Annotated in this window: 57 protein-coding genes (2 of these 57 running past the window's edge); 30 read left to right on the top strand and 27 right to left on the bottom strand. The window is 67.7% G+C overall.

Annotation, left to right across the window (positions count from 1 at the left end):
• Window positions 1-296, bottom strand: partial view of a ParA family protein gene (locus ACWF4Z_RS24810; RefSeq protein WP_452245522.1) — the 5' end (the start) only. The gene continues 454 nt to the left of window position 1, outside the view; only the first 296 of its 750 coding nucleotides appear in the window; its start codon is at window positions 294-296; its stop codon lies off the left edge, out of view.
• A gap of 43 nt (window positions 297-339) precedes the next feature.
• Between ACWF4Z_RS24810 and ACWF4Z_RS24805 the strand changes: the two genes are divergently transcribed.
• Entirely contained in the window at window positions 340-1218 is an 879-nt protein-coding gene (locus ACWF4Z_RS24805) for an alpha/beta fold hydrolase (protein WP_452245521.1), read from the top strand.
• 24 nt (window positions 1219-1242) lie between these two features.
• On the opposite strand, the gene ACWF4Z_RS24800 is transcribed toward ACWF4Z_RS24805, so the two are convergent.
• Window positions 1243-2178 (bottom strand): hypothetical protein, encoded by a 936-nt coding sequence (locus tag ACWF4Z_RS24800; protein WP_452245520.1) that lies wholly within the window; start codon window positions 2176-2178, stop codon window positions 1243-1245.
• A gap of 167 nt (window positions 2179-2345) precedes the next feature.
• Between ACWF4Z_RS24800 and ACWF4Z_RS24795 the strand changes: the two genes are divergently transcribed.
• The 3 genes from ACWF4Z_RS24795 to ACWF4Z_RS24785 all read left to right on the top strand — a co-directional run bounded on the left by ACWF4Z_RS24795 (window position 2346) and on the right by ACWF4Z_RS24785 (window position 4438).
• A complete protein-coding gene (locus ACWF4Z_RS24795) occupies window positions 2346-3158 on the top strand; it encodes a hypothetical protein (RefSeq protein ID WP_452245519.1) in 813 nt (270 codons plus the stop codon).
• Window positions 3155-3466, top strand: coding sequence for a hypothetical protein (locus tag ACWF4Z_RS24790; RefSeq protein ID WP_452245518.1), 312 nt, complete (start codon window positions 3155-3157; stop codon window positions 3464-3466). The genes ACWF4Z_RS24795 and ACWF4Z_RS24790 overlap by 4 nt, the downstream gene beginning before the upstream one ends.
• A 105-nt stretch (window positions 3467-3571) precedes the next feature.
• On the top strand, window positions 3572-4438 hold the full coding sequence (locus ACWF4Z_RS24785; protein WP_452245517.1) for a hypothetical protein: 867 nt from the start codon (window positions 3572-3574) through the stop codon (window positions 4436-4438).
• On the opposite strand, the gene ACWF4Z_RS24780 is transcribed toward ACWF4Z_RS24785, so the two are convergent.
• The 7 genes from ACWF4Z_RS24780 to ACWF4Z_RS24750 all read right to left on the bottom strand — a co-directional run bounded on the left by ACWF4Z_RS24780 (window position 4428) and on the right by ACWF4Z_RS24750 (window position 10545).
• A complete protein-coding gene (locus ACWF4Z_RS24780) occupies window positions 4428-5384 on the bottom strand; it encodes an ABC transporter ATP-binding protein (protein WP_452245516.1) in 957 nt (318 codons plus the stop codon). The two genes, ACWF4Z_RS24785 and ACWF4Z_RS24780, sit on opposite strands and share 11 nt — an antisense overlap.
• 7 nt (window positions 5385-5391) lie before the next feature.
• Complete coding sequence (locus ACWF4Z_RS24775) at window positions 5392-6216, bottom strand: ABC transporter permease (protein WP_452245515.1); 825 nt, start codon at window positions 6214-6216, stop codon at window positions 5392-5394.
• Entirely contained in the window at window positions 6209-7006 is a 798-nt protein-coding gene (locus ACWF4Z_RS24770; protein ID WP_452245514.1) for an ABC transporter permease, read from the bottom strand. Before ACWF4Z_RS24770 ends, ACWF4Z_RS24775 begins: the two co-directional genes overlap by 8 nt.
• A 242-nt stretch (window positions 7007-7248) precedes the next feature.
• Complete coding sequence (locus ACWF4Z_RS24765; RefSeq protein WP_452245513.1) at window positions 7249-8088, bottom strand: alpha/beta fold hydrolase; 840 nt, start codon at window positions 8086-8088, stop codon at window positions 7249-7251.
• Between the two features lie 75 nt (window positions 8089-8163).
• Window positions 8164-9033, bottom strand: coding sequence for a RecB family exonuclease (locus ACWF4Z_RS24760; RefSeq protein WP_452245512.1), 870 nt, complete (start codon window positions 9031-9033; stop codon window positions 8164-8166).
• A 13-nt stretch (window positions 9034-9046) separates the two neighbouring features.
• Window positions 9047-9664 carry a MarC family protein gene (locus ACWF4Z_RS24755; RefSeq protein ID WP_452245511.1) on the bottom strand — a complete coding sequence of 206 codons (618 nt, stop codon included), beginning with the start codon at window positions 9662-9664 and terminating at the stop codon, window positions 9047-9049.
• Window positions 9661-10545, bottom strand: a complete 885-nt coding sequence (locus ACWF4Z_RS24750) for a PHP domain-containing protein (RefSeq protein ID WP_452245510.1) — start codon at window positions 10543-10545, stop codon at window positions 9661-9663. The genes ACWF4Z_RS24755 and ACWF4Z_RS24750 overlap by 4 nt, the downstream gene beginning before the upstream one ends.
• Before the next feature lie 104 nt (window positions 10546-10649).
• On the opposite strand from ACWF4Z_RS24750, the gene ACWF4Z_RS24745 reads away from it, so the two are divergent.
• Window positions 10650-11054 (top strand): NUDIX domain-containing protein, encoded by a 405-nt coding sequence (locus ACWF4Z_RS24745; RefSeq protein ID WP_452245509.1) that lies wholly within the window; start codon window positions 10650-10652, stop codon window positions 11052-11054.
• Here ACWF4Z_RS24745 and ACWF4Z_RS24740 read toward each other — a convergent pair.
• Window positions 11051-11581, bottom strand: coding sequence for a helix-turn-helix domain-containing protein (locus ACWF4Z_RS24740; protein WP_452245508.1), 531 nt, complete (start codon window positions 11579-11581; stop codon window positions 11051-11053). The two genes, ACWF4Z_RS24745 and ACWF4Z_RS24740, sit on opposite strands and share 4 nt — an antisense overlap.
• A 370-nt stretch (window positions 11582-11951) precedes the next feature.
• Between ACWF4Z_RS24740 and ACWF4Z_RS24735 the strand changes: the two genes are divergently transcribed.
• Window positions 11952-12785 (top strand): SDR family oxidoreductase, encoded by an 834-nt coding sequence (locus tag ACWF4Z_RS24735; RefSeq protein WP_452245507.1) that lies wholly within the window; start codon window positions 11952-11954, stop codon window positions 12783-12785.
• Here the strand turns inward: ACWF4Z_RS24735 and ACWF4Z_RS24730 are convergent.
• The gene (locus tag ACWF4Z_RS24730; RefSeq protein ID WP_452245506.1) at window positions 12743-13540 is read right to left on the bottom strand and encodes a hypothetical protein; all 798 of its coding nucleotides are present in this window, start codon (window positions 13538-13540) and stop codon (window positions 12743-12745) included. The two genes, ACWF4Z_RS24735 and ACWF4Z_RS24730, sit on opposite strands and share 43 nt — an antisense overlap.
• A 9-nt stretch (window positions 13541-13549) precedes the next feature.
• Complete coding sequence (locus tag ACWF4Z_RS24725) at window positions 13550-13969, bottom strand: DUF4267 domain-containing protein (RefSeq protein ID WP_452245505.1); 420 nt, start codon at window positions 13967-13969, stop codon at window positions 13550-13552.
• A 95-nt stretch (window positions 13970-14064) separates the two neighbouring features.
• On the opposite strand from ACWF4Z_RS24725, the gene ACWF4Z_RS24720 reads away from it, so the two are divergent.
• On the top strand, window positions 14065-14619 hold the full coding sequence (locus tag ACWF4Z_RS24720; protein WP_452245504.1) for a TetR/AcrR family transcriptional regulator: 555 nt from the start codon (window positions 14065-14067) through the stop codon (window positions 14617-14619).
• A gap of 107 nt (window positions 14620-14726) precedes the next feature.
• A complete protein-coding gene (locus tag ACWF4Z_RS24715) occupies window positions 14727-15683 on the top strand; it encodes a hypothetical protein (protein WP_452245503.1) in 957 nt (318 codons plus the stop codon).
• Between the two features lie 49 nt (window positions 15684-15732).
• On the opposite strand, the gene ACWF4Z_RS24710 is transcribed toward ACWF4Z_RS24715, so the two are convergent.
• Complete coding sequence (locus tag ACWF4Z_RS24710) at window positions 15733-16308, bottom strand: histidine phosphatase family protein (protein ID WP_452245502.1); 576 nt, start codon at window positions 16306-16308, stop codon at window positions 15733-15735.
• A 139-nt stretch (window positions 16309-16447) separates the two neighbouring features.
• On the opposite strand from ACWF4Z_RS24710, the gene ACWF4Z_RS24705 reads away from it, so the two are divergent.
• From ACWF4Z_RS24705 to ACWF4Z_RS24680, 6 genes are all read left to right on the top strand, one after another.
• Window positions 16448-17560 (top strand): LacI family DNA-binding transcriptional regulator, encoded by a 1113-nt coding sequence (locus ACWF4Z_RS24705; protein ID WP_452245501.1) that lies wholly within the window; start codon window positions 16448-16450, stop codon window positions 17558-17560.
• A 49-nt stretch (window positions 17561-17609) separates the two neighbouring features.
• Window positions 17610-18905 carry a sugar ABC transporter substrate-binding protein gene (locus ACWF4Z_RS24700; RefSeq protein ID WP_452245500.1) on the top strand — a complete coding sequence of 432 codons (1296 nt, stop codon included), beginning with the start codon at window positions 17610-17612 and terminating at the stop codon, window positions 18903-18905.
• Window positions 18906-19141: 236 nt separating this feature from the next.
• A complete protein-coding gene (locus ACWF4Z_RS24695; protein WP_452245499.1) occupies window positions 19142-19915 on the top strand; it encodes a carbohydrate ABC transporter permease in 774 nt (257 codons plus the stop codon).
• Window positions 19915-20727, top strand: a complete 813-nt coding sequence (locus ACWF4Z_RS24690) for a carbohydrate ABC transporter permease (protein WP_452245498.1) — start codon at window positions 19915-19917, stop codon at window positions 20725-20727. Before ACWF4Z_RS24695 ends, ACWF4Z_RS24690 begins: the two co-directional genes overlap by 1 nt.
• Before the next feature lie 19 nt (window positions 20728-20746).
• A complete protein-coding gene (locus ACWF4Z_RS24685; protein ID WP_452245497.1) occupies window positions 20747-22405 on the top strand; it encodes a glucoamylase family protein in 1659 nt (552 codons plus the stop codon).
• Window positions 22406-22420: 15 nt separating this feature from the next.
• On the top strand, window positions 22421-24232 hold the full coding sequence (locus ACWF4Z_RS24680) for a GH39 family glycosyl hydrolase (RefSeq protein ID WP_452245496.1): 1812 nt from the start codon (window positions 22421-22423) through the stop codon (window positions 24230-24232).
• On the opposite strand, the gene ACWF4Z_RS24675 is transcribed toward ACWF4Z_RS24680, so the two are convergent.
• Window positions 24138-24899, bottom strand: coding sequence for a FadR/GntR family transcriptional regulator (locus tag ACWF4Z_RS24675; RefSeq protein ID WP_452245495.1), 762 nt, complete (start codon window positions 24897-24899; stop codon window positions 24138-24140). The two genes, ACWF4Z_RS24680 and ACWF4Z_RS24675, sit on opposite strands and share 95 nt — an antisense overlap.
• Window positions 24900-25094: 195 nt before the next feature.
• On the opposite strand from ACWF4Z_RS24675, the gene ACWF4Z_RS24670 reads away from it, so the two are divergent.
• The 4 genes from ACWF4Z_RS24670 to ACWF4Z_RS24655 are packed head-to-tail and all read left to right on the top strand — an operon-like array spanning window position 25095 to window position 29460.
• Entirely contained in the window at window positions 25095-26363 is a 1269-nt protein-coding gene (locus tag ACWF4Z_RS24670) for an ABC transporter substrate-binding protein (RefSeq protein ID WP_452245494.1), read from the top strand.
• On the top strand, window positions 26363-27304 hold the full coding sequence (locus ACWF4Z_RS24665) for a carbohydrate ABC transporter permease (RefSeq protein WP_452245493.1): 942 nt from the start codon (window positions 26363-26365) through the stop codon (window positions 27302-27304). The genes ACWF4Z_RS24670 and ACWF4Z_RS24665 overlap by 1 nt, the downstream gene beginning before the upstream one ends.
• The gene (locus ACWF4Z_RS24660; RefSeq protein ID WP_452245492.1) at window positions 27294-28142 is read left to right on the top strand and encodes a carbohydrate ABC transporter permease; all 849 of its coding nucleotides are present in this window, start codon (window positions 27294-27296) and stop codon (window positions 28140-28142) included. Before ACWF4Z_RS24665 ends, ACWF4Z_RS24660 begins: the two co-directional genes overlap by 11 nt.
• Window positions 28143-28158: 16 nt before the next feature.
• Entirely contained in the window at window positions 28159-29460 is a 1302-nt protein-coding gene (locus ACWF4Z_RS24655) for an alpha-L-fucosidase (RefSeq protein WP_452245491.1), read from the top strand.
• A gap of 95 nt (window positions 29461-29555) precedes the next feature.
• Here ACWF4Z_RS24655 and ACWF4Z_RS24650 read toward each other — a convergent pair whose 3' ends face one another.
• The gene (locus ACWF4Z_RS24650) at window positions 29556-30065 is read right to left on the bottom strand and encodes a MaoC family dehydratase (RefSeq protein WP_452245490.1); all 510 of its coding nucleotides are present in this window, start codon (window positions 30063-30065) and stop codon (window positions 29556-29558) included.
• Between the two features lie 11 nt (window positions 30066-30076).
• Window positions 30077-30622, bottom strand: coding sequence for a general stress protein (locus ACWF4Z_RS24645; RefSeq protein WP_452245489.1), 546 nt, complete (start codon window positions 30620-30622; stop codon window positions 30077-30079).
• Window positions 30623-30696: 74 nt separating this feature from the next.
• Between ACWF4Z_RS24645 and ACWF4Z_RS24640 the strand changes: the two genes are divergently transcribed.
• Together ACWF4Z_RS24640 and ACWF4Z_RS24635 are read left to right on the top strand one after the other, a co-directional pair.
• Entirely contained in the window at window positions 30697-31806 is a 1110-nt protein-coding gene (locus ACWF4Z_RS24640; RefSeq protein WP_452245488.1) for a magnesium and cobalt transport protein CorA, read from the top strand.
• 260 nt (window positions 31807-32066) lie between these two features.
• Window positions 32067-33095, top strand: a complete 1029-nt coding sequence (locus tag ACWF4Z_RS24635) for an ArsR/SmtB family transcription factor (protein ID WP_452245487.1) — start codon at window positions 32067-32069, stop codon at window positions 33093-33095.
• Between the two features lie 26 nt (window positions 33096-33121).
• Here ACWF4Z_RS24635 and ACWF4Z_RS24630 read toward each other — a convergent pair whose 3' ends face one another.
• Window positions 33122-35905 carry a BTAD domain-containing putative transcriptional regulator gene (locus ACWF4Z_RS24630; RefSeq protein WP_452245486.1) on the bottom strand — a complete coding sequence of 928 codons (2784 nt, stop codon included), beginning with the start codon at window positions 35903-35905 and terminating at the stop codon, window positions 33122-33124.
• A gap of 121 nt (window positions 35906-36026) precedes the next feature.
• On the opposite strand from ACWF4Z_RS24630, the gene ACWF4Z_RS24625 reads away from it, so the two are divergent.
• Window positions 36027-37025, top strand: a complete 999-nt coding sequence (locus ACWF4Z_RS24625; protein ID WP_452245485.1) for an ArsR/SmtB family transcription factor — start codon at window positions 36027-36029, stop codon at window positions 37023-37025.
• 19 nt (window positions 37026-37044) lie between these two features.
• Here the strand turns inward: ACWF4Z_RS24625 and ACWF4Z_RS24620 are convergent, their stop codons facing one another.
• Both ACWF4Z_RS24620 and ACWF4Z_RS24615 read right to left on the bottom strand, forming a co-directional pair.
• Entirely contained in the window at window positions 37045-38235 is a 1191-nt protein-coding gene (locus ACWF4Z_RS24620; protein ID WP_452245484.1) for an acyl-CoA dehydrogenase family protein, read from the bottom strand.
• Window positions 38236-38282: 47 nt separating this feature from the next.
• The gene (locus ACWF4Z_RS24615) at window positions 38283-39881 is read right to left on the bottom strand and encodes a serine/threonine-protein kinase (RefSeq protein WP_452245483.1); all 1599 of its coding nucleotides are present in this window, start codon (window positions 39879-39881) and stop codon (window positions 38283-38285) included.
• Window positions 39882-40000: 119 nt separating this feature from the next.
• Between ACWF4Z_RS24615 and ACWF4Z_RS24610 the strand changes: the two genes are divergently transcribed.
• The gene (locus ACWF4Z_RS24610) at window positions 40001-40651 is read left to right on the top strand and encodes a peptidylprolyl isomerase (RefSeq protein WP_452245482.1); all 651 of its coding nucleotides are present in this window, start codon (window positions 40001-40003) and stop codon (window positions 40649-40651) included.
• Here ACWF4Z_RS24610 and ACWF4Z_RS24605 read toward each other — a convergent pair.
• Entirely contained in the window at window positions 40648-41610 is a 963-nt protein-coding gene (locus tag ACWF4Z_RS24605) for an HpcH/HpaI aldolase/citrate lyase family protein (RefSeq protein WP_452245481.1), read from the bottom strand. The two genes, ACWF4Z_RS24610 and ACWF4Z_RS24605, sit on opposite strands and share 4 nt — an antisense overlap.
• Window positions 41611-41717: 107 nt before the next feature.
• On the opposite strand from ACWF4Z_RS24605, the gene ACWF4Z_RS24600 reads away from it, so the two are divergent.
• From ACWF4Z_RS24600 to ACWF4Z_RS24570, 7 genes are all read left to right on the top strand, one after another.
• Window positions 41718-42245 (top strand): hypothetical protein, encoded by a 528-nt coding sequence (locus ACWF4Z_RS24600; RefSeq protein ID WP_452245480.1) that lies wholly within the window; start codon window positions 41718-41720, stop codon window positions 42243-42245.
• Between the two features lie 30 nt (window positions 42246-42275).
• The gene (locus tag ACWF4Z_RS24595) at window positions 42276-43565 is read left to right on the top strand and encodes a magnesium transporter MgtE N-terminal domain-containing protein (protein ID WP_452245479.1); all 1290 of its coding nucleotides are present in this window, start codon (window positions 42276-42278) and stop codon (window positions 43563-43565) included.
• Window positions 43555-44118: a DUF1003 domain-containing protein gene (locus ACWF4Z_RS24590; RefSeq protein ID WP_452245478.1), complete on the top strand. Its 564-nt coding sequence runs from the start codon at window positions 43555-43557 to the stop codon at window positions 44116-44118. The genes ACWF4Z_RS24595 and ACWF4Z_RS24590 overlap by 11 nt, the downstream gene beginning before the upstream one ends.
• Before the next feature lie 74 nt (window positions 44119-44192).
• Window positions 44193-45095, top strand: a complete 903-nt coding sequence (gene htpX / locus ACWF4Z_RS24585; protein ID WP_452245477.1) for a zinc metalloprotease HtpX — start codon at window positions 44193-44195, stop codon at window positions 45093-45095.
• 4 nt (window positions 45096-45099) lie between these two features.
• Window positions 45100-45663 (top strand): PspA-associated protein PspAB, encoded by a 564-nt coding sequence (pspAB, locus tag ACWF4Z_RS24580; RefSeq protein ID WP_452245476.1) that lies wholly within the window; start codon window positions 45100-45102, stop codon window positions 45661-45663.
• A gap of 145 nt (window positions 45664-45808) precedes the next feature.
• A complete protein-coding gene (locus ACWF4Z_RS24575; RefSeq protein ID WP_452245475.1) occupies window positions 45809-46954 on the top strand; it encodes an Mrp/NBP35 family ATP-binding protein in 1146 nt (381 codons plus the stop codon).
• A gap of 18 nt (window positions 46955-46972) precedes the next feature.
• Window positions 46973-48061: a GNAT family N-acetyltransferase gene (locus tag ACWF4Z_RS24570; RefSeq protein WP_452245474.1), complete on the top strand. Its 1089-nt coding sequence runs from the start codon at window positions 46973-46975 to the stop codon at window positions 48059-48061.
• On the opposite strand, the gene ACWF4Z_RS24565 is transcribed toward ACWF4Z_RS24570, so the two are convergent.
• The 7 genes from ACWF4Z_RS24565 to ACWF4Z_RS24535 all read right to left on the bottom strand — a co-directional run bounded on the left by ACWF4Z_RS24565 (window position 48058) and on the right by ACWF4Z_RS24535 (window position 55957).
• A complete protein-coding gene (locus ACWF4Z_RS24565; RefSeq protein WP_452245473.1) occupies window positions 48058-48396 on the bottom strand; it encodes a sec-independent translocase in 339 nt (112 codons plus the stop codon). The genes ACWF4Z_RS24570 and ACWF4Z_RS24565 overlap by 4 nt on opposite strands.
• 87 nt (window positions 48397-48483) lie before the next feature.
• Window positions 48484-49842, bottom strand: a complete 1359-nt coding sequence (locus ACWF4Z_RS24560; RefSeq protein ID WP_452245472.1) for a S1C family serine protease — start codon at window positions 49840-49842, stop codon at window positions 48484-48486.
• Window positions 49843-50051: 209 nt separating this feature from the next.
• Window positions 50052-51113 carry a sigma-E factor regulatory protein RseB domain-containing protein gene (locus ACWF4Z_RS24555; RefSeq protein WP_452245471.1) on the bottom strand — a complete coding sequence of 354 codons (1062 nt, stop codon included), beginning with the start codon at window positions 51111-51113 and terminating at the stop codon, window positions 50052-50054.
• Window positions 51114-51116: 3 nt separating this feature from the next.
• Window positions 51117-51743, bottom strand: a complete 627-nt coding sequence (locus ACWF4Z_RS24550; RefSeq protein ID WP_452245470.1) for an anti-sigma factor family protein — start codon at window positions 51741-51743, stop codon at window positions 51117-51119.
• Window positions 51740-52408 (bottom strand): RNA polymerase sigma factor SigE, encoded by a 669-nt coding sequence (gene sigE, locus ACWF4Z_RS24545; RefSeq protein WP_452245469.1) that lies wholly within the window; start codon window positions 52406-52408, stop codon window positions 51740-51742. The genes ACWF4Z_RS24550 and sigE overlap by 4 nt, the downstream gene beginning before the upstream one ends.
• A gap of 148 nt (window positions 52409-52556) precedes the next feature.
• A complete protein-coding gene (locus ACWF4Z_RS24540; protein ID WP_452245468.1) occupies window positions 52557-52778 on the bottom strand; it encodes a biotin/lipoyl-binding carrier protein in 222 nt (73 codons plus the stop codon).
• Between the two features lie 62 nt (window positions 52779-52840).
• Window positions 52841-55957 carry a sugar-binding protein gene (locus tag ACWF4Z_RS24535; RefSeq protein ID WP_452245467.1) on the bottom strand — a complete coding sequence of 1039 codons (3117 nt, stop codon included), beginning with the start codon at window positions 55955-55957 and terminating at the stop codon, window positions 52841-52843.
• A 225-nt stretch (window positions 55958-56182) separates the two neighbouring features.
• On the opposite strand from ACWF4Z_RS24535, the gene ACWF4Z_RS24530 reads away from it, so the two are divergent.
• Window positions 56183-56409: the 5' end (the start) of a LacI family DNA-binding transcriptional regulator gene (locus tag ACWF4Z_RS24530; protein ID WP_452245466.1), read on the top strand. The gene runs 769 nt beyond the window's last position; only the first 227 of its 996 coding nucleotides appear in the window; its start codon is at window positions 56183-56185; the stop codon falls past the right edge of the window.

Here is a 56409-nt window from a genome sequence, read left to right as displayed (position 1 = left end):
TGCGCAAGCCGCACCTCCGCTGTAGCCAGCTCGATCGTGGCCGGCAGCAGATCCGGCGCATCGTCGAACTCGACCAGCACGTCCGGCGCGGACACCTTCCCGAGCAGCACGTGGTGGAGCGACTTGTCGAGGTCCTCGGGATCGATGCCGAGCGAGAACGTCAGGCAGGCCTGCGGATCGAGATCGACCACGAGCACGCGTTGACCGAGCTCGCTCAGGGCAGCGCCGAGCGTCGCGACGGTGGTCGTCTTGGCCACGCCGCCTTTCTGGTTCGCGACCGCGAGTGTGCGAGGCACGCCGCCATTGTGCCGCACCGCCGAGCGGTTACCCTCAATACTTGTGAGTACGCCGCGCACGATGACGCTGCCCGACGGGGTGCACCCCGCGACACTCGAGACCGACCGTGGCTCGTTCGCCACGCTGATGGCCGTGCCGCAGATCGGTACGCCGCTCGGCACCGTGTTGCTCGTGCCCGGGTGGACCGGCAGCAAAGAGGACTTCACTCCGCTGGTGGACCACCTCTGCCGGTACGGATGGCGGACCGTGGCTGTCGACCAGCGTGGTCAGTACGAAACTCCGGGGTCGACCGAGCGTTCGGCGTACACGCTGGAAGAGTTCGGCGCCGACGTCGTGGCGATGAGCAAGGCGCTCGGCGGGTACAGCCAGCTGGTCGGGCACTCGTTCGGCGGCCTGGTCGCTCGCGAGGCCGTGCTGACCGACCCGTCGGTGTTCTCGACGATCACGCTGCTGTGCTCGGGTCCGGCCGCGTTCACGGACGAGGTGACGCTGCAGGGCCTGCAGATGCTCGCGTTCGGGTTGGACAACCTGCCGATCGAGCAGGTGTACGACCTGAAGCTCGAGCACGACGTGAAGAATCCTGGGTACGTGCCGCCGCCGGAGGAGATCGGGGCGTTCCTGCGGAAGCGCTTCACGACCAACAACCCCGTCAGCCTCGCCGAGATCACCCGGCGGTTGATGGATTCCGAGGACAAGACCGATCGGCTGGCGAAGTCCGGCGTCCGCGCTCAGGTCGTGTACGGCGCCACCGACGACGGCTGGCCAATCACGGTGCAGCGCGCGATGGCGGAGACGCTGGGCGTCGAGGCGCAGGTCGTGCCCGATGCCGGTCACTCACCAGCGATCGAGCGGCCGGCCGCGACCGCCCGGCTGCTGGTCGACTTCTTCCACGACCGGTCGCAGTTCGACAACCTGGTCTAGCTCCGATGACTCGGTCTGGCTCGTTCAGCGGGTGGGCTTGACTGAGACGGTGAGCTGGAGGTTGTCCAGGCCGGCTGGGGTGAGCGCGGTTTTCAGGGCCTCGTCATACACGAGGGCGCCGATGGTCACCTTGTCGATGTCGGCCTCGCTCGCGGCGTAGACACCGAGGTTCTTCGGCATCAGGGCGCCGGCCGCGGTGATGATGCGGCTGAGGTCGGTCTGGCTCAGTTTGACCTGGTGGATGCAGAGGTTGCCGTCGTACACCTGCTGGAACGCTCTGCGGAAGGTCGCGAGGCTGCCGTGCGCGACGCCGACCGTGTACACCTCAGGCTCGCCGGGGAGGTGGCCGCTCGGGTAGAGCAGCCGAGGCTCGGAGGCCTGGTCCTTGTGGGCGTCGATGAACCTCGCGACCGCGACCTTGTCGATATTGTTCGGCGCGGTCTTCCACCCGCTGGCGGGTGTGGGGCACGGCACCTGGTCCGGCGACGGATGCCCTTCGAGCGAGGTCGACTCGGCTTGCGGCACGGTCTGGTCCGTGACCTCGATCGTCCGGTGCGTCCAGGTCCCGGTCAGAGTGGTGTAGCCGACGCGAACACCTTGGATCGTCTCGGCCACTCCGAGCCTGCCGGGGTCGAATCCCTTCAACGTCACGGCATACTGCGCCGGGCACGTCGGTGCCGCCTCCGGCCCGACCTGCGCGATCACCGGCTGCGGCACCGGCGCGCAGAGGATCGGCTCCCGACCGGGCGCGATGATCACCTGCCCGGCCGCCTGGACCCGATCGCCGTCGCGGACCAGCAGTTCGTCGTTCGGCATCTGGTTGCCTGAGGCAAACGCCTGCTCGGCGGCGCCGCTGGATCCGTCCGGAAGAACGACCACCGCGGCAGAACCCACCAACGCAACACCCGCAGCAACCAACGCCGGCACCCACCGCCGCGGCCCGCCACCCGTCGAATCCATTGCGCTCCCCTGCACCCGTCGCGTCCTTACCAGCATTTCAACGACCCCACCACCCCCAAGTCACACCCACCACCATTCCGCAACCAACCCGAGTTATCCACAGATCCCAAACCCACCCCACAACCCCACTCCAACTCCCTACCGTCAAAGAAGACGAAGGGAGCCCCATGCCACCCGCCCCAGACCCCACCACCCTCCACCAAGCCTTCACCACCACCCACCCCCTCGACTGGGGCCCCAACGCCCTCAGCGCCGCCGACATCGCGAATCTGCACGGAACAAAAGCGACCAGGAAGAGCCTCCAGTTACTCGAGCGCGCGGCCGCGATCGAGCCGCAGATAACATCCCAGTTCCTCGCCGCTGTCCCGCCCACGGCCTCGCCGTACCACCTGGACCGAAGAGTCAAGTCCCCTGAGTCCTTGGCCCGTAAGCTCCGGAACGAGCAAGGGACGGACGTTCGAGGGTCAGTCGACGATCTGCTCCGGTTCACGGTGCTGACGGCAACTCCGGACGAGCTCGTCACAGCAGCGCTGCAGACCGTGGACAAGCTGACCGGCAGCGGGTGGCGGGTCACCTTCGCGGTGCACTCCTACTCGGACGGCTCGCGGTACAAAGGTATTCACGCGTACCTGAAGACACCGGACAGCCCGCGGATCGAGGTTCAGGTGCACTCGGTCGCGTCTATCCAGGTCAAGGAGCTGACGACTCCGTGGTACGAGGTGGAGCGCAGCAGACATGCCACCGACGACGAGCGCGGAGAAGCCCGCCGGAAGTGCGTCGAGGCGTCCGCGCAACTGGAGCCACCGCCAGGAATCGACCACCTGGCGTCGCTTGGCGGGCGGCCAGTCGCGGTCCACAACTACAGTGATTCCCGACAGAAGGCGTCAGCGCTGGGGAACGACAGCCCTAGAGACAACCTGACGGCGCAAGGTGTCAAGCCGAAGTCAGGCCTCAACAAGAACGATGGGATAGCGCGATGAATCTCTTTCTGGTGACACAGGACGAGCGGCTTGTCTGGGTTGCCGCGTTGGCGAACGAGCACATGTATTCGTACGTCGCCAACACCGGCAAGTTCCACGACAACAATGCCCTGCGCAACGACTACTACATCGACCAACGTCTCAGTTACGAGGAGATCGGCAGCGCCGAGGCACGGCGGTTGATCGACCAAGGCGTCGGCACCCTCAACGAAGAAGACCACCCCGACGCCCTCGAAGAATGGCGCGCCGACCCCAAGCCGCTCGACCCTGCGGACGTTCTGTCCATCGCTGCCGGATATCACCGCTGAGTGGTTGGGGTGGAGCGGATTCGGGTGGGGTGTTTTCCGGTGCCGGGGTTGTTGATGGTTTCTGGGAATCCTGGGGCTTGGGATCAGTTGCGGGGGTTCGCTCGGTTGCAGGTGGTGGAGGCCGAGGCGGCGTTGGGGGTGCTCGACGAGCGGTTGGCGGGTGCGTCGTCGCGGGGCGAGCGGGTGGCGGCGTTCGAGGCGGCGTACCGCCATGTTGCCGAGTGGCGGTATGAGGTGGCGGCGGAGGGGAAGTGGACCCGGCCGGGAGCGCGTGCGGAGGATGTGAGGACGCCGCTCGGGCTCGGGATGGGGTACAGGGTGACGCCGGACAACTGGCTTCCCGACCGGGATTCACCGGCGTTCAAGGTGCTGAAGAGGCTGGAGAAGGTCGCTCTGGAACGCCTCGACGGGAGCCGCGGGTTGCAGAACCGGGTCACGCTGCGGACCGGGCGCCGCATCAACGGGAACACGATTCAGTACATCCCACACCGGTCGGAAGACAGCAGCGCACCGCGAGGCGAGGATGATAGCGCAGCGCGAGGCGAGGTGAGGACGATCACCGCCGAGCCCGATGACCGCGACATGCTGCGGCGGGCGTCGTTCGAGGCGTTGGCCGAGCTCGAGGAGGCACGGGCCGGCGACGGGACCGACCCGACGGATCCCGAGCAGCGCCAGGCGTTCGTGGATGCGGCGTACTTCATGATCCAGGGGCCGGAGTTCAAACGGGGCAGCGACGCGATCATGCGGACGTTCATCGTCGCCGCGCACACCCGCGTGTTCGGTGTCGCGCCGGTGTTGCCGCAGGCAATCGACCTGGACGGAATGGTCCGCGGGCAGGAAGGTTTCAGCCGGGTCATGCACGACCAGCTGCGGCTGCTCCCGACGGCGGAGGAACCAAACCGCGCCGCCACCGGATCCAGCCGGGCGCCGCGGGCGACCGCCGTACGCAAGACCGGTGAGATCACGCGCTAGGGCTCGGGGTGTAGAGCTGGGTGATGACGGATTCGATGGTGGGTTCGGCTACTGAGAGGTCGACCAAGGGGTAGTTGGCGGCTATCTGGGACAACAGCGGCGCCGCGCTGGTGGTGGGTGGGAAGGTCAGGTGCTGGCGGGGGCCGTCGACCTTGATGACGGTGGCGCCGTCGACGGTGATGGGTGGGAGGGACGTCGCCAGGTCGACGACCAGGGTGCGAGGTGCGGATTGGCTCGCGCGCAGGCCGTCCAGGGTGCCGTCGAAGATCTGGTGGCCGTGGTCGATCACCATCACGCGGGTGCAGAGGGCCTCGATGTCGTCGAGGTCGTGGGTGGTGAGGATGACCGTCGTCCGGCGGTCCGCGTTGACCTGCCCCAGGAACTCGCGAAGCCGCGCCTTGCTGATCACGTCGAGCCCGATCGTCGGCTCGTCGAGATAGACGATCTCGGGATCGTGCAGCAGCGCCGCGGCGATATCGCCCCGCATCCGTTGCCCCAAGGAGAGTTGACGGACCGGGACATCCAGCAGATCACCCAGGTCCAACAGTTCCACGAAGGTCGCGAGATTCTCCCGGTGCCGTGCGAGGGGAACGTCGTACATCTTCTGCAGTACGGCGAACGAGTCCTTCAACGGTAGGTCCCACCACAGCGTGGTGCGCTGCCCGAAGACCACCCCGATCCGCTTGGCCAGCTTCAACCGGTGCCGCAACGGATCCACCCCGGCGACCCGGATCGAACCACTGGACGGGACCAGGATGCCCGTCAGCATCTTGATCGTGGTCGACTTCCCGGCGCCGTTCGGGCCGATGTAGCCCATCACCTCCCCCGGCTCGACGCTGAACGACAACCCGTCCACCGCACGCACCTCTCGACGCGTACGGCGGAATCCGTTCCGCGACGTCACCGTGAAAGCACGCGAAACGTCCGACAACTCGATGACTGGCACGAGAAACTCAGCTCCCTGTACTGCGATAGCGACGAAGACCGCCTCGCCACGCCAGCGACGCCAGCGCGACCATCACGACGGCGACCACCGGGGACAACAGGCCGATCCAGGACGGCAGGCCCAACGGGGCCGGCTTACCCAGCAGATACAGCACCGGGTAATAGTTGACGAAGGCAATCGGTACGACGAACGTGACCGCGCGAACGATCTCCTTGCCGAAGACCGACAACGGGTACTGGGTCAGCGTCTGACCGCCGTACGTGAACGAGTTGGCCAGCTCGGCCGAGTCCACCGAGACGAACTGGAACGCGGCACCCAGCACGAAGATCGCGCCGAAGATGACCGACCCGGCGACCATCGACACCACCAACATGATGCCCCGGGCAACGGTCCAGTCGATGTCGAGATGCGCGAACGCGAACGCCAGCACGACTCCGGCCTGGAACGGCCGCCCGAGCCGGCGCAGCGCGAACCCGTCCGCGGCCGTCTGCAGGAACGCCGGCACCGGCCGGATCATGTAGACGTCGAGCGTCCCGGTCCGGATCCGTTCACCGACGCGCTCGATCGATCCGGTGAACAGGTCGGCGAGCCCCAACGTCATCGAGGCCGTTGCGTAGAGCAACGCCATCTCCCCGAGCGTGAACCCACCGAACGACGTGATGTGGCTGAACATCAGGACGACGGCAACGAAGTCGGTCACGGTGATCAGCATCGAGCTGACCAGCATCAGCACGAACGACAACGGGTACGCCAGCGACGACCGGATCCACATCACGATCAACATCCAGTACTGCGCGGGCGCCCGCCTGACGCGCTCGACGATCTCAGCCACCCTGGATCACCACCTTCCGGGTCGCCAGCGCGGTCAGGAGCTGACCGCCGAGCAGGAGCACCACGATCCAGCCCAGCTGGAACGCCAACGCCGCGCCGACACCACCCGGATTGCGGCCCAGCCAGATGTCGATCGGCACCTGCAGCGTCGCCGCCCACGGCGTCGCCCGCGCGAACTCACCGATCCAGCCCGGGAACACCACCAGCGGCAGGATCGTCCCGGAGAAGAACAGCGACAGCACCAACACCATCTGCTCCATCCCGCGCGAGTCGGTGATCCAGAACCCGGACAACGCGACCAGGTACCGGATGCCGAAGCTGACCAGGATCCCGAGGACCAGCCCGATCGCGACCGCGAGCCACGTGAGCACACCGGAAGGGAACTTGAGGTCGAACGCCAGCGCGCCGACCAGCAGCGGCGCCCCACCACGGACCAGCAACTGGAACATCGCGCGGCCGAGATCGACCGACAACCACCACAGCATCAGCCGCGTCGGCCGGTACAGATCCACCGCGATCTCACCGCTGCGGACCCGCTCCCCCAGCTCGATCGTGGTGGTCGCGCCGAAGATCCCGATCGGCATCAGCAACCCCTGCTGCAACCACACGAACGTGAGCGCGTCGGAGACGTCGTACCCGCCGAGACCGGGTCGCTCGTGCCACAGGGTCAGATAGACACCGCACAGGATGAACCCGAACACGGTATTGGTGAACGCACCGGACGCAGTGGCGATCCGGTACGTCGAGAACCGGCGGAACGACCGTACGGCGATCGCCCAATAGACGCCCACGGCAACCTCCTCTCTTCTTCGAGGTGGTGTCCGAGGCCCCAGCGGCACGCAGAACTGCCCCGAATCCTGAGGACCCGGGGGGTTCGGACACCACTGTTGGCAGGCATGGGGAACCCCACACCGTTGTCAAGGAAGAGATGGGACGCTACAGCGGCAATCGACAGCCCGTCAACCGGATTAACCGGCCCGGGCGCGGGACCCCTCAGACCCGCGCCCGGGCCGGTGCATCGGTACCCCCTGAATCAGAACGCGTCGGCCGTCAGCAGCGCGGCCAGGTGGGTGGCGAACGGCACCGGATGGCTCGCGTACCCGCCGTGCCCGCCCGGGAACATCACCACCGGCCAGCCGAGCTGTTCGGCGATCACCTCGATCGGTCCGCCGGCCAGCTGGTCGCCCGAGAGCAGCCCGGCGGCGGGGATGATCCGATCGGCGACGGCCTTCAGCGCATCCAGATCCGGCTGGTACCGGGTGAACGCCAACAGCTTGTGCGCGTAGAAGGTGCCGGCATTGGCCTGCATCCGCTCGGCCGGCTCGCGGTACTCCGGCAGCAGATCCTCGATCGGCGGCATCGCGTCGTCGCTGAGACCGGCGCCGTTCATGAACAGGATGTCGGCGGCGGCGACCCCATCCGTGACGTAGGTGTCGTACACGTCCTGGAAGAACGCCCTCAGCTCCGACGGATCCGGGTACACCTCGACGCACGGCGGCTCGTGGGCGATCAGGGTCCGGACCCGGTCCGGGTGGCGGGTGATCAGCTCGAGCCCGGTGATCGCGCCCGAACTGGTGCCGAAGACGTACGCCGGTTCGTCACCGGCGACCTCGTTGATCAGCGCGAGCGCATCCTCGGCGGCCTGCTCGACCCGCTCGTCGGCGGGTGCACCGTCGTACCGGCTCCTGGAGTTCCCGCGCGGGTCGTAGGCCACCACCGTGTACGACGCCCCGAGCTGGCCGACGATCCCGTCGAAGATCCCCGCGTCCGTCCCACCGCCCGCGATCAGCAACAGCACCGGCCCCGACCCGGTCACCTCGAAGTGCAGGGTCGCCCCCGGCACCGCCAGCTTGTTCACAGTCTTCGCACCCATCAGGCAGCCCCTTTCGTTGCCCTCACTCTCCAATCCGCCGCTGGCATCCCGCGCACATCCCGCTGGCACCAGAGGTCAGCTGGCGTCTTCCATCGGGATCGGGGCCGAGTCGTCGAGGCCGGCCCAGGGGTCGCGGGGTGGGGATTCGCGGCGGCCCTGGGGGCAGATGCGGGCGAAGTCGCACCAGCCGCAGAGGGCTGAGGGCTCCGGCGGGAAGGCTTCGTCGGCTTCGGCGGGGGTGAGGCCCTCGCGCCAGCGGGCCTCGGCGGCGGCCGCGTCATCGGCCATCGACTCGGCTCGGCGTTGGTGCCTGGCCAGCGACTCGTCGTCGTGGTCGGCTGCGGCGACTGTGTTGGTCGGCAGGTGGTGCAGCTCGACCCGCGTGCACGGCTTGTGCAGGACGCGACGGGCGCCGAGCACGTACAGCGCCATCGCCAGCGATGCCCGGGCGTCGGTCGAGGTCAGTGGCCGACGGCCGGTCTTGTAGTCGACGATCGCCAGCTCGGTCCCACCGCTCCCGTCGCGGGTCGGGCGTTCGTCGATCCGGTCGACCCGGCCACGCAGCGACGCCCGCTCGGTGGTGAAGGCGACCGTACGCTCGACGCCGCGTGGTTCGTAGTACGGATCGCTGTCGCGCAGGTAGCCCAGCACCATCTCGGTCGACCGTTCCCGCCAGTCGAGCGACTGCTGCTCGTCCCGGAATCCCTCGCTGCGCCAGCTCGACCGCATCTTGGCGACGACTTCGTCCGGCGTACGGCGGGCTGCCGGCCAGCGACCGAAGAAGTCGGCGAGCACCTCGTGGACGATCGCACCGACCGTGTTGTGCGCCCAGGGCGGACCCTTCGGCGGCCGCGGCGTCTCGAGGTAGGTGTAGCGGTACTTGCGCTTGCAGTCCGCGAAGTTGAGCAGCTTGGTCGGCGTCGCCACGAACAACCGCGTCGGCATCCCGGGAAGCACGTCAGCCCGCCTTGATGAAGTCCGTGACCGCATCCGCGACCAGCTGAACCGCGATCGCGCTCAGCAGCAGACCGGCGATCCGCGTGACGAGCAGTACGCCGTTCTCGCCCAGAATCCGCATGATCACGCCGGAGAACCGCAGCGTCAGCCACATCACCAGGTGGATGGCGATGATGCCGACCGAGATCGCGACCACATCCGGCAGCGACCCGTTGGCCCGCTGCACGAACACCATCGTGGCGACGATCGCGCCCGGCCCGGCGAGCAACGGCGTACCGAGGGGGACGAAGGCGATGTTCACGTTCTTGGTCTGGACCGGGTCCTCGGCGGTGTCGGTCAGCAACTGCAGCGCGATCAGGAGGAGCAGCAGACCGCCCGCACACTGCAGCGCCGGCAGCGTGATGCCGAGGTGGTGCAGGATCTGCTGCCCGAACGCCGCGAACACGACGATCACCCCGAACGCCACCAGCACGGCCTGCCACGCGGCCTTCTTCCGGACCGCGCGGGACTGCCCGGCGGTCAGCGAGATGAAGACCGGCACGGTGCCCGGAGGGTCCATGATCACGAACAGCGTGACGATGACCTCCGTGAACAGCCCGAGGTTGATGACATGGTTCACGGCAGGTAGGCCTCGGGCACCTGAGCGTCGGGGGCGGCGGACGCGTTCTTCTTCGCGACCTCGAGGAGCCGCTCGAACTGCTCCGGCTCGGTGGTGTTCACCCCGAGGTCGTGGTCGATCTTGCCGACACCGTGGTGGTCGCTCGAGCCGGTGTAGATGATGCCGAGATCCTGCGCGATCGCACGCAACGCCGTCCGCGACTGCGGCGAATGGTCCTGGTGGTCGACCTCGATACCGCCCAGCCCGTGGTCCTCGACCAGGCGGCCGATGGTCTCCTCGGTCATCACCTTGTAGCTCGACCGGCCCCACGGGTGCGCGATCACGGGTACGCCGCCGGCCGCGCGGACCAGGTCGATCGCGTGGCCGGGGTCGAGCGCGTAATGCGGAACATGACCGGCCCTGCCGTCGGCGAGGAACCGGTCGAAGGCTTCGGTCCGGTTCGCCACGGTGCCGTTGGCGACCAGCGCGTCGGCCACGTGGGGGCGACCCACAGACGGCGTACCGGTCGCTTGGGCGAGCACCTCGTCGACGGTCAGCGGTACGCCGATGCTGTTGAGGCGGGCCACGATCGTCGGGATGCGGTCGGTGCGGCCGTCGCGGACCACCTTGAGGTCGTCGGCGAGCGGCGGGTACGACGGATCCGGCAGGTACGCGAGCAGGTGGACGCTGATCCCGCTCAGCTTGCACGAGATCTCGATACCGGGGACGAACCCGACCCCGAGGTCCTCCGCCGCGCGCCGGCCCTCCGCCCAGCCGTCGGCCGTGTCGTGGTCGGTGAGCGCGATCACATCGAGACCCGCCTGCGCCGCGTGCGCGATCAGGACGTCCACCGGGTCGGTGCCGTCCGAGCGGTTCGAGTGGGTGTGCAGATCGATACGCACGAGCGGTCCGGATCCCTTCGAAAGGCCTGCTGTCACCGCTGATGCTATCCGCGTTCACGCTTCGGACCTGGCACTTATCCCCAGAACGCCTATCCTCGGCTGGCATGGAGGCGCGGCGGGTCGATTGTGTGGGTGCTCTGGTGTACGACGAGGAGCACCGGTTGCTCGTGGTCCGGAGGGGTAACGAACCCGGGCGTGGGCTGTGGGCCATCCCGGGTGGACGGGTCGAGCCGGGTGAGGACGATCCGGCGGCGGTTGCGCGGGAGGTCGCGGAGGAGACCGGCCTGACCGTGGCGGTCGGCTCGTTGGTCGGCGAGGTTGAACGGTCGGGGCCGGCTGGGCAGCTCTATGTGATTCGCGACTACGAGGCCACGGCTGTGGGTGGCACGCTCACTCCTGGTGACGATGCGACCGACGCCAAGTTCGTCACCCGGTCCGAGTTCCTGACGCTCCCCACGACGACGCTGCTGGTGTCGACGCTGGAGCAGTGGAACGCGCTGCCGGGTTAGCAGGTGCTCAGGGGGACCCGGCCGGTGGCGAAGGCTGTTGGGGTGACGTGCATGAGCGCACGGAAGTCCGCGATCAGGTGCGATTGGTCGGTGTAGCCGGCGCCCGCGGCTGTGTCGGACCACGAGTCCGGTGCCTGGCTGATCACGCCTCGGACCCTTGTGATCCTGGCGAAGTGCTTGGGTGAGACGCCGACGGCCTGACGGAAGATCCGCCGCAGATACCGATCGCTCACCCCGAGTCGCGTAGCCGCCGTCCGCACGCTTCCGGTCGCCAACTCCTTGGCGGCCGCACCCACCAGGTCGAACCGCTCCGGCACCCGCCGCGGCAACCGCGCCACCAGGTAGTCGCCCAACACCTCGACCCCCACCTCCGGCCGGTCGGCGTACCGCATCAACCGCTCCCCCAACTCCACCGCCGACGGCCCACACAGCTCACTCAACGGCACCACCCGATCAACCAGCTCATCCGCCCCAACCCCCAGCAACGGCATCGCCCACCCAGCCCGAACCCGCAACCGAACACACACCGGCAGCTCCTTACTCAAGTGATAAGCCGCCGTAGTCCGAGCCCCCGCAACCAACACATCACTAACCCCTCTCCCCGTAACCCGCCAAACCACCGAAGTAGCCCCATCAGGCACCAACACCGTCACCCCGCGACGCTCCACCACACCAACCTCGCCGGGAGCCGAGGCCCCAACGCCCCTCGCATCACCTGCGCCGCCCTCGCTCCCCGGCCTCCCCGCGCCCGCGCCGCGGGCGCGGGTTGTTTGGAGGGTGATGTCTTCGATCCACGGGTCGAGGGTGTGCACGCTTCGAGAGTAGCCAGCGCGATCGGGCAGCCGTAGTTCCGAAAGTTCCTATTCGTGCGCGGGGGCCGGCGCTCAGGGTGGGGGCATGATTCTGGTGACGGGTGCTTCGGGCACCATCGGACGTGAGGTTGTTCGTCAGCTCGTCGAGCGTGGCAGCCCGGTCCGCGGGATGACGCGAGATCCGGCCCGCCTGCCGGGAATCCCCGCGGTGCAAGGCGATTTCGAGGATCAGGAGTCCTTGCACCGGGCAACCGATGGTGCGACCGCCGTCTTTCTGCTCAGCGCGCCCGGACCGCGCGTCCCGGATCACGATCGCGCCATGATCCGAGCCGCGGTGGACAACGGCGTACGGAAGATCGTGAAATTGTCGGCCGTCGGCAGCACCGACGAGGGGATGCCTGGGAACTGGCACGCCGCCGGTGAGCGGGCGCTGCGGGAGAGCGGTCTGGCCTGGACGATCCTGCGGCCGACGGGGTTCGCCTCGAACACATTCCACTGGTTGCAGGCAATCAAGGCGGGTGACCCGATCCCCAACCGGACCGGATCAGGCGTACACGCCTTCGTCGACCCGCGTGACGTGGCCGCCGTCGCGGTCGAGGCGTTGTTGTCGGCAGACCATGACGGCCAGCTCTACACGCTGACCGGACCCGAGCTGTTGAGCGTGCCGGACCAGGTGGCGCAGCTCTCCGACGTACTCGGACGTCCGTTGACGGTGACCGACGTACCTCCCGAAGTTGCCGCTGGGCAGCTGCGTGCCGCCGGGTACGACGAGGCGGTGATCGCGGTCGCGCTCCGGGGCGCCGAGCTGATCCGCAGCGGCGGCGCGAAGGTCATCACCACCGATGTCGAACGCGTACTCGGCCGCCCCTCCGGCACCTACCGCGCCTGGCTGAAAACCCATCGCGCCGCCTTCGACTGATCCGCGAGACTGGCGGGATGGAGGACCCCGAGCTGATCCGCGCGATCGAGGACAACGCGGCCGAGTTGCTGATGGCGATGGGCGGTGCCGGCGGCGGACAGCAGCGGGAGACACCGGAGGTCCGATGGACGATCGGCGGATCCCCGCTCGACTACCACAACGCAGTGGTCGAGGCCGACCTCCACGACCCCGACGCGGTGATCGCTGAATCCCTTACCGAGTTGAGGAATCGGGGACTCCCCGGCTGCTGGCATGTCGGCCCTTCGATGCGTCCGGCCGACCTCGGCAAGCGGCTGACCGCGGCCGGCTTCACGTACGGCGGCAGCGAACCAGGGATGGCCGTCCGGATCCCGGAGCTGATCCCGCCGACCGTCGTACCCGGTCTCGAGATCACCCGCGTCATCGACGACGAGACCCTGGCGGTCTGGGAGAAGACGCTCGGCCGCGGTTTCGGTGAGGGCGAGAAGGAAGCGCGCTGGGTCGCGTCCGTCTACCGCAAGCTCGGGTACGGCGATCCGTGGCGCCACTACCTCGGTTGGATCGACGGTGCTGCGGTTGCGACCACAACAGTCTTCCTCGGCGCGGGCGTTGCCGGCGTGTACTTCGTGATGACGGTCCCGGCGGCGCGGGATCGGCGCCGCCATCACGTACGCCGCCCTCCGCGATGCCGAGGCGGTCGCGGAGTACGGCGTACTGGGGTCGTCGTCGGCCGGGCGACCGGTGTACGCGCGGCTCGGGTTCCGCGAGTACTGCACGATCGAGCTTTACGAGTGGGCTCCGACGGGCTGAGCCACGCCGGACGTGACCGCGGTGCGCTCGCGCAGGAGCAGGAACGCGTCGAAGAGCATGATCACGGCAGTCAGCCCGTGCACACCGAGCGCGGTGGCCGCGGGACCACTGTGGGAGAACACGGTGATCATGTCGGTGATCGGGATGACCGCCGAGATCGCCATCAGGACGCCGGTCGCACGCCGCTGGCGGAGCGCGAACAGCGCCAGCAGGTTGAGCCCGAGGACGATGTCCCGGATCCCCTTCACCGCGAAGTACCCGGCCGCGATGCCGGTCGGATAGGGGTCGATCCCGAATCCGGCGGCGGCGATGTGCCCGGCGAACAGGAACTCGGTGCCGAACGTGAGCGGGAAGATGCCGAGCAGGACGGTCAGGACGGTGGTGAAGCGGCGCATCGCGATCTCCAAAGGTAGTGTCTAGCATCGCTAACTTTCCTAGCGACGCTAACACTGCCATCGCTAGATTGTCTAGCGGTGCTAACCTCTGGTCTATGCCGACCCAGTCACGCCGGGAGCGGGCTCGCGAGGAGCGCCGCGACCTGATCGTCCGTACCGCCCGGGAGCTCGCCGAGGCCGACGGCTGGGACGCCGTCACCACCCGCCGCCTGGCCGAAGCGGTCGACTACAGCCAGCCCGTCCTCTACGGCCACTTCGCCAACATGGACGCCATCGCCGGCGCGGTCGCCCTCGACGGCATCATCGAGCTGACCGCAGTCCTGCGAAAAGCCCGCAGGAAAGACGGTCTGCCCGGCCTGGCCACGGCGTACCTGACCTACGCCGCCGACCACCCAGCCGTCTACGAAGCCATGTTCGTCCGCCACACCGACCTGGTCTTCGGCCAGGCCGACTCCCCCGAACCCCTCAAGGCAGCCTTCGCCGAAATCGCCGCCGCCGTCGAGCCCTTCACCCACGCGGACCCGGAAACCGCCACCGAAGTCTTCTGGAGCGCCCTCCACGGCCAAGCAACCCTCACCACCAACCACCGCCTCCGCCCCACCCACACAGAAGCCCGAGCCGCCCTCCTGGTAGCCCTCTTCGCCCACTAAGCGCCTTTCCGGAAACAATCGCGTGAATATCGACCAGAATGTTCCGGAAAGCGAGTTATCCACAGGGGCGGACGCGGCGCGAGCGGAAATCCGCGAGGCTGGTGGGGGTGGAATGGTGGTGGCGGGAGCGGCTCGCAGCTGAGGGGATCGAGGCGCTGATCCAGGTCCAGAACCGGATCGTGAGCCGCGTCCAGTTGCTCGCCGGAGGGTGGTCCGAGGCCCGGGTCGGCGGACGGCTACGGACGAGACGCTGGCAGGCGATTCATCCCGGCGTGTATGCCACGCACACAGGTCCCATCGGGTACGACGAACGCCTGCTGGCCGCACTGCTCTACGCGGGACCGGAAGCGGCCTGGAGTCATCACACCGCTGCAGAGCAACTCGGCCTGATCAAGTCAGACCCGAAGCGCCCGGTGCATGTGGTCATCCCGGAATCCCGAAGGGTCAAGGCACAACGTGACCTCGTGATCCACCGGGACGAGCACTGGGCTGATCGGCTGGCTGTGGTTGTCCCGCCACGCCGGACGGCGGCGCACGCGGTGCTGGACATCGTGGGCAGCTCATCATCCCCGGAGCACGCGGCCGCGGTGATCGCGGAGGCCTGTCAAAGCGGCCGAGTTGGTCCGGCGGAGCTCGAGGAGGCGCTGGTGGACCGACCGCGGCTGCGGCACCGGCGCGTCCTGCGGCCGATCATCGCGGATGTCGCCGCGGGTTCGCATTCGCTCCTCGAGCTCCAGTACCTGCGCGATGTCGAGCGTCGGCACGGAATTCCGCCCGGTCTGCGGCAGCGGGCGGTGGACCGGGAATTCACCGACGTCTTCTACCCGGGATTCGGTCTCGTCGTCGAGCTCGACGGACGATTGCACCTCGCACCCCGGCAGCGCTGGCGCGACCTCGATCGCGACAACCGGGCGACGCTGAGGGCGGAGTCGACGTTGCGCTACGGGTGGGTCGACATCACGTCCCGTCCCTGTGCGGCCGCCGTACAGGTCGTCGACGTCCTCCGCCGCACCACCCCCACCCTGACTGCCCACCCCTGCGCCCCCGGCTGCCCAGTCCAGTGAGCTTTCCGGAAGCTTTTGCGCGAATATCGCGGTTTTTGTTCCGGAAAGGTTAGTTGTTCCAGTGGTGGATGGCGGGGGAGCCTCGCTCCCAGCCCAGGACTGAGATGGTGGCGGTGTTGAGGACGAAGTGGCGGCCTTCGGTGACGTCGAGTTCCAGCCAGCGGGCCGTCAGGGCCCGGAGGGCGTGGGAGTGGCCGAAGACGAGGACGTCGCCGGGTACGGCGGCGATCTTGGCGTTCACGCGGTCGAGGCGGGCCGCGACCTGGGCGGGGGTTTCGCCGTTGGGTACAGGGTCGGCCCAGACCGTCCAGCCAGGCACGGTCTTGCGGATCTCCGCGGTGGTGATGCCCTCGTAGTCCCCGTAGTCCCACTCGACCAGGTCGTCGTCGACCTCGGCGTCCGGGAAGCCCGCGAGCTCCGCCGTACGACGGGCTCGTTGGCGCGGCGAGGTCAGGACCAGGTCGAACTTCTCCGCTGCCAGCCGCTGCTTCAGACCCGTGGCGACGCGTTCGCCGTCGGGCGTCAGCGGCAGGTCGGTGACGGACGTATGCCGGCCCGACTTGCTCCACTCTGTCTCGCCGTGCCGGACGAGGAAGAGCTTGTCTTCGCGTTCGTGTGTGGTCACACCTCCATCTTCGCAAATCGACCGGCACAGCTTTCGGCGCATCGTCGCGGATCGGGGCCGAGGTCTTGACCGATGCACCCGGAACAGGGCAGGGTCGAAAACTGTAAGCGCTTCCACTTCGACCTCCAGGAGCGAGCACGTGGCATCCGGAAGCACCGGCCGGCCGGCGACGATCTACGACGTCGCGGCCCTGGCGAAGCTGTCCATCGCGACGGTTTCGCGTGTCCTGCAAGGGACTGGACCGGTTTCGGCGAAGGCGCGAGCGCGGGTCGACCAGGCGGCGCAGGAGCTCAACTACGTACCGCTGCGCGCCGCCCGCAGCCTGGCGGTGCAACGACATGAGGCGCACGGGCTCGTGCTGCCCGACCTGGCCGGCCCGTTCTACGGCGACCTGCTGATGGGGTACGAGCGCTGGGCCGGCGAACACGGGCAGAGCGTCGTCATCACCGTCACCCACGGGAACGCCGATCCCCGTCGCAGTGTCCGCGACCTGGCCGGGCGGGTCGACGGGATCGTTGTCCACGGCAACGCTCTGGATCTGCCGACGATCCAGGGTTTGCGCAAGGCTGGGGTGCCGTTGGTGCTGATCGCACATCCGCCGGTCACCGGGTGTGATTCGGTCCGGAGCGAGAGCGCGGCGAGTGCCGAGCAGCTCACCACCCGCCTGCTCGACCACGGCCGCACCAGCTTGCTCTTCGTCGGTGATCCAGCCAGCTCGTACGACGTCTCCGAGCGGTACGCCGGATTCGCCAAAGCCCACGAGAAGCGGGGTCTGCCGGTCCCGAAGCCGGAGCGGGTCCCCCTCACCGAAGAAGCCGGCGCGGCCGTCGCCGAGATGGTGCTGCAGGCAACAAATCCCCGATCGGCCCACGCTACGCGCGAACCGATCGGGAAAAAGACAACGGCAGAACACCCCAGGGGTGCCGGACGGGCAGCTGAGGTGGGGCTGGGAGCCGACGGGTGGGCCGATGGGTTGGTTTGTGCTAACGACGAGTTGGCGCTGGCGGTGATTCAGGGGTTGCTGGCTGCGGGTGTCGACGTACCTGGGGACGTTGTGGTGACGGGGTGGGACGACGTGATGGCGGCTCGGTATGTGTCGCCGGGGTTGACGACCGTGCGGCAGCCGATGGCCGAGTTGGGGCGGACCGCGGCGCAACGGCTGCACGAGCGGGTGACCGGGGAACGGTCGCGAGCGCGGAACGACGTACTGGCGACAGAGCTTGTGCTGCGGGACAGCTGCGGCACCAGGTAAATCACAACCGGGGGATGCATGCAGTAACCAAGTGAGGAGACAACACACAATGTTCACCCACAGCATCCGTCGCCGGCTTCTGATCGGCAGCGCTGCGCTCACAGCCACAGCTCTGGCACTCGCCGGGTGCGGCCGCTCGAGCAACTCCCCCGATGCGGGTTCACAAGCGACGACGACGGTCAGCAACGGACCCGCGACCGGGAACCTCACGGTCTGGGCGATGGGCGCCGAAGGCGAGAACCTGCCCAAACTGCTCGACCAGTTCCAGCAGGAGAACCCGGGCGTGAAGGTGACCGTCACGCCGATCCCGTGGGACGCCGCGCACAACAAGTTCACCACCGCGATCACGGCGCAGACGGTGCCCGACGCGGCCATGGTCGGGACGACCTGGATGGGTGAGTTCGCCGACCTCGGCGCGCTCGACCCGACGCCGCAGGGCTTCGACAACTCCGGGTTCTATCCCGGAGCGCTGGACACGACGAAGGTCGCCGGGACGCAGTACGGCGTTCCGTGGTACGTCGAGACGCGGTTGGTCTTCTATCGCAAGGACCTGGCCGCGAAGGCCGGATTCAGTACGCCGCCGACCGACTGGGACGGGTTGAAGGCGATGGCGAAGGCGATGAAGGAGAAGGCCGGCGCCAAGTACGGGATCAACCTCCAGCCGGGCGGGACCGGATCGTGGCAGACCGTGATGCCGTTCGCGTGGTCCGCCGGCGCGAACATCACCGGGGCCGACGACAAGTCGTTCACGTTCGATACGCCGGAGATGCAGGAGGGGTTGAAGTACTACCAGAGCTTCTTCACCGACAAGCTCGCCGGGACCGACCTGCCGCCCAATCAGACCGAGGCGCAGTTCGTCAGCGGGCAGGTGCCGATGTTCATCTCCGGGCCGTGGATGGCCGGATCGGTGGCGAAGGCCGGTGGGGATGCGATCAAGCCGAACATCGGGGTGTTCCAGCTACCGAAGAACAAGACGTCGACGTCGTTCGTCGGTGGGTCGGACTTCGTGGTGTTCAAGTCATCGAAGAACAAGGACAGTGCTTGGAAGCTGGTCAAGTTCTTGTCCGACGCGAAGACGCAGGCTTCGTGGTTCAAGCTGTCGTCGGATCTGCCGGCGGTGAAGAGCGCTTGGCAGGACCAGAGCATCGCGTCGGATCCGATCCTGCCGGTGTTCGGCAAGCAGCTCGAGGACGCGAAGGCGCCGCCCGCGATCGTGAACTGGGAACAGGTCGCCGCCGCCTTCGACACCGAGGTCGAGAAGATGGCGAAAGCCGGCCAGTCCCCCGCGGACACCGCCAAAGCCATCCAAACCAAAGCAACGGCGATAGGCGCCGGCGGTAGCTGATCATGAGTGAAAAAGCAGCTCCCGACGAAGCGCTGCGCGCTTCGTCGGGAGGAAAGAAAGAAGGAGGGCGATCGGCGAGCGCCGGGGTGGTTGTGGTGGTCGGCCGTCCTGGCGGGCGTCGGTCGCGGCGGGGTGGGCGGTTGGACCGGCAGACTGCGGCGGCTTGGGTTTTGGTTTTGCCGTTTGTGGTTTTGTTTTTGGGGTTTACGGCTGGGCCGGTGTTGGGGTCGTTGGGGATGAGTTTTACCGACATGCGGCAGCGGGATCTGCGGACGCCGTTCGCGGTGGACGGGGTCGGGTTCGGGAACTATCTGAAGGCGTTGCAGGACGAGACGTTTCAGAAGGCTTCCTTCAACACCGCTTATTTTGTGGTGATCGGGGTGCCGTTGACGTTGCTGGTCGCGTTGGCGGCGGCGGTGTTGCTGGATCGTGGCGTGAAGCGGTTCCAAGCGCTGTTCAAGGTCGGGTACTACCTGCCGGTGGTGACGTCGATCGTCGCGATCGCGGTGATCTGGCGGTTCGTGCTGTCGCCTGACGCGGGCCTGCTGAACACCGTGCTCGGCTGGTTCGGGATCGATGGCCCGAACTGGCTGGCGTCCAAGACCTGGGCGATGCCGTCGCTGATCGTGATGGCGGTCTGGCGGAACTTCGGTTCCGCGATGATCATCTTCCTGGCCGGGCTGCAGGGCATCCCGCAGTCGGTGGAGGAAGCCGGCCAGATCGACGGTGCGGGCCCTTGGCAACGGTTTCGGTTCCTGATCATGCCGTTGCTGCGGCCAACGATCCTGTTCACCAGCGTGACCACCGGCATCGGCTACCTGCAGTTCTTCGAGGAGCCGTTCGTGATGACGCAGGGTGGTCCGCTGAACAGCACGATCTCGGTCTCGATGTACACCTACCAGCAGTTCGGCTTCGGCAACTACGGCCTGGCGACGTCGATGGCGTACATCCTGTTCGTCGTGATCGCCGTCGTCACGTTCATCCAGTTCCGGCTGCTGAGGGAGAAGTGATGCGCCGCTCCTGGTGGATCTACCTGATCGGCGTCCTCGGCCTGATCGCCGTGGCCGCGCCGTTCCTGTGGATGTTGCTCGGCAGTTTCAAGACGCAGGGCGAACTGCTCCGCGTCCCGCCGACCTGGTGGCCGGAGAACGCCACCACCGAGAACTACGACGCCCTGTTCAGCAAGGCGAACTTCCCGCGCTACTTCCTCAACTCGACGCTCGTCGCGCTGATCGTGACAGCGGGGAACCTGACGTTCTGCTCGATGATCGGGTACGCGCTGGCCAAACTGCGGTTCAAGGGGCGCAACGCGCTCTTCCTGCTGGTGCTGGCCACGTTGATGATCCCGGGGATGGTCACGTTCGTCCCGTTGTTCGTGCTCGTCACGAATGCGGGGCTGGCCAACAGCTATCCGGGGCTGATCCTGCCGTTCCTGGTCTCGCCGTTCGGCGTGTTCCTGATGCGGCAGTTCTTCCTCGGGCTGCCGGACGACCTGATGGACGCCGGCCGCGTCGACGGGAGTGGTGAGCTGGGCATCTTCGCCCGGATCATGCTGCCGCTCACCCGGCCCGCGCTCGCAACCCTCGGCATCCTGACCTTCCTCGGCTCCTGGAACAACTTCCTCTGGCCGCTGGTGATCGCCCAGACCGAGGACAAGTACACCCTTCCCGTCGCCCTGGCGCTGTACTCGACCGGCCAGAACGCCCAGAACTTCGGCCTACTGATGGCCGGCGCGGTCGTCGTCGTCGTACCGGTGCTCGTCATGTTCCTGGCCTTCCAAAAGCACGTCACCAAGGGCATTGCAGTTACCGGACTCAAGTGATTTCAGTGAGGAGCTTCTGATGTCTTCCACCATCAACCGTCGCACGTTGCTGGCCGCCGCCGGATCCGCAGGATTGCTGGGGGTAGGCGCGAGAGCCGACGCCTACGGCGGAATCGCCCGCGCCGGCGGCGCGGGCGCAGCGGCCGGTGCCGGCGGCGCCGGGGCGGCCGGCGGCGCGGGAGCGGGTGGCGCGGGTTCTCCGGGGGAGGTTTTGTGGGGCGGGTGGAGGCCTGGCCGCGCGGACAAGGCGGTGGTGGGCCGGTGGGCTCGGGATACTTGGCGGAGTCTGGTTGCGATGACCGATGAACGCACCGGGCTGCCTGCGGACAACATCGGCGAGTCCGTCAGCAGCCCGGTTCGTAGTCGGTACACGTCGCCTACGAATATCGGTGGGTATTTGTGGAGCACGGTGGTTGCCAAGCAGTTGGGGATCATCTCGCCGCAGGAGTCGTTGCGGCGGATTACGCAGACGTTGACGACGATGAAGAACGCCGTACATCACCAGCCCAGTGGGATGTTCTTCAACTGGTACGACGAAGCCACCGGCGAGGTCCGGTACGTCGATCCCGACGGCACCAAGCCGATCACGCCGTTCGTCTCGAGCGTCGACAACGGCTGGTTCGCGTGCGCACTCATGGTGGTGCGCAACGCCGAACCGCGTGCCCGCGCCCTCGCGGATTCCCTGCTGAACAAGATGAATTTCGCCTACTACTACAACCCCGCAGCCCGCCCCGGCGGCCTCATGCGCGGCGGCTTCTTCGAAACCCCGCCGCCGGACGAGGAGACCGACAAGGGCAACCACGCCGGCACCGGGCCGGACGTGTATTACCGCAAGTTCCATTACGACACCTGCAACACCGAGGCCCGCATCGCCGGCTACATCGGCTTCGCGCTCGGACAGGTCCCGCACACCCAGTACTTCGCCACGTACCGCACGTTCCCGGACACCTGCGACTGGTCATGGGTCGAGCAGAAGCCCAAGGGCGTGCACCGCACCTACATCGGCCTCGACGTGTTCGAAGGCACCTACTCCTACCGCGGGATGCGCCTCGTGCCGTCCTGGGGCGGTGACATGTTCGAGTCGCTGATGCCCGATCTCTTCATCCCCGAAGCGACCTGGGCACCACGCAGCTGGGGCATCAACCACCCACTCACGGTCCGCGCGCAGATCGAGCACGGCCTCGACGACGCGAAGTACGGCTACTGGGGCTTCTCCCCCGCCTCGAACCCCAAGGGCGGCTACTCCGTCTACGGCGTCGAGCCGATCGGGATGGACCCCGGCGGCTACCCCTCCGACCTGGAGGCGACGAACTACGACGCGGGTTTCGACGGCTGCCGCGAGGGCACCAACCCGAACCCGACGTACGGCGACGGCGTCGTCACCCCGCACGCCGCGTTCCTGGCGATGGCCTACGCACCCCGACAGGCGATCGAGAACCTCAGCCGGATCGAGAAGAACCTGCACGCGTACGGCGCCGGCGGCTTCTACGACGCGGTCGCGGTCAGGTCCGGCCTGATCGCGAAGCGGTACCTCGCCCTCGACCAGGCCATGGTGATGGGTGCCATCGGCAACGTCTTCGCCAACGACCTGGTCCGGCGCAGCTTCGGCAGCCGGCAGGTCGAGCAGCGGATCCGGCCGCTGATCGCCATGGAGCAGTTCGAGTCCGGCCTCGAATAACGGGAGACCAGCCAGATGCAGAACGACGCCCAACAACGTGCACAGGCCGACTGGGACGAGCGGATCGCCGTTCGCAGTGACGAGGAGCGCGCCTTCGCCTTCCCCGACCTCGAGCCGCCGAAGGAGGTCACCGCGGTCGGCGGGATCGGCCAGGTCACGATCGACTGGTCGCCCGTCGACGGCGCGGTCGGCTACCTGATCCTGCGCGGAACCGGGGAACGCGGCCCGCTCGGACCGGTCGACCACCACAGCGGTGACGTCCTGTCCGTGCCGGCGCCGCCGTACGTCGACACCACGGTGACGCCGGGAACGCCGTACCGCTATGCCGTCGCGAGCGTGCCCGAGGTGACGGTGAGCGGCCGCCCGAGTCCCGCCGTCGGCGCCGTCCCGTTGGTTGCCGACGGCGCCGTTCCGCTAGTGGTCGCGACGGTCGATACGGTTGCCGAGGGCACCGAACTGCAGCGACCGTGGGTCCCGATGGTCGGCAGCGAGCGGCTCAGTCAACTACTGTGCACCGACCGCACCGGCGGTCACGAAATCGGCACCGAGCTCGCAGAAGCGCTCCGCCGGATGCACGACGACCTCGGCGTCCGAACGGTCCGGGCGCACGCGATCTTCCACGACGACACCCACGTGATCGGTGCCTCCGGCTACGACTTCTCCGTCGTCGACGCGATCTACGACAAGCTGCTCGCCATCGGCCTGCGACCGGTGGTCGAGCTCGGCTTCATGCCCCGCGAGCTGGCCAGTGATCCGTCGAAGACAGTCTTCGCGTACGGCGCGATCATCTCGCCACCATCGTCGTACGACGCGTGGCACGACCTGGTCCATGCACTCGTCCAGCACCTCGTCGAACGCTACGGCCTGGACGAAGTCCTGACCTGGGACTTCGAGGTCTGGAACGAGGCGAACCTCGAGGTCTTCTGGTCCGGCACGAAGGCCGAGTGGCTGCACCTGTACGACGTGACCGCGGCGGCCGTGAAGTCCGTGGACCAGCGCCTCGCGGTCGGCGGTCCGTCGTCGGCCGCGGCCGGGTGGGTCGACGATCTGCTCGCCCACGCCGCGGCGCACGGTACGCCGGTCGACTTCGTCTCGACCCACACCTACGGCTCGCCGCCGCTCGACGTTCGGGCCTCGCTCGAGCGGCACGGGTACGGCGACGCCCGGATCCTGTGGACCGAGTGGGGCGTGACGCCGCGGCACTTCAATCCGATCAACGACTCGGTGTTCGCCGGGGTGTTTCTGCTGCGCGGGATGCGTTCGGCGGCCGGGCGGGTCGAGGCACTCGCGTACTGGGTCGCGTCGGATCACTTCGAGGAGCTGGGTCGGCCGCCGCGGTTCCTGCACGGAGGCTTCGGTCTGCAAACCGTTGGTGGGTTGGCGAAACCCCGGTTCCACGCGATGCGCCTGTTGAGCCGGCTCGGACCGGTCGAGCTGCCGGTGACCCTGCGCGGCGACGGCGGCGGAAGTCTGATCGAGGCGTGGGCATCCCGAGACCGCGACCGGATCGCCGTACTGCTGTGGAATCTCACCCTCGACCAGACCAAGGCCGCAGGCGCCCCTGAGCTCAGCCGGACGGTCCGCGTCGAGCTGCCAGGTGTGGATCCGTCCTGGCAGGTCACCGCCACCACCTTGGCCATCGGGGTGGGCGATCTGGCCACAGCCGCCGAGGGACTTCCCGAGTGGCCGAGCGACGAGGAGCTTGCGGATCTGGCCGAGCGCAGCCGGATGGTCAGTACTCCGCTGGAGTTGCGCGACGAAGCCGTCGAACTGACGGTCCCGATGCCGTCGGCAGTTCTTCTGGAGCTAACTCCTCGTCGAGGGTGACCGCCTCCTGGATCCAGCGTTCGACGCCCGCGATGTGGACCGTCGCCCAGGCCCGCGCGACCTCGGGCTCCCGGGCGGCGATCGCGTCGAGGATCGAACGATGCTCGGCCACCGACCGGGCCACGGCGCCGGTCTCCGTCAGCCCGCGCCAGATCCGGGCCCGATAGGTCGGCTGGCGCAGGCTGTCGATGATCGACGCCAGCGCCCGGTTGCCACTGCCGATGGCGAGCAACCGGTGAAACTCCACGTCGCACGCGAGCTGGTCGTCCGCCGACGGTTCGACACCGACGTCGTCGAGGAGCTTGCGCAGCGCCGCGATGTCCTCGTCCGGCATCCGGAGCGCGGCCCGGGCGGCCGCGGCCGGCTCGAGGATTCGTCGTACCTCGAAGAACTCCAGGACCGACGCGTCCTGGTGCAGGTCCAGAACGAACCCCATCGTCTCCATCAGCAGCGACGGGTCGAGGCTTGTCACGAACGTCCCGTCGCCCTGCCGGACCTCCAGCACCCGGATCACGGCGAGCGCCTTGACCGCCTCGCGCAGCGAGTTCCGGGACAGGCCGAGGCGCGCGGCCAGATCGGGCTCCCGCGGCAGCCGATCGCCGGGCCGCAACTCACCGGACACGATCATCTGCTTGATCCGCTCGATCGCCTCGTCGGTGACCCGCACAGCTCCACCCCCTGCCATGGCTCCAGACATCCGATGTTCTAGCACGATACATCGGATGTCTAGCCCGGCGACCTCCGGCAGTCTCCGCTCAAAGCCGACTTTACGGCGGAAAGTAAGGCCGTGAGCTGTTGACGCTCCAGAAGTCTACCGACTATAGATCGGATGAATTGGCGTTACATCCCCTGGAGGTCAGCGATGAAATCACCATCCATGCGGTCACGTCGCTGGGTCACCGCGGCAGCGTCGGTCCTGGCCCTGGCGGCAGTGGCCGCCTGCGGGGGCAACAACGGCAGCAGCGGTAGTTCAGGTTCGGCCGACCAGGCCGATCTGACCTGGTCGTTCTGGATCGCGGGCTCCGAGGACCAGGCCGCGTGGCAGAAGGTCGCCGACCAGGCCCACACCGACCATGCCGGTATCACCGTCAAACTCCAGGGCGCTCCGTGGGACAACTACTGGGCAAAGATCGGGACCACGCTGGCCGGCGGCAAGGCCCCGTGCATCATCGGCATGCAGAGTCTGCGGATGGCGTCGTACGCCGGTGCGATGCTGCCGTTGGACGACCTGATGACGAAGTACGGCTTGAAGACCGAAGACTTCGACAAGCCGATCATGGACGGCCTGAAGGCGGACGGGAAGCAGATCGCGATCCCGTACGACTCCGGCCCGATGGTCATCTTCTACAACAAGGACATGTTCAAGGCCGCCGGCGTACCGGACCCGAAGCCGGGCTGGACGATGGACGAGTTCAAGGCGGCGGCGAAGAAGCTCACAGCTGCAGGGAAAACCGGCCTGGTGACGACCCCTGGCGACCTGGGCGTGACGTCCTGGGTGCGGACCCTGACCGGCGCGGAACCCCTTGCCGACGGCAAGCTCGACTTCACCGATCCGAAGTTCGAGCAGGGGTTCTCGCAGTACGCCGACTTCGTCAAGACCGACAAGATCGCCCCGCAGGTGCCGGGCGGCAATCCCGACTTCGAGACCCAGCAGTTCACCGGTGGCAAGGCGGCGATGCAGCTGAACGGTCCGTGGTCGCTGATCGACACCAAGGGCAAGGTCAAGTTCGACCTCGGGATCGCGCCGATCCCGGCCGGTCCGGACGGCTCCAAGACCTACACCGCCGGCTCGGGCTTCGGTATCGCCCGGTCCTGCAAGACGCCCGACGCCGCCTTCCAGGCCATCATGTCGATGACGAGTGAGAAGCCGCTGACGGTGCTGGCGCAGGCGGGTCGCGCGTACCCGGCCCGCACGGTGGCGCACCCGGCCTGGTTCACCGCCGCCGGGATCGACGGCGCGAAGGAGACGATCGACTACGCCTCCGAGCACTCCGTCCCGTTGGTCACCTCGAAGAACTGGGTCCAGGTCGCCGACCTGCTGAACCGGTTCGGGACGCAGGCGCTCAACGGCGAAGTCCCGCCCGACCAGGCGCTGAAGACCATCCAGGACCAGGCGGGCGCGGGTTCCTGATGGCGACGGACACCACCGTGGCCCCGCCGGGCGCGCCTGTGGGTGCGCCCCGGCCGGGGCGGCGGCCCGCGCTGCGACGGGACGGCCGGTACGCGTCGGTCTTCCTGGCACCGAGCCTGGCCGGGCTCGCGCTCTTCACGCTGTTCCCCACCGCGATGGCGCTGGGGATCAGCCTGTTCGACTGGCCGGTCTTCGGCGAGCGCAAGTTCCTCGGCGCGGGCAACTACTCGCACCTGCTGCACGACCCGGTGTTCCGCCGGGTCGTGCTGAACACCGTCCTGTTCGTGGTGCTGTACGTCCCCTTGAACGTCGTCGTCTCGCTCGGGCTCGCGGTCTGGCTGGGCCCGAAGATCAAGGGCCGGCAGGCGTTCCGGGTGATCTTCTTCATTCCGGTGATGACGCCGATGGTCGCCAACGTGATGGTCTGGCGGCTGCTGTTCCAGCCCGGTGGCCTGATCGACAGCGGCCTGCAGAGCTGGTTCGGCATCAACGCGCCGAACTTCCTCGGTGACTCCAACTGGGCGATGCCGGCGATCGTGGCGATGTCGATCTGGCAGGGCTTCGGCTACAACTTCCTGGTCTTCTCGGCCGCGCTCGACCAGGTGCCGCAGTCCCAGTTGGAGTCGGCGCAGATCGACGGAGCCGGTGCGCTGCAGCGGTTCCGCTACATCACCTGGCCGATGATCACCCCGTCGATGTTCTTCGCCACCACCCTGACGCTGATCACCTCGTTCCAGGTGTTCGCACAGCCGTTCATCCTGACCCAGGGCGGTCCAGGGGTCTCGACCCAGACGATCGTCATGTACGTCTACAACCAGGGCTGGCAATTCCTCCAGATGGGACTGGCGTCGGCGGCCGGCTGGGTGCTGTTCGTGATCATCATGGGCATCACCGCGATCCAGTTCGTCGGGCAGAAGCGGTGGGTGAACTATGACGTCTGAGACCCACAGCACCGCCCGGAAGGTCCGCAGCGGTGTCTCGCACACGCTGCTGGTCGTCGTGGCGATCGTCTTCCTCGCTCCTTTGGTGTACGCCGTTTCGACATCGCTGAAGCCTGCCGACGAAGTGTTCACACCGACACCGCATCTGTTCGGCTCGGAGATCCGGTGGAAGAACTACGCGGACGCTTTCACCTTCGCGCCGTTCGATCGGTACTTCCTGAACAGCCTGTTCGTCGCGATCGCCGGGACGCTGGTCGTGGTGGTTGCCTCGAGCATGTCGGCGTACGCCTTTGCCCGCTTGAGGTTCAGGGGCCGGGAGCAACTGTTCGTCCTCTTCCTGGGCACGCTGATGGTGCCGCAGGAAGTGCTGATCGTGCCGATGTACTGGCTGATGCAGTCGCTCGGCTGGGTGGACAGTTACTGGGCGCTGATCCTGCCCTGGGCGTTCACCGCGTTCGGCACCTTCCTGCTGCGGCAGTTCTTCCTGACCGTCCCGGCCGAGCTGGAGGAAGCCGCCCGGGTGGACGGCTGCGGGCCGTTCGGTGCGTTCCTGCGGATCATGCTCCCGCTGGCCCGGCCGGCCCTCGCCGTACTGACCGTCTTCACCTTCATCAGTTTCTGGGGCAGCTTCCTGTGGCCGTTGATCATCATCAACAGCGTCGAGGACAAAGGCACGGTGCCGCTCGGGCTGGCGCAGTTCGTCGGCCAGCAGGGCACTCAGTGGAACCTGATGATGGCAGCGTCGGTGATGGCGATGGTCCCGACCGTGTTGCTCGTCGTCCTGCTGCAGAAACACCTGGTCCGCGGTCTGCTCGTCACTGGTCTCGGCGGCCGCTAATTCTAAGGAGAGTTGAATGAACGACGCGCCTCCCGCGCATTCTGTGCAGAAGTTTCGCGACTGGCGGTTCGGCCTGTTCGTCCACTGGGGCCTGTACTCGCTGCCGGCCCGGCACGAGTGGGTGAAGAACCGTGAGCGGCTGACCGACGAGGACTACCAGCCGTACTTCGACCACTTCGAGCCCGACCTGTACGACCCGGCCAAGTGGGCGGCAGCCGCTCGCCAGGCCGGGATGAAGTACGCCGTACTCACCACCAAGCATCACGAAGGCTTCTGCCTGTGGGACTCCAAGGTCTCCGACTACACGGTTGCGCACACGGCGTGGGGTGCGGGCAAGGACCTGGTCAAGCAGTTCGTCGAGGCCTGCCGGGCCGAGGGGCTCGGGGTCGGCTTCTACCACTCGCTGATCGACTGGCACCATCCCGAGTTCCCGATCGACCTCGTGCATCCGCAGCGCGACGACGAGGAGGCAATCGCGAAGGCGGCCGGCCGCGACATCACGGTGTACGCCGAGTACCTGCATGCGCAGACGCGTGAGTTGCTGACCAACTACGGGCCGATCGACATCATGTGGTTCGACTTCTCCTACCCGGGGCGCACGTACGACGACGGCCGCGACGGGCACGGGAAGGGTCGCGACGACTGGCAGTCGGAGAAGCTGATGGCGATGGTCCGGGAGCTGCAGCCGGACATCCTGATCAACGACCGGCTGGATATCCCCGGCGACTTCGTCACGCCCGAGCAGTACCAGCCGGACGGTCCGATGCAGCGTGACGGGAAGCCGGTGGTGTGGGAGGCGTGCCAGACCCTCAACGGCAGCTGGGGGTACGACCGGGACAACCTGGACTGGAAGTCACCTGAGCTGCTGGTGAAGATGCTGGTCGACTCCGTCTCCAAGGACGGCAACCTGCTGCTGAACGTCGGCCCGACCGGACGAGGCGAGTTCGACCCACGGGCGCTGGCGACGCTCGCGTCGATCGGCGAGTGGATGCGCCTGCACGAACGGTCCGTCCGTGGGGCGCGGCCGGCGTCGGAGTACACCGCTCCCACCGACTGCCGCTTCACCCAGAAGGGCAACCGCTTGTACCTCCACCTGTTCTCCTGGCCGATGGGTCACATCCACCTCCCCGGCATGGCCGGCAAGATCAACTACGCCCAACTCCTGAACGACGCCTCAGAAATCCACCGCGTCGTCACCGACCCCGACCAGACAGCCCAGAACACCACCATGGGCGGCCTCCCCGCCGACACCCTCACCCTCAAACTCCCGATCCAAAAACCCAACGTCCTGGTCCCGGTAATCGAGCTCTTCCTCTAACCGGATTTGCCTGGTTGACCCACGCCGTTGGGGGTTTGTGACCCTGGTTCAGGGTCACAAACCCCGGATCTGCCTGGTCAACCAGGCAAATCCGGTCAGGTGGGGTCGATGGGGGTGGGGCGGGCGGGTTGTTCGCCGCCTCTGGCTTCGAGGTAGGTGTTTTTCGGGACCATGACCTTGCGGCGGAAGAGGCAGACTACGGTGCCGTCTTGTTTGTAGCCTTTGGTTTCTACGTAGACCACGCCCCGGTCGTCCTTGGACTTCGACTCCCACTTGTCCAGGACGACGGTTTCGCCGTAGATCGTGTCGCCGTGGAAGGTCGGCGCGATGTGGCGCAACGACTCGATCTCCAGGTTCGCGATCGCCTTGCCGCTCACGTCCGGCACCGACATTCCGAGCAGGATCGAGTAGATGTAGTTGCCCACCACAACGTTCTTGCCGAACTGGGTGGTCTCCTCGGCGTAGTGCGTGTCGAGGTGCAACGGATGGTGGTTCATCGTGAGCAGGCAGAACAGGTGGTCGTCGTACTCGGTCACCGTCTTGCCGGGCCAGTGCTTGTAGACGGCACCGACCTCGAACTCTTCGTAGCTGCGGCCGAACTGCACCCGACTCCCCCTCAGTCGAGCGGCCGCTGGGCGGACTGCTGCTGTGGCGCCGGCTGCTCGGGCAGGCGCGGGTTCACCTCGCCCTTGAGCGCCAGCTTGGCCAGGTGGTTGCGCGCCTCCTCGGCGAACTTGAAGTCGCACAGTACGTCGTACGTCGTCGCGACCACCGCGGTCCGTGAGGTGAAGTCACGCCGGCCGGCCGACTGCGCGTAGCTGAGGCCGCCGAAGACCAGTCCGAAGAAGGCGCCCAGCACCACGCCGACCAGCAGTGCGGCCAGGAAGTTGCCGTTGGTGAACCAGCCCAGCAGCAGACCGACGAACAGCCCGAACCAGGCACCGCTGGCCAGACCCGCGGTCAGTGCGCGGCCCCAGGTGAGCCGGCCGGTGATCTTCTCCACCTGCCGGAGGTTGTTGCCGACGATGGTCGTGTGCTCGACCGGGAACTTCTCGTCCGACAGGTAGTCGACAGCTCGCTGCGCCTCCCTGTAGGTGTCGTACGTACCGATCGTCAGGCCGCTCGGCCTGGGGTCCATCGAGGGCATGCCCTGCGTGGTCATCGTCGATCCTCTCCACGTGCTTGCACCCCCATCATTGCCGACGCCTGGTGACGGCGCTTGATAGCCTCGCCGTAATGACCGGGCGACGGTGGGACATGGGCGCGACACGCCGGATGGGACGAGTCTTCGCCCGGCGTGCGAACGGCGACGAACCACCGCCCGCGGACATCGTCGCGAGCGGTAAACTGGACGGCGCTCTGGTCGACTGGGCCTTCTACCGCGACGGCCATCGCGACGAGCGGGTCAACTCCTACACCGAGGCCCTGGCCAAGGCCCGCAGCGGCATGGGGTTCGTCTGGATCGGGCTGTTCCAGCCGACCGATCACCAGCTGGCGATCATCGGTGCGGAGTTCGGTCTGCACAAGCTGGCCCTCGAGGACGCCTACGAGGCCCACCAGCGCCCCAAGCTCGAGCGGTACGACGACACCCTCTTCGCCGTACTCAAAACCGTCAGGTATGTCCCGCACGGGGACCTGACCGCCACCAGCGAGGTGGTCGAGACCGGTGAGGTGATGATCTTCTGCGGGCCTGGATTCGTCGTCACGGTGCGCCATGGTGAGCACAGCGAGCTGACGGGCATCCGGCAGGAGCTGGAGGGGCAGCCCGACCGTCTGTCCACCGGTCCGGGCTCGGTGCTGCATGCGATCGCCGACCACGTGGTCGACCGGTACCTCGAGGTGGCCGACGCCGTACAGGCCGATATCGACCTGATCGAGACCGCGATGTTCACCCCGCGCGGCTGGCGCAACATCGACCGCGTCTATCAACTCAAGCGCGAAGTGCTGGAGCTGAAGCGGGCCGTGGCCCCACTGACCGGGCCGATGCGCGCTTTGTCGACAGTGCGGCATCCGTTGATCGCGGACGAGACCAGGAACTACTTCCGCGACGTCGACGACCACCTGCTGCGCGTGAAGGAGCAGGTGATCTCGTTCGACGAGCTGCTCAGCTCGATCCTGCAGGCCGGCCTGGCCCAGGTGCAGGTGGCCGAGAACGACGACATGCGGCGGATCTCGGCCTGGGTCGCGATCCTGGCGGTGCCGACGATGATCGCCGGCATCTACGGGATGAACTTCGACTACATGCCCGAACTGCGGTGGCGGTACTCCTACTTCGTCGTGCTCCTCGTGATGTTGACCGCCTGCACGGGCCTCTACCGACTCTTCAAACGCATCCACTGGCTGTGACCGTCCGGGTGACCCCGGAGCGGAGTTAGTATCCAACGGGAACTCGCCAGATCACTGGGCGGGCCCAATACAGGACAACGTGTCAGCTGGCAACCTTGTGCCATGGCCGCGACTGCTGCGCCGTTCGATCCTTCAAACGGTTGTCTGGCATTTGGGCTGCTGATTGAATAGGAACCTCGCGTTCGGTCAGGAGTCCACCACAGTCTGCGACCGCCGGCATCGGGGGATGTCGTGAGAGTTGGTTCCGGGAGGGACTCGCCGTGCTTCGTATCCACTTCACGCCACGAGACCTTGCCCGTGTCACAGTCGCGAGCACGCCCGCGCCGTTGTGGGAGGTCCTCCTCAGCCTGCACATGCTGCAGCAGGCCGAGGGACGCCTGATCTTCGAGGACTGGCGCCGGCACGTGCGGACGAAGGTCGCGCCGGACCAGATGCGGCTGCTCCTGGAGCTGACTCCGCCGAAGGGTTACTCCCCCGACTTCCTGACACCGGCCGAGGGCACTGCGGACTTCGACACCACGCTCGAGATGACGCTGGCCACGCCGCGCCAGCAGATCCGCGACCAGCTCGACCTGCTCACCAACTGGCGTCCGGCCTCGCCGTGGACGCGCGAGCTGGCCGGCGGCGACCGTTCGTCACTGAAGAAGCTCGGCCGGGCGATCCGGACCTATCACGATGCCGCGATCGCGCCGTACTGGAAGTCGATCGGGACGCATGTGTCGGCCGACCACGCGCATCGCGGCGAGGCTTTGGCCCGGCACGGGGTCGACCGGCTGCTCGCGTCGATCCATCCGCGGGTCAAGTGGGTTGCACCGGTGCTGCAGGTGCTCGACCTGAACGATCGGGACCTGTATCTGGACGGTCGCGGCATCGAGCTGCAGCCGTCGGCGTTCTGCTGGCAGGTGCCGACGAAGCTGCGCGACCCAGAGCTCAAGCCGATCCTGGTGTACCCGATCCAGCACGCTCCCGGCATCCTGCGGCAGACGTCGATGAGTCCGGTCACCTCGAGCGATTCGCTCGGCTCGCTGCTCGGCTCGACCCGAGCGGCCGCGCTCGAGGCAACCGTCGCGGGCTGTACGACGACCGAGCTCGCCAAGCGCTGCAACATCTCCCCGGCCGCGGCCAGCCACCAGGCCACTGTGCTGCGCGAGGCCGGGCTGATCACCACTCGCCGCGCCGGTGCGTCCGTCCGTCACGAGGTCACCCAACTCGGGATCTGGCTCCTGTCCGGCCACGGCTCCGGCACTACCCGCAGCGCCGCTCCCACGCACGCCCGTAGCCCGATCTGAACCCCCGCCCCTCGTGCCGGCCGGCGTCAGCTCACTTCGTGGATGCCTGGGCAGGTTGAAGACTCCAGGAGGCGGACGATCTCATCGCGGTCGAAGTGGAGGGACGGGCCTTGGCGATCGGCGGCGGCCAGGGCTCGTTGCCAGGTGGCCCGAGCTTCCTCGTGGTGGCCGGCGGACTGGTAGGCCTGGCCCAGACTGATCAGCGTCGGAACCTCGGCGGCGCCCAGCTCGAGCTCACGACACATCTGGGCCGATTCCGCCAGGTACGTGATCGCGTGCTCGAAGTCGCCGTTGTGCATGTACGCGTAACCCACGGTGTCCAGTGCGTAGGCCAGCCCACGCAGGTACCCGATCGACCGGTGCCGCCGGACCGCCTCCAAACCGTGCGCGATCGCCTCGTCGTAATTGCCCAAGGCGACCAGGGCGTTGGCCAGGTTGTTCTGAGCTGAGCCGTACGAGCGATCGTCGTCGCTGTACTCCATAGCCAGCTCCAGATGCCGCACCGCGGCCTCCATCGCGTGCCCGGTCTCCTCTTCCTTGCGATAGGTCATCCCGATGTTGCTGTGCAGCATGCTGATGCCCGGGCGCAGCCCGATCGACTCCATCGACTCCAGCGCCCGGTGGAACTGCGCCAACGCCTCCTGGATCCGACCGAGCAAGCCATAGCTGACCGCGAGCTGGTTGCGGACCACAGCCTCCAGCAGCGGCTCACCGGTGAGCTCGGCCGACCGTACGGCGGTTTCGTGTGCGACCAGCACCGCCGGACTCGGAGAGCGTTGCTGCTCGAGGTAGTCCCACATCTCGCTGCCCAGCGCAGCAGCCAGCCGGTGATGACCGCGTGCGGCTCCGGCGACGACAGCCGCGAGCAGCGTGTTCCACTCCTGCCGGATCCAAGCCAGCGCGTCCGCACCCGTCGCGAAGGTCATCGGCCGAACGCCGGTCACCGGTTCCTGCAACACCTTGAACCGCACCACCCCACCGCGCGCCAGCCGAGCCGCCTGGGCCGTGTGCGCAAGCCAGTCCAGCAACCTCGCCACGGCGGCGTCCACTTCCTCAGACTCTTCAAGACCCGCGGCATAAAGCCGGATCAAGTCGTGCAGCTGGTACGACGCCGACGACGCCTGCTCGAGCAGGTTGGCCTCGACCAGCAGGTCCAGCAGACGCTCGGCCTCAGCCTCGTCGACGCCCGCGAGTGCCGCGACCGCCGGCAGCTCGAATTCGGCGCCCGGGTAGACGCCGAGCAGCCGGAACAACCGGGCCGCGTCCGACGGCAGCGCCTGGTACGACCAGGACAGGACCGCGCGCACGCTGCTCAGCTCGTCGTCGCCGACCTCCAGTGCACTCAACCGGTCACTCGCGTCGGCGAGCTGCCTGGTGATGTCAGTGCTCCGGCTGCGGCCGGCCCGCTCCGCACCGATCACCAGAGCCAGCGGCAGGCGGCCGCAGAGCTCGGCGAATTCGGCCAGCTGGGCGACGTCGTACGGGCGACTCGCGACCACGCGGGCGAGGAGCTCGGTCGACTCCTCGGCCGACATCTCCCCCAGGCTCAAGCGTCGAGCGCCCTCACGCGCGACCAGCCCACGCAACTGGTTGCGGCTGGTCACGATCGCGAACCCACCGGCCCCCGGCAGCAGCGGCCGGACCTGGGCCGCGTTGCGCGCGTTGTCGAGGACGAGCAGCAACTTCTTCTCCGCCAACAGCGTGCGGAGGTGCGCCGACCGTGCCTCGGTCGCACCGGCCAACTCGTCGACCGGCACGCCCAGACCGACCAGCAGGTCGCCCAACGCGTCATGCGGCTCAACCAGGCCACCCGCGCTGTAGCCACGCAGGTTGATGTACAACTGCCCGTCCGGGAAGTGCTTGCGGACCTGATAGGCCCAATGCACAGCCAGCGTGGTCTTTCCTGCGCCGCCGGTGCCGTCGATCGCGACGATCACGCCGGTCCGGTCCGGGGCGCGTTCGGCCAGCACATCGTCCAAGAACTCCAGTGCTTCCCGCCGACCGGTGAATGTGGGCAGGTCGGCCGGCAGCTGCCTCGGCACCGGCACAACCCGCAGGCCACCATGACCTGTCCCAAGGAGCTCGGCGTACACGGCCTGCAGTTCCGGTCCTGGGTCGACTCCGAGTTCATCGGCGATCCGGACCCGCACCGACTCGTACAGCTCGAGTGCTTCGGCCGCACGGCCCGCTCTGGCCAGCAATCGCAGCAGACGCACCCACAGCGACTCACGGAGCGGGTAGATCGCCGTGAGGTCGCGCAGCTCCGCCAGCACCTCGCTGTGGTGCCGCTCCTCTACCCGGAGATCGGTACGCCGCTCCACGGCCGCCAGATACTGCTCCGTCAGCCGGGGTGCCTCGATGGCTTCCAGCCAGTCAGACCGGACGCCATCGAACGGGTGTCCTCCCCACAACTCCAGGGCCGCCAGGATCGCGGTGTACTCGGACTCCTCGTCGTCCGCCTGGGCCGCGGTCCGCATCAGCTGGGTGAACCGGTGCACGTCGACCTGCTCAGCGTCCAACTGCAGGCTGTAGCCGGCCTGGGCGGTCGTGACGAGATCCGCGCCGATCGCGCGGCGCAACCGGGTCATCAGCGTGTGCAGGCTCGGTCCAATGTTCGCGGGCGGCTCGTCACCCCAGACACGCTCGGCCAGCACCGGAGTGGAGACGGGCTCACCGGTTGAGAGCGCGAGCACGGCCAGCAGCACCCGGACCCGCTCGCCACCGAGCTCCACCGGGCGTCCGTCGATCCGCACGGACACTCCGCCGAGCAGGCGAACCTCGACCCGCCCACCCCAATCGCCTTGTGTCATCACTCTCCGCTCCCCAGCCCGCGCTCAAAAGGTACCTCCGCGGGGGCTTATCCGTCTGGTGACAGGGTCGTGACAGGGGGGTCCTGCCAACCTGGGTACGAGTTAAGAGGGGGTATCCAGGGTGCTTCGCATTCATTTCACCGGGGAGGACCTGGCTCGGACCACGCTGGCCGATGAGCCTGACCCGATGTGGGAGGTCTTGCTGAGCCTTCACCAACTGCAGGGCCGTGACGGTGCCACGCACTACGGCACGTGGCGCGAGCGCGTCCGCAGGCTGCTCCCCCGCCCAGCCACCTCCCTGCTGCAGTTGGCACCGCCTCGCGGCTACTCCCCGGACTTCCTCACCCCGGCGCAGCACAGTGCGACGTTCGACGAAGCACTGGACCGCGTGCTGTCCACTCCGTCCCGGCGGATGGGGTCGGAGCTCGAACTGCTCGCCGAACGACGCCCTCGGACCAGTTGGACGCGTGACCTGGCGGCTGGCCAGGCTGACGCCGTACATGGTCTTGGGCGGGCTCTGCGCGTGTACCACCAGTCGGCGGTCGAGCCGTACTGGGAATCGATCAAGTCGCTCGTACGGACCGACCACCAGCAGCAAGTCAGCAAGCTGACCGGTGCGGGTGTGGAGAGCCTTCTCAGCCGGCTACACCCGTCGGTGCGGTGGAACTCGCCGGTCCTGGAGATCCCTGACTTCGCAGACCGCGATGTGCACCTCGATGGGCGAGGACTGCGGCTTCAGCCGTCGGTGTTCTGCTGGAAGGCGCCCACCAAGCTGCAGGACCCCACTCTGCCGCCGGTGCTGGTCTATCCGGTCCAATACGCGCCAGGGCAGCTGCGTCGGGTGTCCGTCGAGAACCGGTCGCAACCGCTGGCCGCACTCCTCGGTACGACGCGAGCGGCCGCGCTGGAGGCGGTTGCGGACGGCTGTACGACGACCGAACTGGCGGCCCGCTGCCAGATCTCCGCGGCCGGGGCGAGCCGGCAAGCGGGCATCCTGCGTGATGCCGGCCTGATCACTACGCGTCGTGCGGGTCAGGCGGTCCGGCACGACCTCACAGTCCTCGGCAAGGCGATCCTGGCCGGCGGATTCATCGGGGTCGGGGCCGACCAGAGCGCCTAGCCCGCAGAGCCTGGAGCCCTTACAGCTTGTAGTCCTCGAGCAGCCGGCGGCCGATGATCATCCGCTGGATGTCCGCCGTACCCTCACCGATCAGCAGCATCGGCGCCTCCCGGTAGAGGCGCTCGATCTCGTACTCCTTGGAGAATCCGTAGCCACCGTGGATGCGGAACGAATCCTCCACGACCTGTGCGCAGTACTCGCTGGCCAGATACTTCGCCACGCCCGCCTCGAAGTCGTTGCGGGAGCCGCTGTCCTTCTTCCGCGCTGCCTTCACCATCAGCTCGTGCGCGGCCTCGACCTTGACCGCCATGTCGGCCAGCCGGAACAGGACCGCCTGGTGCTCGGCGATCTTCTTGCCGAACGTCTCCCGCTGCTGCGCGTACGAGATGCCCAGCTCGAACGCCCGCCGGGCCACCCCACAGCCGCGGGCCGCGACGTTCACCCGGCCGACCTCGACGCCGTCCATCATCTGGTAGAAACCCTTGCCCGGTACGCCGCCGAGGATCTGGCCGGCGTCGATCCGGTAGCCGTCGAAGATCAGCTCGGTCGTGTCGACGCCCTTGTAGCCCATCTTCTCGATCTTGCCCGGCACAGTCAGGCCCTGGTCGACCTCGCCGAAACCTGGCTCCTTCTCGACCAGGAAAGTGGTCATGTTCTTGTAGATCGAGTCCTGACCCTCGTCGGTCTTGACGAGGACGGCGACCAGGTTGGCCGAGCCGCCGTTCGTCAGCCACATCTTCTGGCCGTTGACGACATAGCCGTCGCCGTCGCGGGCGGCCTTCGTCTTGATCGCGGCAACGTCCGACCCACACCCGGGCTCGGACATCGAGAACGCGCCGCGGACCTCACCGGTCGCCATCCGCGGCAGGTACTTCTGCTTCTGCTCGTCGGTGCCGTGCTGCAGCAGCATGTAGGCGACGATGAAGTGGGTGTTGATGATGCCGGAGACGCTCATCCAGCCGCGGGCGATCTCCTCGACACACAGTGCGTAGGTGAGCAGCGATTCGCCGAGACCGCCGTACTCCTCCGGAATCATCAGGCCGAACAGGCCGAGCTCCTTGAGGCCCTCGACGATCTCGGTCGGGTACTCGTCGCGGTGCTCGAGCTCGGTGGCGACCGGGAGGATCTCCGCCTCGACGAAGGCGCGGACCGTCTTCAGGATCTCCTCCTGGATGTCGGTCAGCCCGTCGGTCTGCTGCAACCTGCTCATCGCTCGGCTCCTTCGATCGGGTCGCTTACCCGCGAGTATCGCGGTTCTCAGCATCCCGGTACGACGGCGACACCCGCTGTGACTCCGGCCACCTGGCGAAGGTCGCGTGGCTCACTCGTTGTCGCTGTTGCCATTCCCATTGCTGTTGCTGCCGTTGTTGCTGCCGTTGTTGCTGCCGTTGTTGTTGCTGTTGTTGTTGCTGGGCTGCGGCAGGATGTTGCTGACCACTGTGAAGCCCGCGACGATCTGCGGCGTCGCCTGCCACCTTTGTCGCTGCTGCGCCTCGTACAGTCGTTGCCTGGCGTTGTAGAAGTGCTCTGCCGCCGCATTGGTGTTGCCGTGGTCCAGTGCCTCCGCGGCCTGGTCCAGCTCACGCGAAGCGTCTTGCGGTGCCCTGCTGCGGGAGCCCTTCTCGGTGGCCCGGACCTGGGCGGCGAGAGTCCGCAACGTCTGCACAAGCGCGGCCTGCGGGTTCTGGTGCGTCGTGGGCTTCGGTGTGGGCTTGGGGTCGGCTTCTTCGACGGAGTCTTGGACGGCGTGGGTGTCGGCGTCGGCGTGGTCTTGGGGGCGGCAACGGCCTTCTTGACCGGAGCGGACGGCGTTCCGCCGGCCTGTGCCGACGGATCGTTTCCTACACCTGCCCGCAGCAGCATTGCGCCGACGATGGCGACGACCACCACCGCAGCGGCCACACCGGCCTTGGCCAGCGAGAAACCACGTATCTGCGACCTGTGGGTGCCGGTCTCGGCCCGCTCGTCGTCTTCGTCCTCCCACTTGCCTACGCCGACCACGTCAGCAGCCGCTGCTGCCGGCACCGGTGTGGTGAACGCGAGGACCTGCGTCGCGTTGTGGGCGGTCAGGAGTGCGGTGATCTCATCGGCCGAGGACGGACGGTCTGCCGGGTTCTTGGCGAGCAGACGTGTAACCAGGCCGGCCAGCTCAGGCGGTACGTCGGTCCGCGTGATCGGTGGGGGCGGTGTGTCCAGGTGCTGCCGCATGACCGTGTCCACGGTCGCGCCGGTGAAGGGCGGCGTACCGGTCAGAAGCTCGTGCAGGACGCAGCCGAACGAGTACCAGTCGCTGGCTGGGGTGGCGGACTCACCGCGGACCTGCTCCGGCGACACGTAGGCCGCCGTACCGAGAAGAACGCCCAGACCGGTCGTCTCGTTGCCTGCGCGCTTGGCGATGCCGAAGTCGGTGATCTTGAGCGTGCCGTCCGGTGCGAGCAACAGGTTGCCCGGCTTGACGTCCCGGTGCACGATCCCGGCGGCGTGCGCGGCGTCGAGTGCGCGCGCACCTTGCGTCGCGATCTCCCTGACCAGCTCGGCGCTCGGTAGTCCCGCCGTACGCATCAGCTGGGCCAGGTCGGGTCCGGACACGAGCTCCATCACCAGGAAGACATGGCCGTCCTCGGCGCCGACGTCGTAGGTCGCAACCACATTCGGATGCATCAAGCGAGCGGCTGCTTGGGCCTCGGCGCGGAATCGTTCGACCGCGTCCATCGGGTCGCCTTCGAGCGAGCGGAGCAGCTTCACCGCCACCTGGCGGGCGAGGACGGTGTCCTCGGCCTGCCACACCTCACCCGCACCGCCTCTGCCCAGCAGGGTCATCAATCGATAGCGCCCTGCCAGTACCTCGCCGTTCACACCCAACACCTTCCGCAGCGGACCGCAACACTTTAGGCGGCATCGGGGGTGAGATCGAGTCCGCGACCGAAAGCTTGGCGAACCTCTGCAGACAGCGATCGGAGTACTACGGTGAGCGCATGAAGCGATCATTTACCGCCCTGATCGCGGCCACCCTGGTCGCCGCGACCCTGACCACCACGCCCGCCGTCGCTGCCCCCACCTCCAAGCCGGTGGTGAAGTGCGAGTTCACGCCGACGCCGGAGAATCCGGCCGCCAAGCCGGTCCGGATTCCCTCGGCCACGGCGAAGGCGAAGGGCACCGTGGACGTGTTCTTCCTGACCAACTACGGGTCGTTCGTGGTCCGGATGGACCGGGCGAACGCGCCCTGCGGGGTGCACAACTTCGTGCACCTGGTGCAGAGCCGGTTCTACGACTTCACGCAGTGCTTCCGGCTGACGAATTCGGCACGGCTCGGTGTCCTGCAGTGTGGTGACATCTACCGCCAGGAAGAGGGCGGACCGGGGTACAAGTTCCCGGACGAGGTCACCGGCCAGGAGACCTACCCCCGCGGGACCGTTGCCTACGGCAACCAGGGGCCGGGGACGAACGGCAGCGAGTTCTTCGTCGTGCACTCGTTCGCGAACATCCCGCCGAACTACACCGTGCTCGGCCACGTGATCGCCGGCATGTCGACGTTCGACCGGATGGTGAAGGCGGGCATCGCAGACCCGGACCAGGACGGCCCGCCGGTCCGCCCGATCCGCATCCTCAAGGTGCTCGAGCTCTAGTCGGTCGGAGGCTGCCAGGGGTCGGTGCGGGTCATCCCGGCCGCCCGGCCCTTGGCGGAGATGACGAGGGCCATCTTGCGGGAGGCTTCGTCGATCATCTCGTCGCCGAGCATCACCGCGCCGCGGGCGCCGCCGGCGGCCGAGGTGTAGTGGTCGTAGGCGTCGAGGATGTTCTCGGAGTGGTCGTAGTCCTCCTGGCGCGGCGAGTAGACCTCGTTGGCGGCCGCGATCTGGTCCGGGTGCAGGACCCACTTGCCGTCGAAGCCGAGCGCGGCCGATCGGCCCGCGACCCGGCGGAAGCCCTCGACGTCCTTGATCTGCAGGTACGGGCCGTCGATCGCCTGCTTCCCGTACGCCCGCGCCGCCATCAGAATCTGCATCAGGATGTAGTGGTACGCGTCGCCGACGTCGTATCCGGGCGGCTGCTCGCCGACCACGAGCGACTTCATGTTGATCGACGCCATGAAGTCGGCCGGCCCGAAAATGATCGTCTCGACCCGCGGTGAGGCGGCGGCGATCGCGTTCACGTTGGTGAGGCCGAGCGCGTTCTCGATCTGCGCCTCGATGCCGATCCGGCCCGGCTCGTAGCCGTGCACCTTCTCGAGCTGCGTCAGCAGGAGGTCGAGCGCGACCACCTGCTCGGCGGTCTGCACCTTCGGCAGCATGATGCAGTCCAGGTTCGCCCCGGCGCCGGAGACGATCTCGATCACGTCCGCGTAGGTCCACTCGGTGGTCCAGTCGTTCACGCGGACGACGCGCACCTTGGTACCCCAGCCGCCTTCGTTCAGCGCGGCGACGATGTTCTTGCGCGCCTCGACCTTGGCGATCGGCGCGACCGAATCCTCGAGGTCCAGGAACACCTGATCGGCGTCCAAACCCTTCGCCTTGGCCAGGAAGCGTGGGTTCGACCCCGGCGTGGCCAGACACGACCGCCGACTGCGCAACACCTGTTCCGACATACGACCTCCTTCGGTTACTCACCGGTCACCGGCAGCGTACGGCGAAACGCACGCGACCTGCCCGGTGACATCGCTCACTGTGACACGCTCTGTGGCACTCTGGGCCCGTGGCGAACGAGGAGGCTGTGACGGAGATCGCCGGCGTGATGAAGAAGGCCGGTCTCGTCTGGCTGTCCTGGAACGGCGGACGCCCGGCGCCGGCGTGGTTCGCCACGGTCGACGGCCAGTACGTCGTACTCGCGGACAAGGCCGACAGCGCCGAGCAGCCACTCCCCGGGCTGGCCGCGGCCGGCTCCGCGGAGGTCGTCGTACCGGCTAAACCGGCCACTAACCGGCTAGCGAGCTGGACTGCGACCGTACGGCGGCTTGATCCGGCCAGTGCCGAGTGGACCACCGCAGCCCAAACCCTGCGGACAGAGCGGCTCAACGCGGCCGGACTGGACACACAGCTCGAGCGGTGGAAGGCAGAGGCCGACCTGCTCGTGCTGGAGCCCACAGGCGAGATCACCGAGGCTGTCGGCCGCTACGACGGCACTCCGCGGGCCGAAACGCCCGTCGGCACTCGTGCCACGACCCGCGGGAAGGCGCCGATCACCCTCCACCGCCGCATCCGCCGCCGTCCGCGCCTCAGCTGAGACCAAGGCCGGGCAGGTTAGCCTTCGAGCATGACCGGTTCACCGTCTCGCGTGTACGTGGCCCGGCTGGCTGGTCTCCCGGTGTACGACCCGAACGGGGACCAGGTCGGGAAGGTCCGCGACGTCGTGGCGATGCTGCGGCAGGACCCGACCCAGCCGCCCCGCGTCCTCGGTCTGGTCGTCGAGGTGTTCACGCGGCGCCGCATCTTCCTGCCGATGACCCGGGTGACGTCTGTTGACGTCGGACACGTGATCACCACCGGACTGCTCAACGTACGGCGGTTCGAGCAGCGGCCGACCGAGATCCTCGTCCTGGGCGAGATGCTGGACCGCACTGTCACCATCAAGGAGACCGAGACCTCAGCAGTCGTGTTCGACATGGCCATGGAGCAGTGGCGGACCCGGGACTGGGTGCTGTCGAAGGTGGCGGTCCGGGAGGGCGGCCACCGGTTCCGGCGGCGCGGACAGTCGCATGTGCTCGACTGGAGCGACGTCACCGGTTTCGCCCAGGTCGAAGAGGGTCAGGGCGCGACGCACATCCTGGCGGCGTTCGAGTCGATGAAGGCCGCGGACCTGGCCGGCGTACTGCATGAGCTGTCCGCCAAGCGGCGCAGCGAGATCGCTGCGGCGCTGGACGACGAGCGTCTGGCCGATGTGCTCGAGGAGCTGCCCGAGGACGACCAGGTGGAGATCCTGGCCGGCCTGGATACCGAGCGGGCCGCGGACGTGCTCGAGGAGATGTCACCTGACGACGCAGCCGACCTGATCGCCGAGCTGCCGACAGAAACCGCAGAGCGCTTGCTGACGCTGATGGAGCCCGACGAGGCAGAGGACGTACGGCGACTGCTCACGTACGAGGAGCGCACTGCGGGCGGACTGATGACGTCGGAGCCGGTGATCCTGCCGGCCGACGCCACCGTGGCCGACGCACTCGCCCACGTGCGGAACGCCGACCTGAGTCCGGCCCTGGCCGCGATGATCTACGTAGTCAGGCCTCCGCTGGAGACTCCGACCGGACGGTTCATCGGCATCGGCCACATCCAGCGGCTGCTGCGCGAACCACCGTCGGAGCTCGTGTCCGCCGTACTGGACACCGATCTGGACGGACTGCGGCCGGACGACAGCCTGCAGACGGTCGCCAAGTACCTGGCGACCTACAACCTGGTGTCCGCGCCGGTGCTCGACGACCAGGGCCGGCTGGTCGGTGCAGTCACGGTCGACGACGTACTCGACCATCTACTCCCCGAAGACTGGCGTGACGCCGACCATCCGCACGACGACGAGGACGTACTGCAGGAGGTGGACCACGATGCCTCGTGACGACCGCAGCACCGACGACCGCCGCTCGCGCGGTAGCAGCGCGGACGACCGCCGGCTGCTCCGCAACACCAGCCGCCTGGACATCCCCCGCGAGCTGCGCCGCACGATCATCCGGCGGAACGCGTACGACGCCGACGCGTTCGGGCGGCTGTCGGAGCGGATAGCGCGGTTCCTCGGCACCGGGCAGTTCCTGGTCTACATGACCGCGACGATCCTGTTCTGGGTCGGCTGGAACATCTTCGCGCCGGAGAGCGTGCGCTTCGACCAGTATCCGTTCATCTTCCTGACCCTGGCGCTCAGCCTGCAGGCGTCGTACGCCGCACCGCTCATCCTGCTGGCACAGAACCGGCAGGAGGCCCGCGACCGGGTCCAGTACGAGCGCGACCGGGACGTCGACAACCGGACCCGCGCGGACATGGAGTTCCTGGCCCGCGAGATGGCGTCGCTGCGGATGGCCGTCGGCGAGGTCGCCACCCGCGATTTCCTCCGCTCCGAACTCCGCTCGCTGCTGGCCGATCTGGACCTGAAGAGCCGCGAGGACGACCGGGTCTGAGAGCTGCCTGAACGTCTGCCCGAAGGTCTTGGCGGTCGAGCTACCCTCGCTTCTAGGTGAGGAAGGACGTGGCGATGAAGACTCGCTTCAAGCCCGATCGTGGGCTGACCAGCCGGATGGTTGTGACCAGTTTCCTGCTGGGGCTGCTGTACGTCGCTTTTGTCGGGCTACTGATCGCGTTGACCAAGAGCGCCGTACTGGCGGTGGTGATCGCGGGCGGTGCGCTGTTCGCGCAGTACTGGTTCTCCGACCGGATCGCGCTGTACGCGATGCGCGGCAAGATCGTGACTCCGGAGGAGGCGCCGCAGCTGCATGGCGCGATCGACCGGCTCTGTGCGCTGGCCGACATGCCGAAGCCCAGGGTCGCCATCGCTGACGTCGACCTGCCGAATGCCTTCGCGACCGGCCGCAACCCGAACAAAGCGGTCGTCTGCGTGACCACCGGCATCATGCGCAGGCTCGACGCCGACGAGCTGGAAGGCGTGCTCGCACACGAGCTGTCCCACGTGGCACACCGGGACGTGGCCGTGATGACAATCGCGTCGTTCCTTGGCGTGCTCGCCGGCCTGATCACCCGCTTCGGTCTGTACGGCGGCCTCGGCCGGGGCAACCGGGATCAGAACGCGGCCATGGTCGTGCTGACCATCATCTTGGTGTCGGCCGTGGTCTATGCGATCTCGTTCCTGCTGACGCGGGCGCTGTCGCGCTACCGCGAGCTGGCGGCGGACCGGGCCGGCGCGATACTCACCGGCAGACCGTCGACACTCGCGTCGGCGTTGACCAAGATCAGTGGGGACATCGCCCGGATACCGTCGCGCGACCTGCGTCAGGCCGAGGCGTTCAACGCCTTCTTCTTCGCGCCGGCGATCTCGGGCAAGGGCGTCAGCCTGTCGTCGCTCTTCTCCACCCACCCGCCGCTCGAGAAGCGACTCGACCGACTCGGTGTGCTGTCCCGCGAGCTGGGCGAGCAAGCTTAGGCCTATGGGTCTCCTAGACATCCTGCTTGGCAGGAGCAAAGCCGTCCCGCCGAACCTCGATCAGCTGTTCCAGCTTCCGTCGGCCGCGATCACTCTGGAGACCGCGGCCGGCTACCGTCCCACCGGCAGTGGTTCGGTCTGCTTCAAGGCAGCCGAAGGCGGCGGCTTCTCGACCATGCGCGAGGAGGTCGACAAGCTGCTCGCCCTCGACAACGGCAAGTTCACCAGTACGACGGACTCCTACGGCTTCACGTGGTTGGTCCGCGAAACCACACCCGACAACCTCGAGGGCCTGGTCACCGACCTGCACGGCGTCAACACCTCCCTGGTCGATGCCGGCTTCGGCTCCGCCCTCCTGTGCACGCTGGTCGCCTTCACCAACGGCACCCAGTCCCTGGGCCTGGTGTATCTCTACAAACGCGGCAGCTGGTACCCGTTCGCCCCGGCCAGCGCCGACCGCCGCAACAACACCACCGAGCTTCAGATCAAGTCGATCGTCGGCGCCGACCTTCGGTTCGAAGCGGACCTCGCCCGCTGGTTCCCCGTCTACGGAGCCCCCGGCCTCTGAGTCCCGTTACGACGTCAGGCTGACCTCGATCTGGCAGCCAGCCTTTCGGACTGGGTCGAATGCGTTCGACTGAGGGTTGCCTTGCCGGGCGTAGGTCACACGGACCGTGGTCGGGCGGGTTCGACGGAGCACGTAGCCTTGGGGCATGGCTCCTACTGCTGACCAGGTGACCACGGCGCTCAGCGGGGTGCTGGATCCGGAGATCAAGAAGCCGATCACGGACCTGGGGATGGTCGAATCCGTCGTCGTTCGCGATGACGGCGTGGTTGCCGTGCGGATTCTGCTGACCGTCGCGGGCTGTCCGATGAAGGACACGCTGCGGCGTGACACGACCGCCGCGGTGAGCGCACTGGACGGCGTCACCGGGGTCGAGATCGACCTCGGCGTGATGTCGGCCGAGCAGCGCGCGGCGCTGCAGACCCAGTTGCGCGGTGGCGTCGCGGAGAAGGAGATCCCGTTCTCCCGGCCGGACTCGCTGACCAAGGTGTTCGCGATCGCCTCCGGCAAGGGCGGCGTCGGCAAGTCGTCGGTGACGGTCAACCTCGCGGTCGCGATGGCCCAGCAGGGGTTGTCGGTCGGCGTGCTGGACGCGGACATCTACGGGCACTCGGTGCCGGCCATGCTCGGCGTCGCGGATGAGCGGCCGACCGCGGTGGACGACATGATCATGCCGGTGCCCGCGCACGGCGTGAAGGTGATCTCGATCGGGATGCTGAAGCCCAAGCGGGACCAGGTGGTCGCGTGGCGCGGCCCGATCCTGGACCGCGCGCTGGTGCAGATGCTGGCGGACGTCTACTGGGGCGACCTCGACGTACTGCTCCTCGACCTGCCGCCCGGCACCGGCGACATCGCGATCTCGGTCGGCCAGCGGCTGACCAGCGCCGAGGTGATCGTGGTGACGACCCCGCAGGAGGCCGCCGCCGAGGTGGCCGAGCGGGCCGGGACAATGGCCCAGATGGTGCATCAGCGGGTAGCCGGCGTGGTCGAGAACATGTCGTACCTGCCCTGTCCGCACTGCGGTCCCGAGCACCGGATCGAGATCTTCGGCTCGGGCGGCGGGGCACGGGTTGCGGAGACCCTGTCGGCGCGGCTCGGGTACAAGATTCCGCTGCTCGGCGAGATCCCGCTGGACGAGCGGCTGCGCAGTGGCGGCGACCTCGGTAGGCCGCTGGTCGGCGCCGACCCCGACGCCCCGGCCGCGCAGGTGCTGGACGGCATCGCATCCAAGCTCGGCGGCAAGCCCCGCGGCCTCCTCGGCCGCCAACTCGGCCTGTCCCCGGTAGGCCGCTGACCGTTTAGGGTTGATCGGGTGCCGATTCCTGCGGAGCATCCGGTTCTGACCGACGGGGTCGTGACGCTGCGGGCGCCACGACCGGACGACCTCCAGGGACAGATCGACCGTCAGCGCGAGGAACAGCGCAGGTTCGACGAAGCGGACGCGCGGCGCTGGATCGGCTTCGGCATCACCGACGCCTGGGCGGCGCACGAGCGACTGCTGTTCATCGTCGAGTTCAAGGGCCGGTACGCCGGATCCGCCGCACTCGAGCCGGATCAGGACGGGAACGCACGGGTGCACTACAGCCTGTCGGCCTGGGCGCGAGGCCATGGCGTGGCGAGCCGGTCGGTGCGGCTGCTGCTCGAGTTCGGGTTCAACACCTGTGGATTCCACGTCGTGCATTGGTGGGCTCGCGTCGGCAACTGGCCGTCGCGGCGGGTGGCGTGGGCGACCGGCTTCCATCTCGGTGAGACGATCCCGAGTCTGGCCGAGGAGAACGGCGGTCGGGTCGATGCATGGACCGCCTGGATCGGCCCCAAGGATCCACGCCGGCCGCGGCGGCCCTGGTACGTGCACCCGGTGCTCGAGACGCCCAGGCTGCGGCTGCGCACCTGGCGCGAGGACGAGATCACGCGGATCACGAGCGGCCGGACCAACCAGACGACCGCGCATTTCCTGCCGTTCATCCCGCAGCCGTTCACTGCCGGCGATGCCCGGTTCTGGCTGAACGACATGGCCGAGCAGGCCGCTGCCGGGCGGCGGTTCAACTGGTGCGTCGCCGACGCGGACACCGACCTCGGGCTCGGCAACCTGACCCTCTTCGGGATCCACCACGACGAGGTACGCGACGGCGAGCTGGGCTACTGGATACACCCCGACGCAACGGGCCGCGGCGTCATGACCGAGGCGATCTCCCGGGTGGCTCAGTGGTATTTCGCACCCGCGGCCGAGGGCGGCTTCGGCGGGCGGCGGCTTTTCATCCGGACTGCGGCAACGAATACGGCAGCCCGTCGTACCGCCGAGAAAGCAGGCTTCCAACTGGCCGGCATCGAACGCGACGCCTTCCCGCTGTCAACCCAGCTCGACGGCAAGGCGACCTACGACCTGCTGTCCTCGGATTAGGTGGACTCTGGGTCGAACGGCGGGCGCTGGCCGGCCGGGAGGCGCTCCGGGGCCGGGTCGGCGAAGTCGGAGACAGGCTTGTCGTCGTAGTCGTCCGAGCCCTCGAGGAGGTGCTTGCGGACGAAGTTCTTCGGGTTCAGATCCTGCAGGTCGAGGTCGGCGAACTCAGGCCCGAGCTCGTTGCGCAGATCGTTCTGCGCGTTGTTGACCATCTGCCGGACCTGACGCAGCAGCCGGCCCGCGGTGCGGGCGAACTCCGGCAGCCGATCCGGGCCGAAGACGAGAACGGCGACGATCGCGATCACGACCAGCTCGAGTGGCCCGATGCCGAACATGCCCCACCTCTGTCTACGTCGTTCCAGCCCCTGCTCCCGACGCCGACCAGGGTATCTCCACTCTGGTCACGGCGCCTGCCGGGCTGCTCAACCGATCTGCTGGCCGAGGGTCAGTGTGACCTGCTTGGGCTTGCCGCTGCGCTCGTACACGAGCCGGACGCTCTCCCCCGGCTGATGCGTGCGAATCGCGACGATCAGGGTCTCGGCGGAGTCCACGGGCGCCTCGTTCACCTCGGTGATCACGTCGCCCACCCGCATCCCGCCCTTGGCGGCCGGCGAGCCGGTGGTGACCGCGCTGACCCGCGCACCGCCCTCGAACTGCATGTCCACGCTCGCCCCGATCACCGGGTACGACGCCTGGCCGGTGGCGATGAGCTGTTGCGCCGTCCGCCGGGCCTGGTCGATCGGAATCGCGAACCCGAGCCCGATGTTCCCGCTCTGCCCTTCCTCGGCACCGCGGACGGTGGCGATCGCGGAGTTGACCCCGATCACCCGCGCGTTCATGTCGACCAGCGGGCCCCCGGAGTTCCCCGGGTTGATCGCCGCGTCGGTCTGGAGCGCGCTGATGTACGACTGCTCGTTCGTGGTCTCACCCGTCGTGGTGACCGGCCGGTTCTTCGCCGAGATGATCCCGGAGGTCACCGTGCCGGCCAGTCCGAGCGGTGAGCCGATCGCGACCACGTCCTGTCCGACGATCGCGGCGTCGGACCGGCCGAACTGCACCGACGGCGCGTCCAGACCGATCACCTGGACCACAGCGAGGTCGTACGCCGGGGACCGGCCGACCAGCCGTGCGGTCGCCGTCTTCCCGTTCTGCGTGACGACCTGGATCGACCCACCCGAAGCGGCGGCCGAGACGACGTGGTTGTTGGTCAGAATGTGTCCGGAGTTGTCGATCGCGAAGCCGGATCCGGTCGCGTCCGAGTTGTCCTCGCCCTGGACCTTCAGCTGGACGACACTCGGGAGCAGCGTCGCAGCGACCGCGGAGACCGATCCGGTCTTGATCTTGGGGTCAGCACCGGCGCCGACCGGCGGACCGGGCTGCTGGGCGACCGGTGCGACGGTGTCGTGGTTCACGGCGAGCACGGTCACGGCCGCGCCGGTGCCGGCGATCACGCCGATCACCAGGGCCACGGCCGCGGCGATGACGATCACCCGGTTGGCCTTCGACGGCGGCTCCGGCGTGTACGCCCGGGCCTGCTGCTGATGCCAGTCCAGCGGCGGGGGCGGCGTGTACGTGGGCCGGTACGCCGGTTGCTGCGTCGGCCACGCCTGTCCCTGGTACACCGGCCGGAAGCTCGGCTCCTGGGACTGGGCCGGCGGCTGTTGTGCTTGGGGCTTGCCGAAGCTGCGCTGTGTGGTGGACCGGCCGTTGGTCTGCCGGTACGCGGCGTCGCTCCCGGGCGTCGGGATCGGCCTGCTACCAGCTGGCTGAGGACCGGCCACCACGGGTCCGGCGGTGAGTGGGCCGGGCTGCGGAGGGGGTCCAGCGAGCGGCGCGCTGGGGGTGGGAAGGAGCGCTGCGGGTTCCGAAGAGGTTGGGTTCGGAACTGTCGGCTCGGCGTCGTCGTTGCTCACGCTGCCCGCCTCACGTCGTCGTCGTGGTCTCGGCCGGAGACCACTCTCGAGGTTACCGGAGGGTCTTCCAGATCCGATTATCCCAGTTTCGGCGAAAGCGCACCCATCGGAGTGAGCCACGTCGCGATTTTCGCCAGCCCGGCCCCCACGCGCTGGATCGCGGTCAGCTTCGCCGGGACGTCGTGCGGGAACGCGCGGACCACCTGGCCGAGCATGTCGGCCGGCAGATCCCCGATCAGGGTGTAGACGATCCCTCCCGACGACCAGACGACGTACGACGGCATCCCGTAGCGCAGGTAGACGCCCGGGGTGTCGGTGCGGCTGAATCCCGCGACCGCGGCCGGGTCGAGCTCACCACGCTGTTCGAAGAGCGACACGTTGAAGAGTCCGTCGGAGTACGAGAACTGCAGTGAGCCGTTGGTCGTGTCCTTGTGGACGTCGTACAGCTGCATCGACGCGGGCAGCTCGGGCGCACACACCCAACCCTGCGAGCGGAGACTGTCGGCCTTGCCCAGGCCGAGCGACTCGACCCCACTCGGGACCATCGGCGGCAGATGCGCGAGGAACTCCGAGTCTTCGATCTCGAGCTCGGTGAACACCGTGGCCCGGACCATCGTCTTGCCGTCCACGCTGAACAATTGCCGCTGCAGCAGCAGTCCGGTCGCCTTGTCGATCCAGAATCGCGCCGCGAGCGTCTGGTCGCCGCGCAGGGCCTCCACCAGGACGGCCGCCCGTCCGATGGTGTCCGTGCAGCACTGGTACACGAGCTGGTACGTCGCCTTCAGCAACGCCAGCGGTCCGCCGTCAATCGACGCCTCAGAGCTCGTAGCGCGTTGCACGAAGGCCTTTGCGCCCGGTGCGGCCGACGAGCCGTCCACGCTGATCTCCGAGCCCTGCGAGGCCGCGTGCACGATGTCGAGCATCGCTGAGCTCGCGCCGTGCGGTCCCCACGCGGTGATGATCTGAGTGCCGTGGTACGAAACCCGATTCGGCGCTGCGGCCGCGCGCTCCAGCCAACTGACTGCGAGCGGTGAGTCGGCCCGAGTCGCGGTCGGCAGTGCGACCGCGACGGCGGGCGTGGGCAGGCCGAAGCCGATCAGAGCAGTACTGACCAGCACGGCGAGCCGAGTGAGGCTCACGGTTCAGCGTCCGGCCAGGGCCACCGGCTGCAGCGTCGGGCTCAGCCCGGCGTACCCAACCCCGTTGTAGGAGTTCAGCAGGGCGACCGGGTCGGCGAACGGCGCTCCGCCCGTGGCGCTGGCGTGGTCCGACGTGAAGGTCGTGACTGGCGGCTGGAGCGCGGGTGGCTGCTCCGACCGGGCCGGATCTCCGACGACGAACGCCGTACCGAGGAGAGATGCGACCGCAGCTGCCGAGCCGGCCGCGCCCAGCACGCCGGTGCGGCGTCGGGAGCGGGTGGTCCGGGCTGCGCCGGGCCTCGTGCGACCGGTGCGCCCGGCTGGGAACGCGGACCGCTGCGGGAAGAGTGCGACCGCCGGCGTGAGCACCGGGCGGACCTCCTCGCGCGGCTCCGGCGAGAACGACGAGACGCCCATCAGGCGCTGCATCAGGTCAGTGGACGGGTCCGGTGCCTCGGCTGTCGCCATCCGGGCCTTGAGCCGGCGCTGCGCGTCAACCTCGGCCCGGCAGGTGTCGCAGCCGACCAGGTGGCTCAGGACCTTGTCCCGGGAGTCATGGTCCAGCTCGCCGTCGACAACGGCGCTGAGCTTGTCCATCGGGTGCTTGTCCATCGGGTGCTGCAGGCTCATCGGTGCTCACCTCCGTCACCGAACGGGAGGTCCGCGGGCGGACCGCCGATCCGGGTCTGACCGGACCGCGGGGCCCGGTGCTCCAGGTGCTTGCGCAGCATCGACCGGCCGCGGTGGATCCGGCTGCGGACCGTGCCGAGCTTCACGTCCAGGACGTCCGCGATCTCGTCGTACGTCATGCCCTCGATGTCGCAGAGCACCACGGCCGCGCGGAAATCCTCCGGCAGCGCGTCGAGCGCGTCCTGCACATCGTGGTCGAACAGGTCGGAGTCCAGCTTCTCGGCCGGGCCCTCACCCTTGGCCGGCAGCCGGTCGTGCGCGTCGTCCGGCAGGCCGTCGAACCGGATCCGCTGCTTGCGGCGGGCGCCGTCCAGGAACAGGTTCGTGGTGATCCGGTACAGCCAGCCCTCGAACGTGCCCGGTGTGTACGACGACAGCGACCGGAAGACCCGGACGAACACTTCCTGGGTCAGGTCCTCGGCGTCGTGCTTGTTCCCGGTCAGCCGGTACGCCAGCCGGTAGACCCGGGCGGAGTGCGTGCGGACGATCTCGTCCCACGAGGGGAGCGTCTCGGGCACGGGCTGTGGGACAGGCGCCATCGAGGTGTCGACGGGCTTCACCGCAACGCCTCCCTGGGTCCTCTCGGCAATGAGCGTGAAGGCCATGGTGCCGCGGTCACCGTCCTCTGCGCACGTCGGGAAAACCCGGGTTGGACCCTGAGTTGTTCGTACGACGGCTCAACGCGGCACTCCGGCACGAAGTTCCCTCTCACCACTAGAGACGCCCGGACAGCCATTTCCGTTGAATCACCCGCTACTTTTCTTCGATGACGGCTATTGGGTCGCCGTCGCGGACCACTTCGCCCTCGACGACCTTGAGCTCGACGATGGTGCCGGAGACCTCCGCCAGGACCGGGATCTCCATCTTCATCGACTCCAAGATGACCAGCGTGTCATCTGGACCCACGGTGTCACCGGCTCGGACAGTGACCTTGAGCACATTGGCCACCAGTTCGGCCACCACGGTGTGACTCACTAGCGCTCCTCGGGTCCGGATCTCCTGCCTTGATCCTAGGCGGGAGATCCGGACCGGAGAACTCAGCCTCCGCAGGTGATCGCCGGGTAGTTCAGCGTCAGCCGGGTGTACTGCGGTGAACCGTCGTTCCAGCGGTACGCCGCGGTCGTGAGCGACCCGGCCGCCAGTGGCGGCCCGCCGCCGGTAAACGCGTGGTAGGCGCCCTTGCCGGCAGCGACGGCCGAAATCTTCTCCTCACCGACCGGAGTGGTGAATCGGACGTCCATCGGCGCCGAACCCGCGTTGTAGGCGTAGACCGGCAGCATGGCCGCGCCATTCCAGCACTGCGGCCGAGCCGATGTGGAGATGCCGAACGCCGCGTCAGACACGCCGGCCGGTGCAGCCGGTGCAGAGTCCAACCGGATCGGGTTGAAGAGCGCCGTGTTCTTGGTCTCCGCGACGCCCTTGCCCCAGGTCAGCCAGCCGCGCCGCCCGGTCCCGTCGTTCTCGTTGACGACCACAGTCGCCGACATGAGCCGATCCCCCGGCGCGAACTCCACAGTGCTCCAGGGAATGGCGACCTCGTACGTCGTCGTGTGGGCGGTGTTGTCGCGGACGACCTTCGCCTGCACACCGGGTGGAGTGCCGGCCAGCTCCACCGGAGCCCAGCGCCACGTGTCCACAGTGCCTGCATCGGTGAGCGCAGCCCCGATCTCCTGGGTTCTGGTCGCCTCACCTGGCGCACCGGACGTCATGCCGATCTGTAGACCGTCACCGCCCCAGATGTCGCCGTTCCGCTTCGGCTGCGAGAACACGTCGTCCGTGACCTTCGCGGACAGGTACAGGTTCTGACTGTCTTGAGTCAGCCAGAGCGATCCGGACAGGTCGCTGGGTCCACCCCAGCCTGTCACCGGCGGCGTCCCTGTCCCGGCCAACGAGATCGGAGTGACCTGGCTGAGCTCCGGATCGATTACCCCGTCGAGTGTCACGGTGTGCTGGGTGGCGATTGTCGGCGTACCGACTGGCCTCAGCAGGCCCGATGCCTTGAAGAAGCCGACACCTGAGATCCGCAGGCTCGCTGCCCAGTCCGATGGCGCTGTGACCGGGAGTGTCACGTCGGCCGACGCCGTACCGTGCGCTGCGATCACCGTGCCGGCCAAGAGCGTTCCGGATCCCGGTCCGGACGCCCAGTCGAGTCCCGCGACCGTATACGAGTGGGCTGAGGTGTTCTTGACGCGCAGACGAAGCAGGTCCTGCCCAGAGGTACTCAGAACGTGTGAACCCGTGACGACCAGTGGTGCGGTCGCCGTACCGCTCGTGGTCAGCAGTGCGGCAGTCGCGCCATCCACCGTGACCTTTGCCGAGTAGGTCCGGGCGCCGGTCGAGTTCTGAGCGGCGTAGGTGACGGGCACGGACACCGTGCCACCTGCAGGGACGTTGCCGCTCGTCTGGCCGGTGCCTGCCTGAACGGTGAAGGCGTGTGCGCTCGCGTCCGGGTTGGTGAAGGTCAGAGTGCCGCCAACCGGGTCACCGGCAATCTCCGGCTGCACTGCCAGGGAAAAGCGGGTCGAGAGCGCTACCCCACTGATCGCACCTTTCAGGTACACGGGCTCGGGTCCCGCGGTCACCCAGACGTGGCCGCCCGAGTCCGCGGTCAGATTGGTGACTGCGCCGTACATGTTGGTGACCTGGACGGTCGAGCCGGGCGTCGCGCCCGCGTTGACCAGCGTGGGCGTCTGTGCCCAGACCGCGTGCACTGTCTGGGCGCCGCCGGCGTTGAAGGCGACGTCGTACCCGTTGGTGCCGAACTTGGTCTGGCCAATCAGCGGCAGCTGGTCGATCTGCCGAGCCAGGACGGCGGTTGCGACGTACGACGGCTTCGGTACTAGCGCACCGCGGGTGTCCAACGTGTTGCGGACCAGTCCGAAGCGGTGCTCGACGTTGGTCGGGTCGGTCCCCGAGTCCATGAAGTTGTAGCCGCTGTAGCGGGCAACACCGTTGCCGAAGGCCAACAGTTCGCCACGGATCAGGTCGCGGGCCTGGACCGGCTCACTGACTGCCGTGGCGCTGGTGCCGGTCGCCCAACCCTGCTCGGAGATGTAGATCGGCTTGGTCGAGCCATGCGCGGCCATGATGCTGCGGATCGTGTTGACGTAGGCAACCGACGCTTCCGGGTCGCTGGGCTGCACGTACGGGTGGATCGTGATTGCATCGACGTAGTCCAGACCACCCAGGTCGGCGAACCGGGTGAACCAGGTCTGCCAGTCCGCGATGACTGCCAGCGACGGACCGGTGAGCTTGACGTCCGGATGCTTCGCGCGGACCGCCGCGCTGACCATCTTGAGCAGTGCGACGTAGTTTTCGGCCGTGGCACCAGCAGGGCCGTTCTGATCACGCCAGTTCCACTCGTTCCACAGTTCGTACGTCGTGTGCGCCGTACCGAACTCGTTGACCGCGGCGACGGCGTACCGGGTGAAGGCCTGCCGTTGCGCGTCGGTCGACGGCGCCTCGTCCGGGTAGTAGAGCGTGTTGCCGTAGTCGAGGATGTTGAGGAAGTCGATGTTGTTCGCGTCCAGTGCCGCCTTGTAGTCCTTCACCTTCTGCGGGAACTGGATCACCCCCGGCGTGGTCTCCGCTGCGGCCCAGAAGGCCTCGTCACGCGCGGTCGAGATACCGGCCTTGGCCAACAGCGGCACCGAACCCACACCGGGGTTGGCGCCGCTGCTGAAGCCGAGTCCGGTGGCGACGCCGATCCGGGTGTCCGTCGAGGTCGAGAAGTCGTGCGGTGCGAGCATCGAGAAGTCCGTACCGCCGTTGGTCACCCAGCCGTCGGACGAGGTCGCGGTGAGGTCGGCCTGGTACCAGCCCGGCGTGCTGATCGACAGAGCGAGCTGTCCGTTCAGCGAGGCGGCTGTTGCGGAGCCCTTGGCGACCTCTGTGCCGGTCGCGTCCCGCACGGTCCAGGCGACCGTGGCGGCGTTGGTACTGAAGCCCAGCGTGACCTGCTGGCCCACGGTGAAAGCATTGCCGACCGTTGTCGGCGTGATGGTCAGAGTCGGCGCGGCGGTGGCGGCCGCGTGAGCGGGTGACTGGAGTACGGCGGCCAGCAACAAACCGGCCGTGAGAAGACTGACTGCGCCAGAGCGGCGGCGGGCCATGTAGTGCTCCTCCCAGGTGAAAGCGAAAGCGGTTTCGCACATCACACCCTCATCCCCGGCGAGCCGCCTGTCAACGGCTCGCAGCAAGGGAGTGCCTGATGGTCACGCGCCGTCGCGAGCATGTGCTCGGTGCGGTGCATCGGCGTGCTGGAGTGAAGGCCTCGATGCTTTTCCATCGTGGCCTTTGCTCCAGTGCGGCGAGGTGCCGTGCCGAGTGCAGCGCAGTAGGCGCGGGACCATTAGGCACTCCCTCACTACGATGAGCAGATGGCCGACCAGCTGATCACCTTGTCCGATGTGGCTACTGCGGCTGGGGTCTCGCTGTCGACTGCCTCGAAGGCTCTCAACGGCACGGACCGGATCTCTCAGGCCACCCGGGACCACGTCCGGGACACCGCCGTACGCCTCGGCTTCCGGCACAACGCACTGGCTCGCTCGTTCGCCCGCGGCCGCAGCCAGACGATCGGCGTGCTCACACATCGCGCATCGAACCC

The organism is Kribbella sp. NPDC055071 (assembly GCF_053608045.1).
Note: the sequence above shows the minus strand (reverse complement) of the source record. Positions and strands in the feature narration are given on the sequence as shown.

Bases quoted from the DNA above. Each gene is read 5' to 3' on its own strand.
- ACWF4Z_RS24800 (WP_452245520.1), bottom strand. From the start codon at position 2,178: ATGGATTCGACGGGTGGCGGGCCGCGGCGGTGGGTGCCGGCGTTGGTT.
- ACWF4Z_RS24795 (WP_452245519.1), top strand. From the start codon at position 2,346: ATGCCACCCGCCCCAGACCCCACCACCCTCCACCAAGCCTTCACCACC.
- ACWF4Z_RS24790 (WP_452245518.1), top strand. From the start codon at position 3,155: ATGAATCTCTTTCTGGTGACACAGGACGAGCGGCTTGTCTGGGTTGCC.
- ACWF4Z_RS24765 (WP_452245513.1), bottom strand. From the start codon at position 8,088: ATGGGTGCGAAGACTGTGAACAAGCTGGCGGTGCCGGGGGCGACCCTG.
- ACWF4Z_RS24760 (WP_452245512.1), bottom strand. From the start codon at position 9,033: ATGCCGACGCGGTTGTTCGTGGCGACGCCGACCAAGCTGCTCAACTTC.
- ACWF4Z_RS24745 (WP_452245509.1), top strand. From the start codon at position 10,650: ATGGAGGCGCGGCGGGTCGATTGTGTGGGTGCTCTGGTGTACGACGAG.
- ACWF4Z_RS24735 (WP_452245507.1), top strand. From the start codon at position 11,952: ATGATTCTGGTGACGGGTGCTTCGGGCACCATCGGACGTGAGGTTGTT.
- ACWF4Z_RS24725 (WP_452245505.1), bottom strand. From the start codon at position 13,969: ATGCGCCGCTTCACCACCGTCCTGACCGTCCTGCTCGGCATCTTCCCG.
- ACWF4Z_RS24720 (WP_452245504.1), top strand. From the start codon at position 14,065: ATGCCGACCCAGTCACGCCGGGAGCGGGCTCGCGAGGAGCGCCGCGAC.
- ACWF4Z_RS24700 (WP_452245500.1), top strand. From the start codon at position 17,610: ATGTTCACCCACAGCATCCGTCGCCGGCTTCTGATCGGCAGCGCTGCG.
- ACWF4Z_RS24695 (WP_452245499.1), top strand. From the start codon at position 19,142: ATGAGTTTTACCGACATGCGGCAGCGGGATCTGCGGACGCCGTTCGCG.
- ACWF4Z_RS24690 (WP_452245498.1), top strand. From the start codon at position 19,915: ATGCGCCGCTCCTGGTGGATCTACCTGATCGGCGTCCTCGGCCTGATC.
- ACWF4Z_RS24685 (WP_452245497.1), top strand. From the start codon at position 20,747: ATGTCTTCCACCATCAACCGTCGCACGTTGCTGGCCGCCGCCGGATCC.
- ACWF4Z_RS24680 (WP_452245496.1), top strand. From the start codon at position 22,421: ATGCAGAACGACGCCCAACAACGTGCACAGGCCGACTGGGACGAGCGG.
- ACWF4Z_RS24670 (WP_452245494.1), top strand. From the start codon at position 25,095: ATGAAATCACCATCCATGCGGTCACGTCGCTGGGTCACCGCGGCAGCG.
- ACWF4Z_RS24665 (WP_452245493.1), top strand. From the start codon at position 26,363: ATGGCGACGGACACCACCGTGGCCCCGCCGGGCGCGCCTGTGGGTGCG.
- ACWF4Z_RS24660 (WP_452245492.1), top strand. From the start codon at position 27,294: ATGACGTCTGAGACCCACAGCACCGCCCGGAAGGTCCGCAGCGGTGTC.
- ACWF4Z_RS24655 (WP_452245491.1), top strand. From the start codon at position 28,159: ATGAACGACGCGCCTCCCGCGCATTCTGTGCAGAAGTTTCGCGACTGG.
- ACWF4Z_RS24645 (WP_452245489.1), bottom strand. From the start codon at position 30,622: ATGACCACGCAGGGCATGCCCTCGATGGACCCCAGGCCGAGCGGCCTG.
- ACWF4Z_RS24640 (WP_452245488.1), top strand. From the start codon at position 30,697: ATGACCGGGCGACGGTGGGACATGGGCGCGACACGCCGGATGGGACGA.
- ACWF4Z_RS24630 (WP_452245486.1), bottom strand. From the start codon at position 35,905: ATGACACAAGGCGATTGGGGTGGGCGGGTCGAGGTTCGCCTGCTCGGC.
- ACWF4Z_RS24620 (WP_452245484.1), bottom strand. From the start codon at position 38,235: ATGAGCAGGTTGCAGCAGACCGACGGGCTGACCGACATCCAGGAGGAG.
- ACWF4Z_RS24610 (WP_452245482.1), top strand. From the start codon at position 40,001: ATGAAGCGATCATTTACCGCCCTGATCGCGGCCACCCTGGTCGCCGCG.
- ACWF4Z_RS24605 (WP_452245481.1), bottom strand. From the start codon at position 41,610: ATGTCGGAACAGGTGTTGCGCAGTCGGCGGTCGTGTCTGGCCACGCCG.
- ACWF4Z_RS24595 (WP_452245479.1), top strand. From the start codon at position 42,276: ATGACCGGTTCACCGTCTCGCGTGTACGTGGCCCGGCTGGCTGGTCTC.
- ACWF4Z_RS24590 (WP_452245478.1), top strand. From the start codon at position 43,555: ATGCCTCGTGACGACCGCAGCACCGACGACCGCCGCTCGCGCGGTAGC.
- htpX (WP_452245477.1), top strand. From the start codon at position 44,193: ATGAAGACTCGCTTCAAGCCCGATCGTGGGCTGACCAGCCGGATGGTT.
- pspAB (WP_452245476.1), top strand. From the start codon at position 45,100: ATGGGTCTCCTAGACATCCTGCTTGGCAGGAGCAAAGCCGTCCCGCCG.
- ACWF4Z_RS24575 (WP_452245475.1), top strand. From the start codon at position 45,809: ATGGCTCCTACTGCTGACCAGGTGACCACGGCGCTCAGCGGGGTGCTG.
- ACWF4Z_RS24565 (WP_452245473.1), bottom strand. From the start codon at position 48,396: ATGTTCGGCATCGGGCCACTCGAGCTGGTCGTGATCGCGATCGTCGCC.
- ACWF4Z_RS24550 (WP_452245470.1), bottom strand. From the start codon at position 51,743: ATGAGCCTGCAGCACCCGATGGACAAGCACCCGATGGACAAGCTCAGC.
- sigE (WP_452245469.1), bottom strand. From the start codon at position 52,408: ATGGCCTTCACGCTCATTGCCGAGAGGACCCAGGGAGGCGTTGCGGTG.
- ACWF4Z_RS24535 (WP_452245467.1), bottom strand. From the start codon at position 55,957: ATGTGCGAAACCGCTTTCGCTTTCACCTGGGAGGAGCACTACATGGCC.